This window comes from Streptomyces sp. NPDC050806, assembly GCF_055586425.1.
The window spans coordinates 223983-280643 of sequence record NZ_JBVJIF010000004.1 but is presented as its reverse complement, the minus strand read 5'-3'; the positions used below and the strand labels follow the sequence as shown (position 1 = coordinate 280643).

Annotated in this window: 49 protein-coding genes and 1 pseudogene (2 of these 50 running past the window's edge); 21 read left to right on the top strand and 29 right to left on the bottom strand. The window is 72.6% G+C overall.

Features of this window, described 5'->3' with window-relative positions; genetic code table 11:
- The 8 genes from ACZ6WH_RS14105 to ACZ6WH_RS14070 all read right to left on the bottom strand — a co-directional run.
- Positions 1-982, bottom strand: partial view of an FAD-dependent oxidoreductase gene (locus ACZ6WH_RS14105; protein WP_469728362.1) — the 5' portion only. 632 nt of this gene lie to the left of the window's left edge; the window shows 982 of its 1614 coding nt (coding positions 1-982); its start codon is at positions 980-982; the stop codon falls past the left edge of the window.
- On the bottom strand, positions 979-2457 hold the full coding sequence (locus ACZ6WH_RS14100) for a GMC family oxidoreductase N-terminal domain-containing protein (RefSeq protein WP_469728361.1): 1479 nt from the start codon (positions 2455-2457) through the stop codon (positions 979-981). The genes ACZ6WH_RS14105 and ACZ6WH_RS14100 overlap by 4 nt, the downstream gene beginning before the upstream one ends.
- Complete coding sequence (locus tag ACZ6WH_RS14095; protein ID WP_469728359.1) at positions 2454-2867, bottom strand: hypothetical protein; 414 nt, start codon at positions 2865-2867, stop codon at positions 2454-2456. Before ACZ6WH_RS14095 ends, ACZ6WH_RS14100 begins: the two co-directional genes overlap by 4 nt.
- Positions 2864-4285: an aspartate aminotransferase family protein gene (locus tag ACZ6WH_RS14090; RefSeq protein ID WP_469728358.1), complete on the bottom strand. Its 1422-nt coding sequence runs from the start codon at positions 4283-4285 to the stop codon at positions 2864-2866. The genes ACZ6WH_RS14095 and ACZ6WH_RS14090 overlap by 4 nt, the downstream gene beginning before the upstream one ends.
- Positions 4278-5675, bottom strand: a complete 1398-nt coding sequence (locus tag ACZ6WH_RS14085; protein ID WP_469728356.1) for an NAD(P)/FAD-dependent oxidoreductase — start codon at positions 5673-5675, stop codon at positions 4278-4280. The genes ACZ6WH_RS14090 and ACZ6WH_RS14085 overlap by 8 nt, the downstream gene beginning before the upstream one ends.
- Complete coding sequence (locus ACZ6WH_RS14080; protein ID WP_469728355.1) at positions 5672-6727, bottom strand: glycosyltransferase family 2 protein; 1056 nt, start codon at positions 6725-6727, stop codon at positions 5672-5674. Before ACZ6WH_RS14080 ends, ACZ6WH_RS14085 begins: the two co-directional genes overlap by 4 nt.
- 64 nt (positions 6728-6791) lie before the next feature.
- Complete coding sequence (locus ACZ6WH_RS14075; protein ID WP_469728353.1) at positions 6792-8027, bottom strand: DegT/DnrJ/EryC1/StrS family aminotransferase; 1236 nt, start codon at positions 8025-8027, stop codon at positions 6792-6794.
- Positions 8028-8080: 53 nt separating this feature from the next.
- Positions 8081-9337, bottom strand: a complete 1257-nt coding sequence (locus tag ACZ6WH_RS14070) for a GNAT family N-acetyltransferase (RefSeq protein WP_469728352.1) — start codon at positions 9335-9337, stop codon at positions 8081-8083.
- Between the two features lie 426 nt (positions 9338-9763).
- Here ACZ6WH_RS14070 and ACZ6WH_RS14065 point away from each other — a divergent pair, with 426 nt between their 5' ends.
- The 5 genes from ACZ6WH_RS14065 (at position 9764) to ACZ6WH_RS14045 (ending at position 13294) form a co-directional block, all read left to right on the top strand.
- Positions 9764-10075 carry a hypothetical protein gene (locus tag ACZ6WH_RS14065; protein WP_432861631.1) on the top strand — a complete coding sequence of 104 codons (312 nt, stop codon included), beginning with the start codon at positions 9764-9766 and terminating at the stop codon, positions 10073-10075.
- 209 nt (positions 10076-10284) lie between these two features.
- On the top strand, positions 10285-10743 hold the full coding sequence (locus ACZ6WH_RS14060; RefSeq protein WP_469728351.1) for an SRPBCC family protein: 459 nt from the start codon (positions 10285-10287) through the stop codon (positions 10741-10743).
- Between the two features lie 134 nt (positions 10744-10877).
- Positions 10878-11348 carry a cation:proton antiporter regulatory subunit gene (locus ACZ6WH_RS14055; protein WP_432861637.1) on the top strand — a complete coding sequence of 157 codons (471 nt, stop codon included), beginning with the start codon at positions 10878-10880 and terminating at the stop codon, positions 11346-11348.
- Between the two features lies 1 nt (position 11349).
- Positions 11350-12657, top strand: a complete 1308-nt coding sequence (locus tag ACZ6WH_RS14050; RefSeq protein ID WP_469728349.1) for a cation:proton antiporter — start codon at positions 11350-11352, stop codon at positions 12655-12657.
- Positions 12658-12712: 55 nt separating this feature from the next.
- The gene (locus tag ACZ6WH_RS14045; RefSeq protein ID WP_469728348.1) at positions 12713-13294 is read left to right on the top strand and encodes a VanZ family protein; all 582 of its coding nucleotides are present in this window, start codon (positions 12713-12715) and stop codon (positions 13292-13294) included.
- 65 nt (positions 13295-13359) lie between these two features.
- On the opposite strand, the gene ACZ6WH_RS14040 is transcribed toward ACZ6WH_RS14045, so the two are convergent.
- The 11 genes from ACZ6WH_RS14040 to ACZ6WH_RS13990 form a co-directional block, all read right to left on the bottom strand.
- The gene (locus ACZ6WH_RS14040) at positions 13360-14109 is read right to left on the bottom strand and encodes a maleate cis-trans isomerase family protein (RefSeq protein WP_469728347.1); all 750 of its coding nucleotides are present in this window, start codon (positions 14107-14109) and stop codon (positions 13360-13362) included.
- 55 nt (positions 14110-14164) lie between these two features.
- Positions 14165-14656, bottom strand: coding sequence for a MarR family winged helix-turn-helix transcriptional regulator (locus ACZ6WH_RS14035; protein WP_469728346.1), 492 nt, complete (start codon positions 14654-14656; stop codon positions 14165-14167).
- Positions 14657-14713: 57 nt separating this feature from the next.
- On the bottom strand, positions 14714-15562 hold the full coding sequence (locus ACZ6WH_RS14030; protein WP_469728344.1) for an alpha/beta fold hydrolase: 849 nt from the start codon (positions 15560-15562) through the stop codon (positions 14714-14716).
- 11 nt (positions 15563-15573) lie between these two features.
- Positions 15574-16230: an isochorismatase family protein gene (locus tag ACZ6WH_RS14025; RefSeq protein ID WP_469728343.1), complete on the bottom strand. Its 657-nt coding sequence runs from the start codon at positions 16228-16230 to the stop codon at positions 15574-15576.
- Complete coding sequence (locus ACZ6WH_RS14020; protein ID WP_469728342.1) at positions 16227-16904, bottom strand: SRPBCC family protein; 678 nt, start codon at positions 16902-16904, stop codon at positions 16227-16229. Before ACZ6WH_RS14020 ends, ACZ6WH_RS14025 begins: the two co-directional genes overlap by 4 nt.
- Positions 16904-17440 carry a (2Fe-2S)-binding protein gene (locus tag ACZ6WH_RS14015; protein WP_469728340.1) on the bottom strand — a complete coding sequence of 179 codons (537 nt, stop codon included), beginning with the start codon at positions 17438-17440 and terminating at the stop codon, positions 16904-16906. The genes ACZ6WH_RS14020 and ACZ6WH_RS14015 overlap by 1 nt, the downstream gene beginning before the upstream one ends.
- Complete coding sequence (locus ACZ6WH_RS14010) at positions 17437-19827, bottom strand: xanthine dehydrogenase family protein molybdopterin-binding subunit (protein ID WP_469728339.1); 2391 nt, start codon at positions 19825-19827, stop codon at positions 17437-17439. The genes ACZ6WH_RS14015 and ACZ6WH_RS14010 overlap by 4 nt, the downstream gene beginning before the upstream one ends.
- Positions 19824-20672: an FAD binding domain-containing protein gene (locus tag ACZ6WH_RS14005; protein ID WP_469728337.1), complete on the bottom strand. Its 849-nt coding sequence runs from the start codon at positions 20670-20672 to the stop codon at positions 19824-19826. The genes ACZ6WH_RS14010 and ACZ6WH_RS14005 overlap by 4 nt, the downstream gene beginning before the upstream one ends.
- A gap of 54 nt (positions 20673-20726) precedes the next feature.
- Positions 20727-22118, bottom strand: a complete 1392-nt coding sequence (locus ACZ6WH_RS14000; RefSeq protein WP_469728336.1) for an MFS transporter — start codon at positions 22116-22118, stop codon at positions 20727-20729.
- A gap of 54 nt (positions 22119-22172) precedes the next feature.
- Complete coding sequence (locus ACZ6WH_RS13995) at positions 22173-23441, bottom strand: FAD-dependent monooxygenase (RefSeq protein ID WP_469728335.1); 1269 nt, start codon at positions 23439-23441, stop codon at positions 22173-22175.
- Between the two features lie 69 nt (positions 23442-23510).
- A complete protein-coding gene (locus tag ACZ6WH_RS13990) occupies positions 23511-24545 on the bottom strand; it encodes a 2,5-dihydroxypyridine 5,6-dioxygenase NicX family protein (RefSeq protein ID WP_469728334.1) in 1035 nt (344 codons plus the stop codon).
- A gap of 364 nt (positions 24546-24909) precedes the next feature.
- Between ACZ6WH_RS13990 and ACZ6WH_RS13985 the strand changes: the two genes are divergently transcribed.
- Positions 24910-25311: an ArsR/SmtB family transcription factor gene (locus tag ACZ6WH_RS13985; RefSeq protein ID WP_469728333.1), complete on the top strand. Its 402-nt coding sequence runs from the start codon at positions 24910-24912 to the stop codon at positions 25309-25311.
- Here ACZ6WH_RS13985 and ACZ6WH_RS13980 read toward each other — a convergent pair.
- Positions 25268-26116, bottom strand: a complete 849-nt coding sequence (locus tag ACZ6WH_RS13980) for a DUF4344 domain-containing metallopeptidase (protein ID WP_469728332.1) — start codon at positions 26114-26116, stop codon at positions 25268-25270. The genes ACZ6WH_RS13985 and ACZ6WH_RS13980 overlap by 44 nt on opposite strands.
- Positions 26117-26310: 194 nt before the next feature.
- On the opposite strand from ACZ6WH_RS13980, the gene ACZ6WH_RS13975 reads away from it, so the two are divergent.
- Together ACZ6WH_RS13975 and ACZ6WH_RS13970 are read left to right on the top strand one after the other, a co-directional pair.
- Complete coding sequence (locus ACZ6WH_RS13975) at positions 26311-26991, top strand: response regulator (protein ID WP_469728331.1); 681 nt, start codon at positions 26311-26313, stop codon at positions 26989-26991.
- The gene (locus ACZ6WH_RS13970; RefSeq protein WP_469728329.1) at positions 26988-28187 is read left to right on the top strand and encodes a sensor histidine kinase; all 1200 of its coding nucleotides are present in this window, start codon (positions 26988-26990) and stop codon (positions 28185-28187) included. Before ACZ6WH_RS13975 ends, ACZ6WH_RS13970 begins: the two co-directional genes overlap by 4 nt.
- 66 nt (positions 28188-28253) lie before the next feature.
- Here ACZ6WH_RS13970 and ACZ6WH_RS13965 read toward each other — a convergent pair whose 3' ends face one another.
- Positions 28254-29618, bottom strand: a complete 1365-nt coding sequence (locus ACZ6WH_RS13965) for an FAD-dependent oxidoreductase (protein WP_469728328.1) — start codon at positions 29616-29618, stop codon at positions 28254-28256.
- A gap of 258 nt (positions 29619-29876) precedes the next feature.
- A complete protein-coding gene (locus tag ACZ6WH_RS13960; protein ID WP_469728327.1) occupies positions 29877-30566 on the bottom strand; it encodes a DUF305 domain-containing protein in 690 nt (229 codons plus the stop codon).
- A 209-nt stretch (positions 30567-30775) separates the two neighbouring features.
- On the opposite strand from ACZ6WH_RS13960, the gene ACZ6WH_RS13955 reads away from it, so the two are divergent.
- On the top strand, positions 30776-32251 hold the full coding sequence (locus ACZ6WH_RS13955) for an LVIVD repeat-containing protein (RefSeq protein ID WP_469728950.1): 1476 nt from the start codon (positions 30776-30778) through the stop codon (positions 32249-32251).
- On the opposite strand, the gene ACZ6WH_RS13950 is transcribed toward ACZ6WH_RS13955, so the two are convergent.
- Positions 32242-33036: a TetR/AcrR family transcriptional regulator gene (locus tag ACZ6WH_RS13950; RefSeq protein WP_469728325.1), complete on the bottom strand. Its 795-nt coding sequence runs from the start codon at positions 33034-33036 to the stop codon at positions 32242-32244. The genes ACZ6WH_RS13955 and ACZ6WH_RS13950 overlap by 10 nt on opposite strands.
- A gap of 429 nt (positions 33037-33465) precedes the next feature.
- Here ACZ6WH_RS13950 and ACZ6WH_RS13945 point away from each other — a divergent pair, with 429 nt between their 5' ends.
- Complete coding sequence (locus ACZ6WH_RS13945; RefSeq protein ID WP_469728324.1) at positions 33466-34350, top strand: SMI1/KNR4 family protein; 885 nt, start codon at positions 33466-33468, stop codon at positions 34348-34350.
- A 34-nt stretch (positions 34351-34384) separates the two neighbouring features.
- On the opposite strand, the gene ACZ6WH_RS13940 is transcribed toward ACZ6WH_RS13945, so the two are convergent.
- The 5 genes from ACZ6WH_RS13940 to ACZ6WH_RS13920 form a co-directional block, all read right to left on the bottom strand.
- A complete protein-coding gene (locus ACZ6WH_RS13940; RefSeq protein WP_469728323.1) occupies positions 34385-34615 on the bottom strand; it encodes a formate dehydrogenase subunit delta in 231 nt (76 codons plus the stop codon).
- On the bottom strand, positions 34616-37432 hold the full coding sequence (fdhF, locus tag ACZ6WH_RS13935) for a formate dehydrogenase subunit alpha (protein ID WP_469728321.1): 2817 nt from the start codon (positions 37430-37432) through the stop codon (positions 34616-34618).
- Positions 37429-39042 (bottom strand): formate dehydrogenase beta subunit, encoded by a 1614-nt coding sequence (locus ACZ6WH_RS13930; RefSeq protein WP_469728320.1) that lies wholly within the window; start codon positions 39040-39042, stop codon positions 37429-37431. Before ACZ6WH_RS13930 ends, fdhF begins: the two co-directional genes overlap by 4 nt.
- Positions 39039-39521 carry a formate dehydrogenase subunit gamma gene (locus ACZ6WH_RS13925; RefSeq protein WP_469728319.1) on the bottom strand — a complete coding sequence of 161 codons (483 nt, stop codon included), beginning with the start codon at positions 39519-39521 and terminating at the stop codon, positions 39039-39041. Before ACZ6WH_RS13925 ends, ACZ6WH_RS13930 begins: the two co-directional genes overlap by 4 nt.
- Before the next feature lie 108 nt (positions 39522-39629).
- Positions 39630-40367 (bottom strand): acyl-CoA dehydrogenase family protein, encoded by a 738-nt coding sequence (locus ACZ6WH_RS13920; protein ID WP_469728318.1) that lies wholly within the window; start codon positions 40365-40367, stop codon positions 39630-39632.
- A gap of 414 nt (positions 40368-40781) precedes the next feature.
- Here ACZ6WH_RS13920 and frc point away from each other — a divergent pair, with 414 nt between their 5' ends.
- The 7 genes and pseudogenes from frc (at position 40782) to ACZ6WH_RS13885 (ending at position 52347) form a co-directional block, all read left to right on the top strand.
- The gene (gene frc, locus ACZ6WH_RS13915; RefSeq protein WP_469728317.1) at positions 40782-42014 is read left to right on the top strand and encodes a formyl-CoA transferase; all 1233 of its coding nucleotides are present in this window, start codon (positions 40782-40784) and stop codon (positions 42012-42014) included.
- 3 nt (positions 42015-42017) lie between these two features.
- A pseudogene (locus tag ACZ6WH_RS13910) lies at positions 42018-44144 on the top strand (acetate--CoA ligase family protein); the annotation flags it as partial.
- Between the two features lie 113 nt (positions 44145-44257).
- On the top strand, positions 44258-45658 hold the full coding sequence (locus tag ACZ6WH_RS13905; RefSeq protein ID WP_469728316.1) for an OFA family MFS transporter: 1401 nt from the start codon (positions 44258-44260) through the stop codon (positions 45656-45658).
- A gap of 177 nt (positions 45659-45835) precedes the next feature.
- A complete protein-coding gene (gene oxc / locus ACZ6WH_RS13900; RefSeq protein ID WP_469728314.1) occupies positions 45836-47566 on the top strand; it encodes an oxalyl-CoA decarboxylase in 1731 nt (576 codons plus the stop codon).
- A 244-nt stretch (positions 47567-47810) separates the two neighbouring features.
- The gene (locus tag ACZ6WH_RS13895) at positions 47811-50822 is read left to right on the top strand and encodes a WD40 domain-containing protein (protein ID WP_469728313.1); all 3012 of its coding nucleotides are present in this window, start codon (positions 47811-47813) and stop codon (positions 50820-50822) included.
- On the top strand, positions 50819-51448 hold the full coding sequence (locus ACZ6WH_RS13890) for a hypothetical protein (protein ID WP_469728312.1): 630 nt from the start codon (positions 50819-50821) through the stop codon (positions 51446-51448). Before ACZ6WH_RS13895 ends, ACZ6WH_RS13890 begins: the two co-directional genes overlap by 4 nt.
- 23 nt (positions 51449-51471) lie before the next feature.
- Positions 51472-52347: a DUF4231 domain-containing protein gene (locus tag ACZ6WH_RS13885; RefSeq protein ID WP_432861722.1), complete on the top strand. Its 876-nt coding sequence runs from the start codon at positions 51472-51474 to the stop codon at positions 52345-52347.
- Between the two features lie 91 nt (positions 52348-52438).
- Here ACZ6WH_RS13885 and ACZ6WH_RS13880 read toward each other — a convergent pair whose 3' ends face one another.
- A complete protein-coding gene (locus tag ACZ6WH_RS13880; protein ID WP_469728311.1) occupies positions 52439-53428 on the bottom strand; it encodes a helix-turn-helix transcriptional regulator in 990 nt (329 codons plus the stop codon).
- 92 nt (positions 53429-53520) lie between these two features.
- Between ACZ6WH_RS13880 and ACZ6WH_RS13875 the strand changes: the two genes are divergently transcribed.
- The 4 genes from ACZ6WH_RS13875 to ACZ6WH_RS13860 all read left to right on the top strand — a co-directional run.
- Complete coding sequence (locus ACZ6WH_RS13875) at positions 53521-53919, top strand: VOC family protein (RefSeq protein WP_469728310.1); 399 nt, start codon at positions 53521-53523, stop codon at positions 53917-53919.
- A gap of 121 nt (positions 53920-54040) precedes the next feature.
- Complete coding sequence (locus ACZ6WH_RS13870; protein ID WP_432861732.1) at positions 54041-54283, top strand: DUF6411 family protein; 243 nt, start codon at positions 54041-54043, stop codon at positions 54281-54283.
- Between the two features lie 96 nt (positions 54284-54379).
- Entirely contained in the window at positions 54380-56485 is a 2106-nt protein-coding gene (locus ACZ6WH_RS13865) for a pectinesterase family protein (protein ID WP_469728308.1), read from the top strand.
- Between the two features lie 118 nt (positions 56486-56603).
- Positions 56604-56661: the start of a hypothetical protein gene (locus ACZ6WH_RS13860; RefSeq protein WP_469728306.1), read on the top strand. It continues 893 nt past the right edge of the window; the window shows 58 of its 951 coding nt (coding positions 1-58); its start codon is at positions 56604-56606; its stop codon lies off the right edge, out of view.

Sequence of the window (56661 nt, the reverse complement as noted above, 5' to 3'; positions counted from 1 at the left end):
GGCGGGGATCGGCGGCGACGAGGAAGGTGCTGTGGTGCGCCATGTAGCGGCGGCCGACCTGTCCCGAGGAGTTCGCCAGCCCCTCGGGCCGCCCGGTCCGCGAACGCAGCAGCAGCGCGGCGGTGTTCACCGCGCCGCAGGCCAGCACGTACCGGTCCGCGCGGATGCGCAGCTCCGTGCCGTCGCGGCGCGCCGCGACGACGGTCACCCGCCGCCCCGGCGGGTCGGTCAGCAGCCCGGTCACGGTCGTCCGGGTCAGCAGGGACACGTTGCCCGAGGCCAGCGCGGGCCGCAGCGCGCACACGTCCGCGTCGCTCTTGGCGTCCAGCAGGCACGGGAAGCCGTCGCAGGTGGCGCAGCGCACGCAGGCCCCGCCCGGCCGCAGATCGATGCCGGTGGGCAGGTCGAAGGGGGCCAGGCCCTGGGCGCGCAGCGCGTCGGCCAGCGCGGCGACGGCCGGTTCGTGCGGCACCGCCGGGTACGGGAAGCCGCCGGACCGCCAGGGCTCGGTGGGGTCCTGGCCGGACGTGCCGTGCACCCGGTAGAGCCGCTCGGCCGCCGCGTAGTACGGCTCCAGCTCGGCGTACGAGAAGGGCCAGCCGGGCGAGATGCCCTCGGCGTGTTCCACCGGCCCGAAGTCGGCCTCCCGGAAACGCGGCAGTGTGGCGCCGAAGACCTTGGTGTTGCCGCCGACGCAGTAGTGGACGTTCGGCTGGAAGCGCCGCCCGGTGTCGGCGTCGTACCAGCGCTCGGCGTTGCGGTAGCGCCGCTCGGTGAAGACCGCGTGCGGCGACCAGTTGGCCGCCTCCCGGGGCAGGAAGTCACCGCGCTCGACGACGAGGACGTGGGCGCCGGAGTCGCGCAGCGCGTACGCCAGGGTCGCCCCGCCCATGCCGGCCCCGATGACCGCGATGTCGCAGTCCACTTCGGGCCCGGTGGGACGCAGCAGTCCCGGCAGCTCCGGCGGGTGCGTGGGGTTCATCGCTGCCTCCTTGGCGGAGCCGTGAGGTACCGGGCGGCGATCTCGTGCGCGAAGGCCATGATCGTGCCCTGCGGGCTGACACCGGTCGGGCCCGGCAGCACCGCGGCGTCGCACACCCGCAGATTGCGGAAGCCGTACGGGCGGCCGTCCGGGCCGCACACCCCGCCGCGCTCGGCCGGCGCCATCGGACAGGACGCCATGGCGTGCACGCAGACCAGGTCCCAGGTGCGCGGGTCGGTGCCGCGTGCGAACTCCTCCGCCGACCGCGCCGAGACCAGCACCCCGGGCGCCGGCGGGTAAAGCTCCACCGCACCGGCCCGGAACAGCAGCCGCGCGGCCCGCACCAGCGCGAACCGCAGCAGGTCCACGTCGTGCGGCGCGAGCCGGTGGCGCAGCACGGTGCCCGCGCCGGGCAGTCGGCCGACGTGGATCCGGCCCGTCATCCGCACCTGCACGGTGAAGACCGCCGTCCGCGCGTGGTCGGCCAGCATCGTGTCGACCACCGCCGGGCCCTGGCGCGCGAGCGCCGCCGCCAGCGCGCCGGGCGTGAGGTTGGCGGCCATGACGTGGACGCCCAGCCCGCCGAACTCGCCCACCTGGGCGGTGAAGATGGTGCCCCGCTCGGCGTGCAGCGCGGAGCCGAAGCGGGCCGGCAGCCGCAGGTTCACGTGGAAGGCCGTGGAGCGGCCCGCCGTCCGGCGGTGGATGCCGCTGCGCTGGAGGAGCGCGGCGCTGCCGACGGCCCCGGCGGCGAGGAAGACCGTACGCGGCCGGTACCGTACCGGCGCGCCGTCGGGCCCCACCGCTCGTACGGCGCGCACCGTGCCGCCGTCGTGGTCCAGCCGTACGACGCGTACGCCCGGTTCGATGCGTGCGCCGTACCGCTCGGCCTCCGGCAGATAGGTCGTCGCCATGGTCCGCTTGGCGCCGGACGGGCAGCCGGTGGGGCAGCGGTTGCGGTGCGCGCAGCCCGGTGCCGCGCGCCGGGCCGACGTCCATCGCCAGCCCAGTCCCTCGGCGGCCGCGGCCAGCAGCCGGGAGTCCTCGTTGCCCGCGCCGTGCCGCTGCGGGGCCACCTCCAGCCGCCGGGAGATCTCGCTCAGGTGGCCGGCGAGGTGGCGGAGCCGGTATCCGTCGGTGCCGAGGCCGTCCGCCCACCGCTCCAGCAGCCCGGCCGGCGGCTCCCACAGCAGGCCGCCGTTGACCACGGTGGTGCCGCCCACGCAGCGGCCCTCGCCGTACGGGATCACGGGGCTGCCGAAGACGGGGGTGAGCCCGGCGTTGCGGTACAGCCGCCGCAGGTTCTCGGCCGGTGTCGCGGCGGCCAGTTCGGCGGTGGACACCCGCGGGCCCTCCTCCAGGACGACGGGTCGGCGGCCCGCCCGGGCCAGCTCCAGGGCGGCGACGGCCCCGCCGGCGCCGGAGCCGATGACCAGCGCGTCGCACTCGACGGTGCGGGGTGTGCGCCCGCTCATGTCGGGGCCTCCGTCGGGACGGAGGGCGGCGCTGACGGCCGCGGGGCCGCGCCGGCGGCCACCCGGTCCGGGCCGCCGTCCAGCCCGCCGTACAGCGCCAGCGTCTCGGCCGAGCGCAGCAGCAGCGCGAACCCCGGCAGCCGCGCGAGCCGTTGGCCGCCGTACGCCAGCGCCGCGGGCCGGCACCGCGCCATGCGCACCCCGGCGATCAGCAGGAACGCGAGCGGCAGGAGGCGCAGCGCGAGCCGGACCGCGATCCGGTACGGACGCGGCTGGGCCCGCAGGCTGCCCGCCACATGGGCGGTGGCGCGCGCGAGGACCTCGGGGTCCCGCAGTACCGGGTGGCGCGCGGCCCACAGGGCCGGCAGCCCGGCGGCCGTCAGCGCCCGCTCCGGCGAGTCGGGCCTCACCGCCGGACCGCCCGGTCCCTGGCGAACGCCGCCAGCAGGCGCGGCGCGCCCTGCTCCAGCACGGCGTCCAGCGCCGCCAGGAACACCTCGACCTCCTTGTCCCCGGCCACCAGTGGCGGCGAGACGATCAGCGGCAGACCGTGGTTGGAGCCGTAGAACGTCAGCACGTCGTGGTCCCGGTACAGCGCGGCGATCACGGCAGCGGTGACCAGCTTCAGCCGCAGCCGCGGGTCCCGCGCGAACGAGCCGGGCAGCAGCCGCAGCACCCGGTCCAGCGCCGGATGGCCGGCCCGCAGGAACACACCGTGCAGCGCGCCCCGCCCGGCCGTGCCCGCGACCAGGTCCGGGTGGCGGGCCGCGATCCCGGCCAGCCCTGCGGCCAGCCGCTCGCCGATCCGCACCGCGCGCCCCGGATAGTCGTCCTCGACCGCGATGGCCACCGCCTCCAGGGCCGTGACGGTCTCCTCCCCGAAGCCGTAGTAGGTGGTGCTGTGCAGGGTGGCGTCGGTGAGGTTGTCGTACGCGGCCCGGAACAGCGGCTCGCGCGCGACGTAGCCGGAGACCGACGCCTTGCCCCCGCCGAAGGACTTGGACGTGGTGAGCACGTCGGGGACGAGCCCCGGGTGGCGCATGAAGTGGAACAGCGTCCCCGTCCTGCCCCAGCCGGTGTACACCTCGTCGAGGACGAGCACGATGTCCCGCTCGGTGCACAGCCGCCGCACCTCGCGCAGGAACTCCCCGGAGCACTCGCGCAGCCCGGAGGCGCTGAACGGCTCCAGCACCACCGCGTACACGTCGCTGCCGCCGTCCCCGGTGGTGTGCCGCTCCAGCGCGAGGACGAAGGAGCCCAGGTCGTCGTAGGCGAAGGCGTCGGTGCCCGGCAGGCCGGGGTAGGGGAACGTCACCTCGGGCGAGGCGGTGAGGCTGCCCGCGCCGAGCAGCTTGCCGTGGAAGGCGATGTCGCTGTGCAGCACGGTGCCGCGGCGGCCGCGGTGGTACTTGTACGCCAGCTTCAGCGCGCCCTCGACGGCCTCGGCGCCGGAGTTCGGGAAGTAGCCGATGTTCAGGTCGCCGGGCAGCAGCTGCGCGAGGTTGTGGGCGAGCGCGGCGACGTAGGGCGAGAGGAAGTTCTTGTGCACCTCCATGGCCTGGCGTTCGGCGAAGCGGCGGCGGGCCGCGAGGATCCGCGGGTGGTTGTGGCCGTGGTTGAGGACGCCGATGCCGCCGGTGAAGTCCAGGATCCGCCGCCCGTCGCGCAGGGTGATCCAGCATCCCTCGGCGCGCTCGGCCAGATCGTGCCCGAAGCCGAAGGAGCCGAGCAGCGACACCTGGCTGCGGCTGACGTAACGGCGGTACAGACCGTGCACCTGACGTGGCGTCATGTACAGGCAGTCCTCGGCGGTGAAGAGGTCAGTCATCTGCCGCTCCCGTGGTGGCCAGGGCGGGGTGCGCGGGCCGGGCCGCCGCCCGGACGCGGTCGGCGATCAGCCGGCCGGCCCGCTGCCCGCCCCGGAGGGCGTAGTTGGTGCCCCGGTCCTCGGGGAACACCTGGGCCATGCCGGCCAGGTAGAGGCCCGGTACGGGGGATTCGGTGGCGGGGACGGTCCGCGAGTAGTGCCGGGTGATCACCGGCTGGGCGTGCTCGGCGCGCCACACGTGGTACCGGCGCACCCACTCCTCCCGGAACGCGGGGAACATCCGGCGCAGATGGAGCAGGCTGTAGCGGTAGACCTGGTCGTCCGGCATCCGGTACAGCCCGGCGGTGGCCGGCAGGTACTTCGACAGGTAGACCACGTGCCGTCCCCCGTAGTGCCGTGCCGGGTCGAGGTTGGTGTGCTCGATGACGCCGACATAGGGGAAGCCGGGGTCGGTGACGTTGAGCCAGTAGGTGTCCGACAGCGGCCGGTCGTTCTCCAGTACCAGGCAGATGTTGGCGAGGTACGGGACCGCCGCGAGCTGCCGCCGCAGGCCCGGCACGGCCGGATGGGCCGCCGCCTGCCCCGCGAGGAAGCCGGCGGCGGGGCCCGGCGCGGTGGTCACCAGCACCCGCCGGGCGGCGTGCAGGGTGCCGCCGGCCCGTACGCCGGTCACCCCCCGGGGCCCGACCAGTACGTCCGTGACCGGGCAGGACGTACGGATGCGCACCCCCAGCCGGGCCAGCTCCGGCAGCCACGCGGTCAGCAGTGCGCCGCAGCCGCCGCGCAGGTAGTAGAGCACCTCGCGTCCGGCGCGGCTGCGGCTGCCGCCGCGCAGACGCAGCTTGGTCCACATCCAGGTGGCGCCGACCTCCGGCGCGTACTCCCCGAACTTGCCCTCCAGCAGCGGCCGCCAGACCCGGTCGTAGACCCGGCGCCCGGCCAGCCCCACCAGCCACTCCTCGGCCGTCAGCGCCTCCAGCTCCCGCCAGTGCCGTACCCGCCCGGCCCGCAGCACCGACCGGCCGAGCCGGAACCGGTCGGCGACCGGCAGCGGCGCGAACCGCGCCACGTCCAGCGGCGTGGACAGCCGGTGCACGGCGCCGGCGTGGTAGAAGCCGGTACGGCCCGGGTGCCGCTCGACGAGGTCGCCGCGGCCCAGCTCGGCGCAGAGCCGGAAGATGTCCGTGTCGGAGGCGAACCAGTGGTGGTAGAAGCGCTCCAGCTGCCGCCCGCCGACCGGGAAGGTGCCCGCGAGGCCGCCCACCCGGTCGTCCGCCTCCAGGACCAGGCAGCGCAGTCCTGCCCGGCCCAGCTCGTGCGCCGCCGCCAGCCCGGTGAACCCGGCGCCCACCACGACGACGTCCCACTCGCGCCCGTCAGCGGCGCTCATCGTGCCGCCCGGGTACCGGCCACCGGCAGCGGCAGTACGGCCTCGGCGCCCGGCTCCACCGCCTCCGCCGGACCGTCGGACTGCGGCGGGTGCCGTTCCAGGAGGACGTACGGCGGGCGGCCGCGCAGCTCGCGGTGGACCAGCCGCAGGTACTCGCCGAGCAGCCCCAGCAGCACCGCCTCGCAGCCGAACGTCCAGGCCGCCAGCGGCAGCCGGTGGCGGCGCACAGCCGCGGTCATGGCCGCGCCGCCCAGCCAGGTCAGGCCCACCACGGCCGGCATCCGGGCGGGCGCGGGGGAGCAGGACACCAGCCCGCGGCGGGAGAGGTCGGCCATTTTCCGCAGTGAGTACTTCGAGCGGCCGGCCGGGCGCGGCAGCCGTTCGTACCCCACGCTGGTCTCCGGGAAGCCCGCCCAGCACACCGATCCGCGCAAGTACGGTTCGCCCTCGGGCAGTTCGGTGAGCAGCTGGACGACGGCCCGGTCCAGCAGCCGGAAGTCGCCGGTGTCCAGCGCCACCGGCTGGTCCGCCAGCGCGGCCAGCAGCCGGTAGTAGACATGCGCGGTGACCCGCTTGAAGGGGCTCTCCCCGGCGCGCGAGGTCCGCCGGGCCGACACCACCGACCAGCCGGCGCGCCACCGTGCGACCAGCTCGGGGATCAGTTCGGGCGGGTCCTGCAGGTCGGCGTCCATGGTGATCACCGCGTCCCCGGCGGCCGTCCGCAGCCCGGCGAGTATCGCCTGCTGGTGGCCGAAGTTCCGGGTCAGCCGGACGAGCCGGACCGCGGGGTCGCCGCCGGCGAGGGAGGCGAGCGTGCGCCAGGTGCCGTCCCGGCTGCCGTCGTCGACGTAGACCACCTCGTGCGCGCAGTCCGGGAGGCCGAGCAGCGCGGTGGTGAGCCGGCGGTGGGTGCGCTCCAGCACCGCCTCCTCGTCGAAGCACGGCACCACCACGCTGATCAGCGGCGGCCGTCCGGGGGCCGTGCCGGCGGCGCCGGTCGCGCCGGCGGGGCGCGGGTACCCGGGTGCCGCCGGGAACGGGATCGAGGGCATGTCGTCTCCTCCCCTTCGAGCGGGGCGCCGGCTGGTGCGGTGCCGGGCCGGCGCCCGTGTCGCGTCAGCCCAGTACCTCGTCCGCAGTGGCCCGGAAGCGCTCGGCGGCCGCGGCGATCTCGTCGGGCCCGCTGAACACGGTGACGCCCACGTCGGCGCCCAGGTACGTGTCGGACAGGCCCACGGTCAGGGCCACCGCGCGGCCCAGGACGTCGTCGGTGCGGGGCAGCGCGCCGGGCCGGAAGTCCTGCCGTTGCCACGCGGGTTCCCCGCGCCGGGACGGGCAGGACCGGGCGTCGCCGGCGGCCAGGGCGCGCAGCTCCGGCAGCCCGCCGTAGTAGTGCTTGGGCGAGTGCAGCAGTGTCCTGGTGCCCAGCCGCTTCGCCACGGCCTCGGCCGCCGCCCGCTCCTCGAAGAGGTGGACCAGTACGGTCGCGCAGTCGCCCGCCGGGTCGTGCGACGGACGCCGGGCCAGCCCGTCCCGCAGGGGGATGAGGGCGGCCAGCGCGTTCCGCTGCGCCCGGGTGCGGGCCAGTAAGGTGTCCAGCCGGGCCAGCTGGGCGCGGGCGACCGCCGCCGTCAGCTCGGTCATCCGCAGGTTCAGGCCGAGCATCCGGTCACCGGCCCCCTCCTCGCGGCGGTACGGGAACCAGCCGTGGTCGTGGAAGCCGTACGCCCGCTGGAAGGTGCGGTCGTCGGCGGCGAGCAGGAACCCGCCGTCGCACGCGGTGATCACCTTGAACATGTTGAGCGAGAACGCCGCCGCGCGGCCGAAGGAACCCAGCGGCCGGCCGTGGTACGTCCCGCCGCAGGCCTGTGCCGCGTCCTCCAGCACCACCAGCCCGTGCTCGTCCGCGATCCCCCGCAGCGCGGCCATGTCGCAGGGTGCGCCGAGCATGTGGATCGGCATCAGCGCCTTGGTGCGCGGCGTGATCCGGGCCCGGACGTCGGCGGGATCCAGGGTCAGCGTCTCGTCGATCTCGGCGACCACGGGCGTGGCGCCGCTGTGGACGAGGGCGGCGACCGAGGCGACGTAGAGGTAGCCGGGGACGATGACCTCGTCGCCGGGGCCGATGTCCAGCGCCGCCAGCGCGGTGAGCAGCGCGGACGTACCGCTGTTGACGGACAGGCAGTACGGGCTGCCCAGCCGGCGCGCGGCCTCCTGCTCGAAAAGGCGCGTCTGGGTGAGGTCGCCGAGCGGGTAGGAGTGCGCGGCGGTGGAGCGGGACCATGTGTTCAGTACCTGCTGGACGTTGGTGCGTTCCTCTTCCCCGAAGAAGGCATAGCCGGGACCGGGCATGGCGGGCTCCGTAAGGGGTCGGCGGGTGGTGACGGCGGGCGCTGGCCGCGAGGTCAGAAGACGATGGGGCAGAACGGCGCCGGGTCGTGGCGGAAGGCGGCCGTGGCGGCGCGGACCGCGCCGGGGCGCAGCTCCGTCACCCGGCCGGCCAGCGCCAGCTGCGCGAACGAGCCGTCGCCCAGCAGCACGGCGCCCAGCTCCCGTGCCGTGAGCGCCAGATCGGCGGCCGCGCGGGTGCGGACGCAGTCGGCCCCCGCCGGGCCCGTGATGAGCCGCCACCGCCCCTCGTTCCACGGGCAGAGCGGGTCGCTCACCTCCAGCACCAGCTCGGCCTCGGCGGCGTAACCGCGGCCGGCCAGCGCGCGGTCCACGTCGACCACCCGGGCGTACAGCTGGTCGCGCACGGTCGGCGCGGCGCTGCGCGGGTCGGCGAGCAGGGTCAGGACCGGGTCGTCGACCGGGCGCGCCTCGGCGACGACGGTGCCGCCGAGGTCGACGTCCAGCAGCGACCGCCACAGGAAGGCGTAGGCGGCCGGGTCGGCCGCGCACAGTTCCCGGACGGTGACGGTGAACCGCGGGAAGGAGCGGGTCCAGCCGGCGGTGAGCCGGTAGAGGGCGTAGCCGCGCACGGCCGTGCCGTCGGTGGCCAGCATGCACAGCAGGCGTCCGGCGCCGCCGCGGTCGGCGGGCGGATCGACGAGGGAGCGGCGCAGCCAGGCGCCCTCCCGGCGCGGTGTTCCGGGGCGCTCGGCGACGCAGGCACGGCACACCGCCGCGACGGCGGCCTCGCTCTCGGCGGGGGAGGCGACCTCCAGGGAGAGCGGGGGACCGTCGCCCGCCGGGACCTCGGTGAGGTCCCTGGCCTCGACCGGGATCGTGAGCGAGACGGCCCGGCTCGCCGCGCCGAAGCCGAAGCGGCCGTAGATGTCCGGCTCGGTGGAGTTGAGGACCGCGACCGGCTCGGCCCGCGTCGTGTGCAGGTCGGTGAGGGTCCGCCGGATCAGCTCGCGCAGCAGACCGCGCCGCCGGTGCGCGGGGGAGACGGCGATGTAGCCGAGGCCGAGCACGGGCCGCGGGCCGATGCCGGGCAGCGTCATGTCCAGGGAGTAGCCGGCCAGCGTGGCGCAGGTCCGGCCGGCGGCGCGGGCGAGCAGCGAGCGTTTGGGCTCCAGCAGCTCGGCGACGGCCGCGCGGTGTTCCGGTGAATGGTCGTACCCGCCGTAGGCCAGACTCACCACTCCGGTGAAATCGGACCAGTCGTCGGGCGGGCGGAAGTCGTAATCCGGAGAGGGCGGTGAGGAAGAATGCACGGACACCTCCGACCGTTTCCGGATGATGCCCGCACGGACATCAATTCGGGAAAGGGATTCAGTCGGCACATGCGCCGGGCAGGCCGTACTGCCCGAAGTCGAGGTCTTTCCGCCGAGGTGTGTGCCCTCTTGTGGAAAGGACCGCCGCGAGGCCCGGATCGCGGTCTCCTCATGCGCCGATGAACCGATTCGGGGCCGCCAGAGGCTGATAACCACAGTCTTGAGGCGGCCGCCCGCTGTCAACCCCTGCCACCGGGAACGTGTCGGTCAATGCCGATTCCGGCCATTCCCGGAAAGCCCGGTACCGCGGCTTTGGCATCCGGCCATTCTCTCTGGAAGAGCCTTGCGTGCCCCGGCAATGGACGCAGACTCGGAACAGCGGCCGACGGCGCCGCATGAGCTGTACATGACGTGACGGGAGCCGAGATGAAAAACGGCAAGCTCGTTTCCGGCAGGACCCGGCCCGGCGAGGGGTGGGTCGCCTATCCCGACCGCAACGGCGACGGCGTTTACATCGACGTCGACACCTCGGAAGGGGAATTCACCAGCACCCCCGCGTACCTCGCGGCCCTCACCGGTGACGACCGCATGTGGATGACCACCGGCGGCAATACCGTCTACGCCGCCACTCCGGCGGGCTTCCGCATCTACGTGCGCCGGGTGGACCGGCAGGCGATCGACCCGGAGTACGCCGCCAAGAACGGCTGGCACATCGCCTGGATCGCGGCCGAGGCCTGATCCGCGGGGCCTGACGGGCCCACTTCCGTGCAGGTGCGCCGGGTTCGCGGCACGTCCGCGGGGCCGGCGTACGCGCGGCCGGGGTCGCCCGTTCGGCGCTGTGCCGGCGCGCCCCGATTGACGGGCGGGCACGGGCCCGCACAACGTCGGGTGAGCGAGCGCCCGCGGCCGCGGGCGCCCGGTGCCGTGACCGACCAGCTGAGGACGCCGTGAACGAGAAACCCGTATGTGTCTACGTCACCTACATCGAGGGCGCGCCGGAGAAGATCTGGCACGCGCTGACCGACCCCGAGCTGACGGCCGCGTACTGGGGGCACAGCAACGTCTCCGACTGGCGGACCGGCTCCTCCTGGGAGCACCGGCGCACGGACGGCTCGGGCATCGCCGACGTCGTCGGGATGGTCGTCGAGAGCACCCCGCCGCGGCGGCTGGTCACCACCTGGGCCGCGCCGGGTGAGGAGCCGGCCGGCGGCCCATCCAAGGTCACCTTCGGCATCGAGCCGTACGGCGGGATCGTCCGGCTCACCGTGACCCACGAGAACCTGGCCGACGAGGCGGAGCGCGAGGCGGCGGCCGGCGGCTGGGCCGCGGTGCTGTCCAACCTCAAGTCCCTTGTGGAGACGGGCAGTCCGCTGCCGGAGGAGCCCTGGCACATGCCCGTCGGCTGAGCCGCGTCCCCGCCCGGCCGCGTGTACTCGCCAAGCATCTGTAATGATGGGGTAAAACGTAATGGCCAGGTAAAGGAGATCGTGTTCGGTCCGCGCCACCGGCGCACCCCGGCGCGATGTCCGGGGAGGACACGATGGGGACGCGACGCACTTCGCTGCCGGGCGTCGGTACGCGGTACGACTTCACCACGCACGCCGGACAGCGCCTCTCCGTGGTGGTACACCACGACGGACGCCGTTTCCTCGGCTTCTACGAAGCCGAGGACCCCGATACCTGCCGCTCGTCGGTACCACTGGAACGGGAGGAGGCGACGGCGCTCGCCCACCTGATAGACCCGGCCCCGCTGGACGCCGTCCGCACCGACGGCATCGACCTGGTCACCGAGCACATCCCGATCGGCAGCCGCTCCCCGTACGGCGGCCGGCTGCTCGGTGACACCCAGGCCCGCACCCGGACCGGCGCGTCCATCGTCGCGGTGCTGCGCCGCACCAGCGCCCACCCGTCCCCGGGCCCCGATTTCCGATTCGCCATCGGCGACACCCTCGTCGCGGTCGGCACCCGTGAGGGCGTCGACGCCCTCGCCGCGATCATCGCCGGAGGCTGACATGCACGAGACCACCGCACTGCTCGTGGAGTTCGGCGCCGTCATCCTCGCCCTCGGGCTCCTCGGCCGGTTCGCCGGCCGGGTCGGACTCTCGCCGATACCCCTCTATCTCCTCGCCGGGCTGGCCTTCGGGCACGGCGGGCTGCTGCCCCTCAACGCCAGCGAGGAGTTCGTGGCCGTCGGCGCCGAGATCGGCGTCATCCTGCTGCTCCTCCTGCTCGGCCTCGAATACAGCGCCTCCGAACTCGTCACGAGCCTGAAGACGCAATACCCCTCCGGCGCCGTCGACTTCCTGCTGAACGCCGTACCGGGCGCGATCGCCGCCCTGGTGCTCGGCTGGGGCCCGGTCGCCGCCGTCGCGCTGGCCGGCGTCACCTGGATCTCCTCCTCCGGTGTCATCGCCAAGGTCCTCACCGACCTCAACCGGCTCGGCAACCGCGAGACCCCCGTCATCCTCGGCGTCCTGGTCCTCGAAGACCTCTCCATGGCGGTCTACCTGCCGCTGCTCACCGCCCTGCTGGCCGGCGTCGGCCTCGCCGGCGGCAGCGTCACGCTCCTCATCGCCCTCGGTGCCGTCGGCCTCGTCCTCTACCTCGCGCTCCGGCACGGCCGACTGATCAGCCGCTGGGTCTCCTCCGACAACCCGGAGATGCTGCTCCTCGTCGTCCTCGGGCTGACCGTGCTCGTCGCGGGCATCGCCCAGGAACTCCAGGTCTCCGCGGCGGTCGGCGCGTTCCTCGTCGGCATCGCGCTGTCCGGTGAGGTCGCGGAGGGCGCGCGCAAGCTCCTCATGCCGCTGCGCGACCTCTTCGCCGCCATCTTCTTCGTCTTCTTCGGGTTGTCCACGGACCCCACGGCCATCCCGCCGGTCCTGCTCCCGGCACTGCTGCTCGCCGTCGTCACCACCGTGACCAAGATCCTGACCGGCTGGTACGCGGCCCGCCGGGCCGGCATCGGGCCGAACGGACGGCTGCGGGCCGGCGGCGCGCTGGTGGCACGCGGGGAGTTCTCCATCGTCATCGCCGGGCTCACCACGGCCGTCGAGCCGCGGATCGGCCCCATCGCCACCGCCTACGTCCTGATCATGGTCATCCTCGGGCCGCTCACCGCGCGCTGGGCAGCCCCCGTGGTCAACCGCGCCAGGACCGGGCTCCTGCCGCTCTTCGGCATCACCTCCCGCAAGCCGGCGGCCGGCCCCGCCGAAGCCCAGGCCGGGACCGCCGCCGACGCCCCCGCCGAGCCCTCCGGTGCCCCCGAGGAGGACCGCGCGCCCCGCGAGGACGCGCATGCCCTGCCGCCACAGGGGTAACCGGACCGTCGGAACAGGCCAACTCCGGCAGGTCCACCTGAGGCGAGGGGTCTTCATGGCGCGGTCATCCCGGCGCAAAGGCGCCACCAGGCTGACACTCCGACGCTCCGGCGCCGCCGGGAAGAAGAGCCGCGGGCCCACCGCGGGCGGCGGGGCATCGCTTCCGCCGCCCGCCCGGGTGCTGGTCATGGTGGTGGCGTTCGCCGTCATGGTGGCCTTCGGCGCCGTGCTCGCCCGGCTGACCCTCCAGCCGTCGGCGGCCTCCGAGGCCCTCACCCACACCAACCTGCGGCCCGGCGACTCGCTCCGCGACTACCTCACGCAGCCCGCCTTCGTCGACACCGTCAAGCAGCTCGGCGGGAACATCGTGCTCGGTGTGCCCTTCGGGCTGCTGCTGCCGGTGGTGGCGCCGAAGACCCGCGGGCCGCTGCGGGTGGTCCTGGTGACCGCGGCCGTGATGCTCCTGGTCGAGCTGGTGCAGGGCGCCCTGGTCACCGGGCGCGCCTTCGACATCGACGACGTCATCCTCAACACCACGGGCGCGCTGCTCGGTTACGTCCTGCTCGGCCGCCGGCTGGGCCGCGCCGTCCACCCCCGGCGCCGCCACTGGTGGCAGCGGCGCACCAGCACGGCGTAGAGCCTCTCGTTCGGATCCTGCTGGGCTCGCCGACCCAGCCCGATCCAATCGAGAGACCCCAGCGGTCAGCCGCCGGCGAGGAGCCGCCCCGCGCCCGGTACGACGGGGTCCAGACCCAGTTCGGTGAGGATGCGGTACGTGGTGGCGGTGGCCGCCGAGAGCACCGGCAGCCCCGCCGCGTCCTCCACCGGCTGGATCGCCGCCAGCGACGGCATCTGCACACAGGCCGAGAGGACCAGCGCGTCGGCGCGCCCGAGGTCCAGCTTCCGCCAGTGCTCGCGCAGGTCCTCCGGGTCCAGCCGGGCCACCGCGAGGTTGTCGGGCACCTCCAGGCTCAGCGCGTCCACCACCTCCACTCCCGCGTCCTCGATGTACTCGACGACCAGCCGGGTGAGGTCCTTCATGTACGGCGTGAGGACCGCGACCCTGCGGGCGTCCAGCGCCGCGATGCCGTCGAGCAGCGCACCGGCGCTGGAGACCACCGGAGCCTGCGCGCCCTCGCCGCGCAGCGCCCGGGTGATCTCGGCCTCGGCGGTGCAGTGATGGCCGGGCCCCTGCGCCATGATCGCCACCAGACAGGCGGTGGCGACCACGTCGGGGCGGGCATCGGCCAGCTCCAGCGCGGCCCGCTCGGTCTGCGCGTTCATGCCCCGCAGCTCCTCGGGCGTGACGTGCCGCATGCGCATCCGGCTGCTGTGGAAGACGAAGCGGTCGTCCGGCCGCTCCTGCTCCCGGGCCCGCAGCATGCGCGGCAGCTCGGTCTCCATCGTCAGGTTGGAGCTGGGCACGATCATGCCGATGTGGTGATCCGTCACGGGTACTCCTCGGAGAGGTACGGGGCACCCGTGCCGGCCGCGGTACGGGTGCGGGTCAGGACTCCTCGGCCAGGCCCTCCCAGTGGTCGGCCATGGAGGTCAGCAGGTCCATCAGGTCCGCGCGCTGCCCGGCGTCGTACGGTGCGAGCAGCCGTTCGTCCAGCGCACGGGCGCGGTCGTGCGCGGCGCGGAGGGTGCGCTCGCCCTCCTCGGTGAGGTACAGCAGCTTGCGGCGGCCGTCGTCGGCCGCGGTGCGGCGGACGAGCAGCCCGCGGTTCTCCAGGCGCCGGGCCACGTCCGCCATCGTGGAGGTGTCCAGCGCCACCGCCGAGGCCATCGACCGCTGGTCGTGCCCGGGCGTCGCGTCCACGGCGGTCAGCACCGCGAACTGCGGCCCGGTCAGCGTGGCATCGACGGTGCGCACCCACACCGCCAGGTACGCCTGGTAGAGCCGCCGCACCTGATAGCCCGGCGCGGCCGTCAGGGCCACGGGGATCGCCGGTACGGACTCTGCGGAAGGGGTGGTGTCAGCCCTCTGGTCAGCCATGGGGCCACTCAATCACGGCGCGACACGCCCGGATCGGCCGATGCCCCGGCGGTGCCGTCACCCCGGCATCGGGCGCAGTGCGTCGCGCAGCGCGGCGAGCCCGGCGGCGGGGTTGTCCCAGAAGATCATGTGGCCGGCGTCCGGGACCGCGGCGAAGGCCGCCGAGGGCAGCAGCCGCCGCGCCTCCGCCGCACCCGCAGCCGTGACCACCGGGCTGTCCGCGCCGTACAGCAGCGCCACCGGGCCCGGCACCGCGGGCCACCGGTCGAAGAAGTCCTCCGCCTCGAATCCGCTGTGGGTGGCGACGACCGCCTCCTCCGCGCAACTGGCCAGCCAGCGGGCCCGCAGTTCCTGTTCCCTGCGCGGCCAGCGCGGCCACGAGGCGGCCACCTCGTCGGCGTCCGTACCGCGCTGTGCTTGGTGGAGCTGGCCGAGGAAGGTGTCGAGCGTGGTCGGGTACGGGCCGCGCCCCGGGCCGCTCATCGGCGGGTCGGCGAGCACCGTACCGCCGAGGGGCACCTTGCCGCGCACCGCGGTGACCGCCGCGATCCGCGCGCCCATCGAGTGCCCGAACAGCAGCGGCCGCTCCAGGCCCAGCCCCTCGATCACGGCCTCGGTGTCCTCGGCGTACTCCTCCAGCGTGTACGTGCCGCCGCCGTCCGAGAGCCCGCGGCCCCGTACATCCATCACCAACGGCCGTACCAGATCGGTGAGTTCGCGGGCGACGAAGTCCATCGTGACGGCCGGGCTGGTGATGCCGGGCAGCATCACCAGCGGGACGCCCGGCCCGCCGTAGTCCAGGACGTGCAGCCGGGCGGACCCGGAGCGCACCCACCGGCCGGTGGCGGGGATGTCGGCGAGGTCGGCGAGGGCCGACTGGGGGAGCGACCTGGGATCGGTCGGCATGGCAGGTCTCCTCAGGTACGGGGGAGTCGGTCGAGGTAGGCGAGGGCGTCCGCGAGGCCGATCACATCGCCGTACTTCGCCTGGATGTCGAAGAGGTTCGCCTCGTGCGGGCCGGGCGCGCGGTCGCCCACGCACTCCCGCGGCACGAGCACCGGGAAGCCGGACTGCACCGCGTCCACCGCCGTGGCCCGCACGCAGCCGCTCGTCGTCGCGCCGCACACCACGACGGTGTCGCAGCCCAGGGCGGTCAGCGTCGCCGCGAGCGAGGTGCCGAAGAACGCCGAGGCGCCCTTCTTGACGATCAGGTGGTCCTCGGGCCGGCGCGGCAGCCGGGGATCGACGGCCACCGCCTCGCTGCCCGCGCGCAGCGTCCGCATGCCCTGCGCCTTCTGGAGCCAGGTGACGGAGTCACCGGCGGCCTCGGCGGGCGTGTAGGCGATGGCCGTGAACACCACCGGTACCCCTGCCGGGCGCGCCGCCTCGATCAGTTGCCCCGTTGCCCCGACCACGTCCGTCAGATCGGCCCCGGACGAGAAGGCGTCCTCGGTGAAGCCACGGGTGAGGTCGACGACCACGAGCGCGGGGCGGCCGCCGCGGCGCACGGGGGCGCCGAACCCGGCGCGCTCGTAGGTGCGGTCGGTGGTCTCCCCGTACCGGCCCGCGCTCATGCCCGCCTCACGGCCTTCAGCTCGCGGCGCAGCCCGGCCATGCGCCCGAGCAGCCAGCCCTCGAACAGGCCGAAGGCGAAGGCGGCGGCCACCGGGCCGTACTTGGTCAGTGCCGGACCCGCGAGCACCGCCAGGCCGTCCAATTCGGGGGCGGCCGGGGCCGCCGCCGTCGCAGCGGCCGGTGCGGATGCCGCCGTCGGGCCCGCCGCCGGGCTCGCCGCAGGCACCCGCTGCTGGTCCAGCAGGCTGCCCAGGTTCCGCGCGAACTGCTGCAGGATCCGGTCCGAGACCGCGCCGATCGCGCCCTTCCCGAACTGCGCGATCTTCCCCCGGATCACCAGGTCGGTCTCCAGCCGCAGCAGCGCGCCCTCCGGCGCGTCCGCCACCACCAGCGTCACCTCGGCCTCGGCGTCACCGCTGCCGTGCGCGTCGGCACCGCGCGCCCGCACCCGCAGCCGCCGCTCCCCGGCATCGGCCTCCAGGAACCGTACGGTCCCGGCGTACGCCGCCGTCACCGGACCGACCCGGACCGTCACCCTGCCCTGCCAGGCGTCGCCGTCCTGCCCGTCGAGCGCCGCGCCCGGCATGCACGACGCCACCCGCTCGACGTCATTGAGCAGCGCGAACAGCCGGTCCGGCGGGGCCTTCACGGGGACCGTGTGGGTCAGCAGCATCAGTTCTCCTTCCCGGCGAGCCGGCGGGCCGCCGCGCAGCCGTCGATGGCCTCGACGATGGTCTGGTAGCCGGTGCACCGGCACAGATTGGCCGCGACCACCTCGCGGATCTCCTCCTTCGTCGCCTCCGGCCGCTCGGCGAGGAACCCCTCGGCGAGCATCAGGAAGCCGGGTGTGCAGAACCCGCACTGCAGTCCGTGGTGCGCGCTGAACGCCTGCTGCAGGTCGCTGAGTTCACACCCGCCCGCACCGCCGGACAGCGACTCGACCGTACGGATCCGAGCCCCCTCCGCCTGCGCCGCGAACATCAGGCAGGCGCGTACCGGCCGGTCGTCGACCAGCACCGTGCAGGCACCGCAGATGCCGTGCTCGCACCCCACGTGGGTGCCGGTCAGCCGCAGGTCGTGCCGGAGCACGTCGACGAGGGTGCGGCGGGACTCGGCGAGCACTTCGTACTCCTCGCCGTTGACGTGCAGCGTCATCAGCTGCAGATCGGCTGTCCGGTCGGCCGTCGGGCCGGTCGTCGCTTCGGTCATCGGGCACGCTCCAGGGTCGGCTGCCGCCGCAGTGCGTCGTGCACCGCCGCCGGCGTGATCGGCGTGTGGTCCAGTTCGACGCCGGTGGGGCGCAGGGCGTCGTTGACGGCGTTCAGCACGGCGGCGGGCGCGCCGATCGTGCCGCCCTCGCCGGCGCCCTTCGCGCCGGTCTCGGTGAACGCGCACGGCGTCTCCAGGTGGTGGATCGCCACGTCCGGGATCTCGTGCGCGGTGGGCACCTTGTAGTCCATGAAGCCGGTCGTCGACGGCTCACCCTGCGCGTCGTACGTCACCTGCTCGAAGAGCGCGCCCGCGATGCCCTGCGCGATACCGCCCCGGCACTGGCCCTCCACCACCTGCGGGTTGACCGCCACGCCGCAGTCCTCGACGCACACGTACCGCAGGATCTCCACCTGCCCCGTGCCCTCGTGCAGCTCCACCACGCAGGCGTGGGTGGCGTTGGAGAACGTGCCGTCGTTGAAGACGTCGAACGCGGCGGTGGCCGACAGCCCCGGCGCGACGTCCTTCGGCAGCAGGTGCGCCTTGAGGTACGCGATCTCCGCCAACTGCTCGTACGTGAGCGACACGGCGGGCTCGTCGCGGCGCCACACCCCTCCGGTCCCGCACTCCGTGTCCTCCGGGGCGACGCCCCAGCGGGCCGCGGCGATCCGCCGGAGCTTGGTGCCCAGCCCGGCCGCCGCCAGCCGGACGGCGCTGCCACCGACCGCGATGGACCGGCTGGCGAAGGTGCCCCAGCCGTAGACCACACGGTCGGTGTCGCCCTGGTGCAGCTTCACCTTCGCCAGTGGCAGCCCCAGCTCGTCGGCGACGATCTGCGCCATGGTCGTCTCATGGCTCTGGCCGTGGCTCATCGTGCCGGTGGTGACCGTGACCGCGCCGCTGGTGTCCATCCGCACCTCGGCGAGGTCGAAGCCGGGCACCACCTCCATCTTGCGCTGCGCGAAGGCGGCCGAGCCGTAGCCGGTGCGCTCGCTGAAGCAGGAGTAGCCGATGCCGAGCCGGCGTCCCTCGGCCGCGGCCGCCGCCTGCTTCTCGTACCAGCCCTCGGCCCGTACGGTCCGCTCGCACAGGTCCAGCGCCTCCCGGTAGGACCCCGGGTCGTAGGTGATGCCGTTGACGCCCGTGTACGGGAAGTCGGTGATGACGTTGCGGCGGCGGATCTCGACCGGGTCCAGGCCGAGTTCGCGCGCCGCGCGCTCGAAGAGCCGCTCGACGACCATCACGTACTGCGGCCGGCTCACGCCCCGGTACGGCGCGGTCGGCGCCTTGTTGGTGGTCACGGCACGGCCGCGCACCCGGTACGCGGGCACCCGGTACACGCCGGGCATCTCCGCCGACGCCATCAGCGGCTCGATGCCCGCGGTGAACGGATAGCAGGAGTAGGCGCCCATGTCGCACACCACATCGGCGTCCAGCCCCAGGACGTGCCCCTCGGCGTCGAACGCGGCCCGCACGTCGTAGTGCTGCTCGCGGGCGAGGAACGACGCGGTCAGCGCGTCCTTGCGGTCCTCGATCCACTTGACCGGCCGGCGCAGCCGGAGGGCCGCGGCAGCGGCGGCGATCTCCTCCCGGCCCACGACGCACTTCAGCCCGAAGCCGCCGCCCATGTCCGGCACCCGCACCCGCACGGCCCGCTCGTCCAGGCCCAGGCAGCGCGCGGCCACCGTCCGCACCTGGTGCGGCACCTGCGTACAGGTCTCCAGTACGAGCTGCTCCTCGCGGTCGTCCCAGTGTGCGACCGTGCCGCGGGTCTCCAGCGGCAGCGCGTTCTGCCGCCCGGTCCTGGAGTCCACCCGGACCACGCACGCCGCCTGCGCGAAGACCTCGTCGATGCCCTCCGTGGCGAAGAGTGAGACGTCGACGAGGGTGTTGCGCGGCGCCTCGTCGTGGAGCAGCGGCGCGCCGTCGGCGAGCGCCTGCTCCTCGCAGGTCACCGGCGGCAGCGGCGCGTAACTCACCCGGGCCGCCTCCAGACCGTCCTCGGCGGCGTACGCGTCCCGGGCCACCACGACCGCCAACGGCTCGCCGACGTACCGGACGCGGTCGCGGGCCAGGACGGGCATGGCCGTGGGCACGTACTCGGTGAGCGGGCGGTCCAGCCGCGCGGTGATGTCCCCGAGGCCGAGGTCCTCGGCGGTGAACGCGGCGACGACACCCGGCACGTGACGCACCGCGCTCAGGTCGACGCCGGTCACCTCGGCGTGCGCGACGGTGCTGCGGACGAACTGCGCGTGCAGCATGCCCGGCAGCGCGATGTCGTCCACGAACCGGCCGCGCCCGGTCAGCAGCCGCGGGTCCTCGCGGCGGGCGACCGACCGGCCCACCAGCCGGCCTTCCGATGCGGATGTCCCCGATGCGGATGTCACAGGGCCATCGCCTCCTCACAGGCGCGCCGGACCAACGTACGGATGAGATGACGGCGGTACTCCGGGCCGCCGGCGGCGTCGCCCGGCGGATCGCTCGCCTCGGCCGCCGCTGCCGCGCACTCGGCGAACGTGCCCCCGCAGGCCAGCACGGCCTCCGCCTCGGGGACCCGTACCGGCGCCGGGGCCACCCCGCCCAGCGCCACCCGTCCGCCGTGCACCGCGCCGCCCGCCACGTCGAGGTCGACGGCGGCCGCCACGATCGCGAAGTCGCCGCGGCGCTCGGCGAATTCGGTGAGCGCGGCATGCGGTGCCGGGCGCGGGAAGACGATCTCGACGAGGAGTTCGTCGGGGTCCAGCGCGGAGGTGTAGTACCCGAAGAAGAAGTCCTCGGCGCGGATGCGGCGGCTGCCGCGCGGCCCCTCCGCCACGATCTCGGCGCCGAGCGCGACGGCCAGCAGGCACCACTCCGCTGTGGCGTCGGCGTGCGCGAGGCTGCCGCCGACCGTGCCACGGGTCCGGATCGGCAGATGCCCGATCCAGCCCATGGCCCGGCGCAGCACCCCGAAGCCCGGCTCCAGTACGTCCGGTGGCGTGGTCTCCACGGTGTGATGCGTGGTCAGCGCCCCGATGTGCAGCGCGCCGTCGGCGTCGGTGTGCAGGTGGTCGAGGGTCCGCAGGCCGCCGATGTCGACCAGGTGGGCCGGCCGGGCCAGCCGGTAGTTCATCATCGCCACCAGACTCTGGCCGCCGGCGATGACCTTCGCCTCGTCGCCGAGCTCGCTCAGCAGCCGGGTGGCGTCCTCGGCGCTGCGGGCCCGGTGGTAGCGGAAGGGGGCGGGCTTCATGGTCCTCCTTGTCGGGTACGGGCGGGCGGCGTTCGCGCGGACGGCGGAGACTCCCTAGAGCGCGGTCCGCGGGGCGGCCTCCGGTACGTCCTGGGATTCCGGGTCGGTGCCGTCCAGCTCGGCGCCCTTGGTCTCGGGGGCCGCGACCGCCATCCAGAGGACGGCGAGCAGCACCGCCACGGCGAGCACGGCGAAGGTCAGCGGCAGTCCGATCAGCGGCCACATCACCGAGCCGAACAGCAGTGGCGCGAACCCGGTGAGCACCCTGCTGACCGAGGAGGCCCAGCCGAAACCGCTCGCCCGCAGCCGCGTCGGGTACAGCTCCGCGACGTACGCGTACATCGCGGGGATGGCCAGCTGCATCAGGAAGCCGAAGACGCCGATGGCCACGAGCGAACCGGCCGGCAGGTGCAGCACCAGCGCGAAGACCACCAGCGCGAGCGCGGCGACCGGCGCGGAGACGCCGATCAGCCACTTGCGGCCGACCAGGTCCACCAGCGCGGTGGAGACCAGTACGCCCACGATGCCGACGCCGCTCATCAGCGTGGTGTTCATGAACGCGGCGGTGTCGCCGAGCCCCTGCTCCTTCAGGATGGACGGCAGCCAGCTCAGCGCCGCGTAGTAGACGAGCATGACGGTGGCGAAGAGCAGCCAGGCGGCCGAGGTGATCCGCGGGCTGAACGACCAGATCCTGGCCAGCTGTTCGGCCGCGGCGCGCGGCCCCCGGGTCCGCTCCACCGCCACCGGCGCCGGGATCACGTACGGCTCGACGGGCGCCCCGGTGCGGGCCACCAGGTCGTCGATGACCGCACGGGCCTCCGCCTCGCGGCCCTGCCGGGTGAGGTACACCGGCGACTCGGGCACCCCGCGGCGCACCCAGAAGAGCAGCAGCGCCGGCACGCTCATCGTGGCGAGCATCCACCGCCAGTTGCCGTCCAGCGGGAGCAGGGCCGTGGACACCAGGCCGCACAGCGTCACGCCCACCGGCCACCACGCGTCCAGCGCGGTGAGCACCCGGCCCCGGTACTTCCGCGGCGCGAACTCGCCGACCAGCGCGTAGTCCACGGGGATGCAGCCGCCGAGCCCGATCCCGGCGAGGAAGCGCAGCGCGAGGAAGACGGGGTAGGCCGGGGCGAGCGCGCCGAGCACCGAGAACACCGCGAAGATCAGCAGGGTGACGCTGAAGGCCTTCTTGCGGCCGATGCGGTCCGCGATGGCGCCCCAGACCACCGCGCCCAGGGCCATGCCGACCAGATTGGCGGTGGCGACCAGGCCGCGGGCGCCGAGCGAGAGGTCGAAGTGGGCGCCCACCAGCGGCATCAGGAAGCCGTTGAGCGCGATGTCGTACGCGTCGAAGAGATAGCCGAGGCCGCCGATGAGGAAGATCCGGCCCTGGACCCCCCATTTCCACGGCAGGTCCTGGACGATCCGGTCGCCTGTCTTCATGTCGCTCCTGTGTCCGGGGCGGAGTGCCGGTGCGGTGGGTGAGCGGAAGAACTGTCAGCGGGCGAACGGGTAGGAGAAGGCGACGGAGTCGGGGTCGTGCAGCGGGGTGCCGCGCCACAGCCACTCGTAGGACAGATCGGACTCGCCGTCGAAACGCTTGAGCGTCTCGTCCCGTGCGGACTGATCGGGGCCGTCGGGGAAGTGGTAGAAGGTCTTGTTCTGGAGCGAGGCGTCCTGGACCATCCCGGCGTGCTTGGCCCGCCGGTCGACGTAGCGGCGCAGCGCCGCCTCCACCTCACCGCTGTTGACCGCGCCCAGCTCCTCGGCCAGTACCGCCGCGTCCTCCATCGCCTGTGAGGCGCCCTGTGCCTGGTAGGGGAGCATGGCGTGGCAGGCGTCGCCCAGCAGCGCGACGCGGCCGTCCATCCAGACCGGGTCCCGGCGCCGGTGGTACAGCGCGAAGCAGCTGACGTCGTCCTTGGCCTTGGAGAGCATCGCGGGCACCCGGTCGTCCCAGCCGGGGAAGGCGTTCACCAGATCCTGCGGTGTGGAGGCGACGGTCCACTTCTCCGCGACCTCGTCCGTGCAGGGCACGCACGCGACGACGTTCAGGAACTCCCCCCGGCGGATCATGTAGTGGACCAGGTGCCGGCCGGGGCCGTACCAGATGGTGCTCTGGTACCGGTCGACCAGCCAGCGGGTCGCGGGGTCGGCTGCGACGAGGTCGCCGGGGATCAGCGCCCGGAAGGCCATCTCGCCGGAGAACTCCAGCGTGTCCGGGGCGCCGATCAGGTCGCGCACCCGGCTGCGGATGCCGTCGGCGCCGATCAGCACGTCGCCGGGGTAGCGCCGCCCGTCGTCGGTGACGGCCACCGGCCGTGCCGGGTCGGACCGGTCCACCTCCGCGACCCGGCTGGAGGTGTGGACCTGGACCACGGGCCCCGGCCCGGCCGGGTCGAGGCAGGCGTCCATGAGCACGCGGTGCAGGTCGGCGCGGTGGTAGTGCCAGTACGGGGCGTTGTACCGGTCCTTGCAGTGCTGGCCCAGCGAGGTGAGGCCCACGATGCGGCCGTCCTGCCAGCGCCGCCTGACCTGGTCCAGCGGCTCGGTGTGGATGGCCTCCAGCCGCCGGCGCAGCCCGAGCCCGAGCAGTACCCGGCTGGCGTTCGGCGCGGTCTGGATGCCCGCGCCGACCTCGCCGAGCTGCGGTGCCTGTTCCAGGACGGTGACCCGCAGGCCCCGTTGGCGCAGCGCCAGCGCGGCGGTCATGCCGCCGAGGCCGCCGCCGGCGAGGGTGACTTCGTAGGACTGACTGGGCGCCATTGTTCCTCCAGGGAGTGGTGAGGCAAGGCGTTGCCGGATATGGGGTCCGCGGGTCCGCGGCCGGGCCCGTCAGCCGTCGTCGGTGAGCCTGCCGTCCACGACGACGTCGGTGCCGTCGACCGAGACGGTGCAGCCGCGCATCGCGATGTCGACGTGCGCGTAGGACTCCCGGCCGAGGACCGGGTGCGGCCCCGTGGACCACAGGAAGTTCCCCGCGAAGGCCCGCGCGTCCATGCCCATCAGCTCGTCCTTGCCGTACATCGCGGTGGCGAACCAGTCGGCGGTGCGCATCAGGCCCCACCCCATGTGGGACAGGCTGCGCCCCCACTTGTCGTCGAAGTCGTCGAAGAAGGTGTTCAGCAGGTCGGCCTCGGCCCCGCCGCTGATCCTGTCGATGTGCCCGCCGGCGACGTCGAGGGTGACCGGCTCGCGCACGTACTCCTTGAACGGCAGCAGGATGTCGCCCTTGTCGAGCACGATCCGTCCGTCGGAGATCTCCGGCCAGCACAGCACCATCGTGCTCGGCCAGTGGTCCCAGCGCCCGGGATCGTCCGCGAAACCGCACTGGAACTCCGGCTTGGAGCCGGTGAGCCGTACGGTCAGGTCCGTACCCGCGGCCGAGGTGACCCGCATGACGGACGACCGCTTCAGCAGGTCGACACCGGCCAGGACCGCTTCCTTGTCCGCCTCCGTGGGCAGGTTGCGCACGAGCACGTCGGGGGCGTCGCACACGAAGAGGATGCGGGTGCCGGCCTTGAGGATGTCCTGCTGCACGGGCGCGTGGATGAACCCCTCACGGGTCAGGTCGACGACCAGGTCGGCGGATTTCAGCAGCTCCTGCGCGGTGGTGTCGTTCAGCACCGACGTCAGGCCGGGGCCGGCGCCGGTGTGGGTGCTGGGCAGCGGCGCCGGGGTGCCGCCGGGCACGGTGGCCGCGATGACGTGGGCGCCGCAGGCCTTTGCCGCGCCGAAGGCGGCGGCCACGTAGTCGCCGCGGCTGCCCGGCTCGGCGAGTACGACGACGTGCTCGTCGCTGCGGAGCTTGCAGAGGCGCAGTTCGCGGGTGAAGGCGTCGAGGAGGTCGACGGAAGAGAGGTCGAACACGGAATCCTCCAAGGGCGTACGGGTGTGGCTCGTGGAGTTCGTCGTGACGTGCGGCGGCAGCGCCGCCCGGGGCCGCGGCGGGCAGCCGTCATGAGCCCGCCGTACATGCTCTGATCTGCGGAGACGCGCATTTCCTGCGCGCCCCGACAGAGATAATCCGAACACGTACTATCTTGGCTTGGCAAGGGGTCCGGCGCGAGTTCACCCGGTTGTTGCGCGGCGGAACGGCACGACGAAGCGCCGCCCCCGGAAGGGGGGCGGCGCCTGAAGGGGAGTCCCTGGCGGTCCGGACGGTGGCGAACTACGATGGTTCTCGTACATCGGGAACGCACCGTACGGGAGCGCCGACCGACAGGAGCCGTCCATGCCGTCCGCCACCTCCACACCCGCCGAGGGCGGCCCGCGCGTGCTGGCGCACCCGAGCCGCGACGCCATCCGGCTGGAGGACGTGCTGCACGCGCTCGCCGACCCCGTACGGCTCGGCATCGTGCGGGTCCTGGCCGACGCCGAAGGGGAGTGCTCCTGCTCGGTCTTCGACGCGCCCGTCAGCAAGTCCACGCTGACCCACCACTTCCGAGTGCTGCGCGAGCACGGTGTGATCACCCAGACCTACCGCGGCACGGCCAAGATGAACGCGCTGCGCCGGGACGACCTGGCGGAGCTGTTCCCCGGCCTCCTGGACACCGTGCTGGCCGCGGCCCGGCGGCAGGCCGGGGCCGGCCTCAGCGCAGGTGCGGCCGCAGCAGGTGCGACCAGCCCGTCCTGAGGTCCTGGTACTCCTCCCGGGAGTACTCCGAGCGGCTCCGCGTGAGGTGCTTGCCGTCGACCAGCGCGGCCCACCGCTTCGGGGCGGCGCCGTAGAGGTAGGAGCGGTAGTTCGCGGCGCGCGCGGCGCTGGGGGAGTGCTCGTCGGAGAAGTCGACGTGGCCCGCCTCCTGACGCGCGTACAGGTCGTAGTTCTCCGCCGCGGCGAGCAGCGACCGCTGCCCCTTGCCGCCCTGCGGGATGAGGTTGTAGGCCGCGAACTGGTCGGCCGCGTCCTCCTCGTGCCCCGTGAACGGCAGCCGCAGCTTGTCGATCAGCGCGTGCGCCGACTCGTGGTACAGCGTCTCGGACACCACGCCCGCCGTCCGCTCGCCGACCCTGCCGTACCGGGCGTCCTTGAACATGTCCCGGACCTCAGCGACGAACTCGTAGCAGACGTCGATCCGGCCCTTCTCCGGGTCGTACGCGATGTCGCTGTTGCCGCACGAGCGGCCCGTCATCCGGATCTTCGCGGGGATGTCCAGCTTGCCGTTGAGCTTGCCCGAGACCCGCTCCAGCAGGCGGTTCCGCTGGAGGAAGGCCCGCTCGTCCGCGCCGCCGCGGCCGGGCTTCAGATACTGCGGCACCAGACCGCGGGCCGGCGCCGCGGCGTGCCCGGCGGCGGCCCGGCCGGAGTCGGCCCAGCCGGGCGAGGCGGCGACCAGCGTGGCCGAGAGGCCCGTCAGTGCCGTCGTGGTCAGTACGGTCCGGCGGAGCGCCGCGCTCCGCCGGGACCGCGCCTTGGGAGCGGCGTGCTTTCCTGTCATGCCCGCCACCCTCGCCGTCCCCGGCCCGCCGGCGGATCCTCCGCCGGACTCCGGCACGCCCCGCCGACCGGCGGGGGCGGACACCGCCGATCTCCTCTTCAGGTGCCGCTCCGACGCCCCTTACCTGCCGTAACCTCGATCGCGGAGAGCGCCGCCGGATCCGGCGGCGGACAGCGCCGGAACGAGGAGCACGGGTGATTCGGGTCGTGGTCGTGGACGACGAGGAGCTGGTCCGCTCCGGGCTGCGGCTGATCCTCGGCTCGGCGCCGGACATCGACGTGGTCGCCGACTGCGGCGGCGGCGAGGCGCGCGCCACCCTGCTGGCCCACCGCCCGGACGTGCTGCTGCTGGACATCCGCATGCCGGACGTGGACGGGCTGACCATCCTGCGCGGGCTGCGCGACCTGCCGGACCCGCCGAAGACCGCCATGCTCACCACCTTCGACGGCGAGGAGTACCTCGGCGCCGCACTGCACGAGGGCGCCGCCGGCTTCCTCCTGAAGGACACCGCACCGGAACAACTGGTGCACGCGGTACGGGTCCTGGCCGACGGCGGCCGGGTGCTCGCGCCCGGCGTCACCCCGGCCGTCATCGGCGGCTACCTCGGCGGCAAGCCGGACGCGGCCGCGGCCCGCAGCGTCGGCGGCCTCACCGACCGCGAGCGGCAGGTGCTCGCGCTGGTCGGCGAGGGCCTGTCCAACGGCGACATCGCGCTCCGCCTCCACCTGGCGCACGGCACGGTCAAGGACCACGTCAGCGCGCTGCTGGCGAAGCTCGGCGGCCTCAACCGCGTCCAGGCAGCGGTGATCGCGGACCGCGCGGGCCTGGTGGGGCCGGTGGAGCGGGACAGGGCGTACGGGGACGCGCGGCCGTGACCGACGGCGCGACCGTCGTCGACCGGGCCCGCCGGCACGCCGTCCCCGCCCGCGTCCTCCTGACGCAGGTGCTCCCCGTGGCCCTCGGCCTGCTGGACGCCTTCCTCGTCAACGGTACGGAGCCGGGCCTGCCGCTGTGGCTCTCGCTCGCGTCGGCCCTCGTCCTGCTCGTCCGGCGCCGCTGCCCCGAGGCCGCCCTCGTGGTGTCGCTGCTGGGCATGTACATCGGCTACATCTGGTTCGCCCCGATGATCGCGCTCTGCACGCTCGCCGCGCGCCGTGCCGGTACCGCCGTCGTGGTGGCGGGCGCGCTGGCCCTGGCCCTCGCGCACTACCTCCCGTACCCGCTCGGCGACTGGGCCCCCACCGCCGGCCGCCAGAGCGTCCTGGACGTGCTGGACTCCTGCGTCCTCGGCGCCGGCGCCGTCGTGTTCGGCCGCTGGGCCCGGATGCGCAGCCAGCTGCGCGACCGCGTCCGGGACCTCACCGAGAGCCGCCACCGCGAGGCGGAGCTGCGGGCCGAGCGGGCGGTGTCCACCGAGCGGGCCCGGCTGGCCCGCGAGATGCACGACGTCGTCGCCCACCAGGTGAGCCTGATCAGCCTGCAGGCCGGCGCGCTCCAGGTGACCTGCCGGGACGACGCCTCGCGGGAGCGCGCGGGCACGGTGCGCGACCTCGCCGTGAAGACCCTCGAAGAGCTGCGCCACATGGTCGGGGCGCTGCGCTCCGGCGGCGGCACGGGCGCCGGGCTCGCCCCGCAGCCCCGGCTCGCCGACCTGCCCCGGCTGGCCGCGCAGAGCGGCCTGCGGGTCGCCCTCGACCTCGGCGGCGTGCTCGGCGACGGCCCGGGGGCGCACGCGCGCAGCTGGCCGGAAGCCGTCGAACGCGCCGCCTACCGCACCGTCCAGGAGGCGCTCACCAACGTCCGCAAGCACGCGCCCGGTGCCGAGGTCCGGGTCACGGCGGAGGTACGGGACGCCGGCACGGCCGGGGAGGCGCTGACCGTGGACGTACGCAACGGACCCGCCGCACCGGCCGCCGCCCCCGAGGAGCCCGGCCACCCGCTCCCCGAGGGCGGCCACGGCCTGCTGGGCCTGCGGGAACGTGCACTACTCCTGGGCGGCACGTTCGCCGCCCACCCGACGGGCGACGGCGGCTTCCTGATCAGCGCGGGCTTCCCCACGGGGCGGGGGTAGCGGCGGCCCGTGCGGCCCGGCGAGCGGCCGCACGGGCCACCCGTACGGGAAAGGTGCGGGCCGTCCTCACCGTCCCGCCCGCGCCGCCTCCAACAGCCCCTCCCAGTCCGGGATCTTCACCGTCGTACGGCCCAGCTCCTGGCCCAGGGCCGCCTCCGCCGCCTCGATGCCCAGCCAGCCCGGCCACGGCACCGGCCGCTGCCCCGCCCGCCGCAGCGCCGCCACCGGATCGTCCGGCAGCTCACGCCCGGCCAGCCCCGGCGCGTCTTCGAGCAGCGCGCCGACGGTCTGCTTCGCGCACGGCCGGTTCGTGCCGATCACGCCCGTCGGCCCGCGCTTGATCCACCCGGCGACGTACTCACCCGGGCACGGTGTGCCGTCCCGCAGCACCCGCCCTGCCACGTTCGGCACCGTCCCCGTCGCCGTGTCGAACGGCAGCCCCGGCTGCGCCACGCCCCGGTACCCCACCGAGCGCAGCACCAGCCGCGCATCGATGTCCTCGTACCGCCCCGTGCCGCGCACCCCGCCCTGCCCGTCCGGCGCCGTCCGCTCGAACCGCACGGCGCGCACCCCGTCCGCCGCGTCACCGATCAGCTCGGCGGGGCGCAGGTAGAACCGCAGGTGGATGCGGCGCCGCGGGCCGTCCGGCGGGGGAACGGGCCGCCGGGACCACTCGCGCAGCACATCGACGTTGCGGCGCACGACGGCCGGCAGCGCGCCCGGGTCGGCGCTGCACGCCGGGTCCATCGCCAGCTCGTCCGGGCGTACCACCACATCGGCGCCGGGCAGGACGCCCAGCTCCCGCAGCTCCTTCGTGGTGAACTTCGCCTGGGTGGGGCCGCGCCGCCCCACCATCCAGACGTCGCGCACTCCGCTCCCGGCGAGCGTTTCGAGGGCGGGCTGCGGCACGTCCGTGGGCACCAGGTCACCGGCCGCGCGGGCCAGGATCCGCGCGACGTCGACGGCGACGTTGCCCATGCCGATCACCACGGCGGACTCCCCGCCGAGCGCGAACGCGCCGGCCGCCGCCGCGTCCGGGTGCGCGCTGTACCAGGACACGAACTCCGTGGCGGAGCGGCTGCCGGGCAGCTCCTCGCCCGGGACGCCGAGCCGCCGGTCGGTGGCGGCGCCCACGCAGTAGACCACCGCGTGGAAGATGCGGCGCAGCTCGGCGTGGTCGAGCCCGCCCGTGCCGACGTCCACGTGGCCGAGGAAATGGACACGCGGGTGCTCCAGCACCGTCCTGAGCGTGCCCTGCAAGGTCTTGATCTTCTCGTGGTCGGGTGCCACGCCGTACCGGACGAGGCCGTACGGGCATGGCAACCGGTCCAGGACGTATACCTCGACGTCCGGTACGGCCTGCTGCTGGACGAGAGCCTGAGCGGTGTAGACCCCGCTCGGTCCCGATCCGATCACTGCGACACGAAGCACTGGGAGGCCCCTTCCGCGGGATACCTCCAGGATCGCACCGCCGCACGGGGTAGGGGAGGCCGCCGCGCGGTTGCGCCCCCTGGTGTGGCGCAAAACCCCACGGGAACGCACCGAAACACGTGCCTTGCCCCGGCCCACCCGCCGCAGGGGCGGCCGAACGCCGGTCCGGCCCCAGACGTCCGGCGCCAGGACACCGGCCTCCGGCCTCCGGCTGCCGGCTTCCGGCTTCCGGGGTAGATCCATTGGGGTGTCGGCTCGCTAGGGCGTCAGCTTCCGCATGCGGCCGATCTCTGCCGTCTGCTGGGCGATGACGTCGGTGGCCATCTCCTCCACCCGGACGTTGTTGCCGTCGGAGAGGGCGTCGGTCGCCATGGTCACCGCGCCCTGGTGGTGGGTGATCATCAGCGTGAGGAACAGCTCGTCGAAGCCCTTGCCGCGGGCCTCGCGCAGGTTGTCGAGCTGGGCCTCCGTCGCCATGCCCGGCATCGCGGCGGAGTGCTCCCCGTGTTCCCCGCCCTGGTCCCCGTGCCCGTCGTGGCCCTGCTCGCGCGGGCCGCCGTGACCGGTCAGCCAGCCCTTCATCGCGTCGATCTCGGGCCGCTGCGCGGCGTCGATCCGGTCGGCGAGCCGCTTCACGGACGCCGCGACGGCGTGCTTCTTCGCCAGCGCGGTCATCACCAGGGCCTGCCGGTGATGCTCGATCATCATCTGTACGTATGCGAAGTCGGCGGAGTTCGGGGAGTCGTCGCCCACCTCCTTGCGTGCCTCGTCGGCGGAGAGGGTGCGCGCCGGTTCGCCGGGCTTCCCGGGAGCGATGACCCGCTGCCCGGCGTCACCGGCAGCCGCGTCCGTCGCACCGCCACCGCCCGCCGAACAACCGCCGGCACCGAGCACCGCGGCGGTTGCGGCCGCGACGATTGCGAGGGCGACTCTCCTGGAACGCTTCACGGTGGAACTCCTGTTCTCGGCCGGACCGTTCACTGATCCCGCAGGCTATGTGTGACATCTTCTTTACGGCCTATTGAGATGTACATGAGCAGCGCGATACTACCCAGGGTCAACTCCGGGGCCAGAACAACCGTTCCCACCCCGAACGGACTCCAAGGGAGGACGCTGTGACGTCGTCGACGCACAGACCCACCGTACGAAGACCACTTCTGCCACGCCGTCCCGGCCGCCGCGGTCACCTCCGCGCGGCCGTCGCCGCGTGCGGCCTGCTCGCCTCGCTGTTCGCGGCCGGACCGGCCGCCGCCACCCCGGACCCGGGCGACACCCCGTCCGTGCACCGGGAGGTGAGCAGCGGCCAGCGGGCCGACACCAAGGAGGCCATGGAGAACGGCGAGATACCCGGCGTGGACGAGGTCGTCCACAGCGACAACGTCCGGCACCTCGCCAACCTCCCCAAGGCCGCGCTGAAGAGCACCAATTCGGACCTCGCCTTCCAGGGGAAGTACGCGTTCGCCGGCAACTACGACGGCTTCGCGATCTACGACGTCTCCCGGCCCAGCAAGCCCCGTACCGTGAGCCAGGTCCTCTGCCCCGGCTCGCAGAACGACGTTTCCGTCTCCGGTGACCTGCTCTTCCTCTCCACCGACTCCTCGCGCAGCGACGACTCCTGCAGCAGCACCACGCAGCCCGCGACCGAGAAGTCCTCCTGGGAGGGTATGAAGGTTTTCGACATCAGCGACAAGAAGAACCCGAAGTACGTCGCCGCCGTCGAGACCGCCTGCGGCTCGCACACCCACACCCTGGCGCCGGACCGCAAGAACGTGTACGTCTACGTTTCCTCGTACTCACCCAGCGAGGCCTTCCCCGACTGCCGGCCGCCGCACGACGGCATCTCCGTCATCAAGGTGCCGCGTTCCGCGCCCGAGAAGGCCGCGGTCATCGACTTCCCCGTGCTCTTCCCCGACGGCGGCAACCCCGGCGGCTCGGCCAACCCCGGGGTCTCGCAGACCACCGGCTGCCACGACCTCACCACCTTCCCGAAGCTGAAGCTGGCGGCAGGCGCGTGCATGGGTGACGGCATCCTCCTCGACATCGAGAACCCGGCCGCGCCCAAGGTCATCGACCGCGTCCAGGACAACGTGAACTTCGCCTTCTGGCACTCCGCCACGTTCAACGAGAGCGGCAAGAAGGTGGTCTTCACCGACGAGCTGGGCGGCGGCGGTGCCGCCACCTGCAACGAGAAGACCGGCCCGAACCGCGGTGCGGACGGCATCTACGACATCACCGGCAAGGGCGACCACCGCAAGCTGGTCTTCCGCAGCTACTACAAGATCCCGCGCCACCAGGCCGACACCGAGAACTGCGTCGCGCACAACGGCTCGCTCATCCCCGCCAAGGGCCGCGACATCATGGTCCAGGCGTGGTACCAGGGCGGCGTGTCCATCTGGGACTTCACCGACTCCGCCAAGCCCGAGGAGATCGGCTACTTCGAGCGCGGTCCGCTCTCCGCCGACACCCTCGTCGGCGGCGGCTCCTGGTCCGCGTACTACTACAACGGCCACATCTACTCCAACGACATGGCCAAGGGCTTCGACGTCCTGAAGATCGACGACCGCCGCACGGACAGCGCGCGCTCGGTCCACCTGTCCGAACTGAACGTCCAGACCCAGCCCGACTACCGCTGACCGGCGGGAAGTTCCGGCTCCGGCGGCCGCTCGGGCTCCGAAGTCCGCCCGGACTCCGGCGGCCGCCCCGGCTCAGGCGTCGTCCCCGACGCCTGAGCCACGATCGACGGCGGGCCCGCATGCAACAGCGGGCCCGCCCCGGGACCCTCCTCGGCCGGCACCACACCTTCGGGCGGCACCACACCCTCGGGCGGCGCCCCGAGCCACCAGTCCAGCCCGTACCGCTGGAACAGTTCGCCGCGCAGCCGGCTGACCGGCATCGGCGCGCCCGGCAGCAGTACGGCGACCACCGCGCCCATGAGCAGTGCGCGCAGCAGCGGATAGTCGGTGTCCGGATCGGCCGACCCATAACGGATGACCGTGTCGCGCAGCAACTGCGCGAGCCGCTGCTGCTCGGGACACTGGATGAATCCCTCGGCGGTCAGGATGCCCGCCATGTGCGTCCGCATCAGCGTGGGCCGATCCTGGGCCAGCCCCAGGATCGCGTCGATCGCCCGCGCGAGCAGCTCCCGCCCCGCGTCCGGCCCGTCCGGACACGGTTCCCGGGTCAGCCCGGCCTCCAGCGACAGATGCATCAGCCGGTGCACGGCGGACTGCAGCAACTGCCGCTTGCCCGGGAAGTAGTACGAGATCAGACCACGTGCCGACCCGGCCCGGTCCGCGATGGCCCCCAGCGTCGTCGCCTCGTACCCCCGCTCGCCCACCAGCTCGACAGTCGCCTGCAGCAGCCGCTCCCGGGAACGCCGCCGCAATTCTTCGTTGACCGATGCGCTGCGGGGGGACATTCTGTAACTCCTGCGTTGACTGGCTCCGGGCCAATATACTCAGTCCGTCTCCGGACACCGACTCCCCCCGGAGCGGTATCCGGTCAAGCTGCCTGCTTCGGGCGACGCGGGGGATCGCCCGAAGCAGGCCATCGCGCTGCCCGTGCCGTCCCCGCCCCGCTCGATGCCCCGCCCCAGCTTCGACAACGGGCGATGCCCGGATCTACGGCCGAGTTGCCCGCTGAGGTGCGCCTGGACGTACCTCACGGCCGGCTGCGCGCCGCCGGCCTCATGAGGGCAGGACGCCACCACGGGGGATCCACCGCCCTGCCTATGGCAATCTGACCTTGCCGCCGATGGGGTGCGGAATGGCTGAAGGGGGCCGTGGCGATGGCTGTTGAGGTACCTGAAGACGTGCGGGAGCAGTGCGCGCGGTTGGGGGCGGGCGTTGTGTACGCGCTCAAGGTGCTGTGCGGCCGGCTGGCGGAGGACCCGTTGTGGGGCACTCCGGGGTGGGAGCCGTCGATGTATGTGGTCCACGTCGACGGCGAGACCTTTGACGACTGTCCGGGGCTGGACGTGCATTACGCCTACGGGCTGCCGGAGCTGGCCGAGGGCACGGTGCAGGTACGCAGGGTGGACGTGCTGACCAGTGCGCCCGCGCGGACGGCGGAGCCCGAGCACGCCGGCCGGAACGAGGGGCCGCTCGAGGACGCGGTGCAGGCGCGGCAGGTGACCGAAGCCTGGCAGCGGATCGAGACCTGGCTTCGCCGCTACGCCCCCACCACGCACGCCGCGCTCAAGCCCGGTGCGACGGAGAGCGAGGTGGCCGCGCTGGAGGAGGCACTCGGTGTGCGGGTTCCGGCGTCGCTGCGTGCGCTGTGGCGGCTGTGCGCGGGGAGTCTCGATGTGCGCGGGGCGGGGCTGTTTCCGGACCATGGCTGGGCCTTGATGGGCCTCGACGCGGTGGAGAGGTCGTACCAGGGGCACATGGACATCCAACGTCGCCAGGTGCAGCGGTTCGGTGAGAGTGAGGAAGAGGGGATGCCGCTGTGGAGGCCGTCCTGGTTTCCCTTCTGCTCGTGGAGCGTCACGGATCTGAGCCATGGCAGGTTCGTGGACGGCGAGACGGGCGAAACCGGGGGGTGGGACGAGACGGCTGAGCGCACGGTCGAGGACAAGTCGTTGACCATGTTCCTGGAGGAGACGGCCGACAGGCTGGAGTACCCGAAGCTGTTCCCCGGCCACCGGCCGGGGCTGATCGACGGCATGCTGGTGTGGGGCCCGCCGGAGGACCCGGACGAGAGGGCCTTGTGGGAGCCCTGGAACGGCTGAAGTGCGCGTCGTCAGGTTGGTCGGTGCGTCGTGCTCAACCCTCCGGCCGCGCCAACAGGCCCACCGCTGCGATGACTTCGGGCGCGAGTCCCTCCGCGCCCTCGTCGACGAATCGGGACAGCCGGGTGCGCATGCGTGGGTCCCAGAATCTGTGGATGTGGCCCGCGACGGCTTCTGCGGCCCGGTCCTCGGGGAGGTGCCGGAAGGCTCTGGCGATGTCGTTCGCCATCCGGCCTTCCGGCGGAAGGGGCACGGTGGTACTCATTCAGTCCCTCACCGTCAGTAGGCCGTCCTCGACCGCCTCAGCGGTGGTTCCCCGATGGGTTCCTACCAGCCCTACCTGTACCGCCGTCACCTTGTACTCCGGGCAGTTGGTCGCCCAGTCCGAGATTTCGGTGGTCACCACGTTGGCGCCGGTCACGGGGTGGTGGAAGGTGGTGTGGACGACGCCGGGCGGCATGCGGTCGGAGACGGACGCGCGGAGTGTGGTCTCACCGACGCGGCTGGTCAGCCGGACCGTGTCGCCGTCGTTGATGCCGCGTACCTCGGCGTCGTGCGGGTGTACCTCCAGGAGGTCCTCGGCGTGCCATGCCACGTTGCCGGTGCGTCGCGTCTGCGCCCCGACGTTGTACTGGCTGAGGATGCGGCCCGTCGTCAGGATCAGGGGGAAGCGCGAGGTGGTGCGCTCGTCCGTCGGTATGTAGGAGGTGACGACGAACCGGCCCTTGCCGCGGGTGAAATCACCGACGTGCATGGTCGGTGTGCCTTCCGGCGCCTCGGCGTTGCACGGCCACTGGACGCTGCCGAGCTTGTCCAGCAGCTCGTAGGACACACCCGCGAAGGTGGGGGTGACCTGCGCGATCTCTTCCATGATCTGCCGCGGGTGGTCGTACGCCATCGGGTAGCCCATGGCGGTGGCGATATCGCAGATGATCTGCCACTCGTGCTTGCCGGTCTTCGGCGGCATCACCGCACGTACCCGGTTGACCCGGCGTTCGGCGTTGGTGAAGGTGCCGTCCTTCTCCAGGAAGGAGGCGCCGGGCAGCAGGACGTGTGCGAACTTCGCCGTCTCGTTGAGGAACAGGTCCTGCACCACCACCAGCTCCATCGACGCGAGCGCGGCGGTGACGTGGTGGAGGTTCGGGTCGGACTGGGCGATGTCCTCGCCCTGGACGAACAGGCCCCGGAAGTCGCCGTCGATGGCGGCGTCGAACATGTTGGGGATGCGCAGCCCGGGTTCGGGGAGCAGCTCGCGGCCCCACAGGTTCTCGAAGACGGTACGGACCGCGTCGTCGGCGACATGGCGGTAGCCGGTGAACTCGTGCGGGAAGGAGCCCATGTCGCACGAGCCCTGCACGTTGTTCTGGCCGCGCATGGGGTTGACGCCCACGCCCTCGCGGCCGACGTTGCCGCAGGCCATGGCCAGGTTCGCCATCCCCATGACCATGGTGGAGCCCTGGCTGTGCTCGGTGACACCGAGGCCGTAGTAGATGGCGCCGTTGGGTGCCTGCGCGTACAGCCGGGCGGCGGCCCGCAGTTCCGCTGCCGGGACGCCGGTGAGGGGTTCGGTGGCCTCCGGGCTGTTGTCCGCGCGGGCGACGAACTCCGCCCACTCCTCGAAGCCCTCGCATCGTGCCGCGACGAAGGACTTGTCCGTCAGGCCCTCGGTGACCACCACGTGCGCGAGGGCGTTGATGACGGCGACGTTGGTGCTGGGCCTGAGCTGGAGGTGGTGTGCGGCCTCGACGTGCGGTGAGCGCACCAGGTCGATGCGGCGCGGGTCGATGACGATGAGGCCCGCGCCCTCGCGCAGCCGGCGCTTCATCCGGGAGGCGAACACGGGGTGGGCGTCGGTCGGGTTGGCCCCGATGACCATGATGACGTCGGCCCGGGCGACCGAGCGGAAGTCCTGCGTGCCGGCGGATTCGCCGAAGGTCTGCTTCAGCCCGTATCCGGTGGGGGAGTGGCAGACCCGTGCGCAGGTGTCGACGTTGTTGTTGCCGAAGGCGGCGCGCACCATCTTCTGGAGGACGTAGACCTCCTCGTTGGTGCAGCGCGAGGAGCTGATGGCGCCGATCGAGCCGGGGCCGTGGCGCTGCTGGATGTCCCGCATCCCGGTGGCGACCGTGGCGATGGCCTCGTCCCACTCCACCTCGCGCCACGGGTCGGTGGTCTTCTCGCGCACCATGGGCTTCAGTACGCGGTCGGGATGGGTCGCGTAGCCGAAGGCGAACCGGCCCTTCACACAGGAGTGGCCCTCGTTCGCGCCGCCGTCCTTGTAGGGCACCATCCGGACCAGCTCGTCGCCGCGCAGCTCCGCCTTGAAGGAGCAGCCGACGCCGCAGTACGCGCAGGTGGTGACCACCGAACGGGTCGGCATCCCGAGGTCGACGACGGACCGCTCCTGGAGTGTGGAGGTCGGGCAGGCCTGGACGCACGCGCCGCACGAGACGCAGTCGGAGTCCTGGAACAGCTCGCCGGCACCGGGGGAGACCTTGGAGTCGAAGCCGCGGCCCTCGATGGTCAGGGCGAAGGTGCCCTGCACCTCGCCACAGGCCCGTACGCAGCGCGAGCAGACGATGCACTTGGACGGGTCGAAGTCGAAGTAGGGGTTGCTGCGGTCCTTCTCGGCGTCGAGATGGTTCTCGCCCTCGTACCCGTATCTGACCTGGCGCAGCCCGACGACTCCTGCCATGTCCTGCAGCTCGCAGTCGCCGTTGGCCGGACAGGTGAGGCAGTCCAGTGGATGGTCGGAGAGGTACAGCTCCATGACGCCCCGGCGCAGCTTCGCCACCTTCGGCGTGTGGGTCCGCACCCGCATGCCCTCCGTGACCGGCGTGGTGCAGGAGGCCGGGGTGCCCTTGCGTCCGTCGATCTCTACGACGCACAGCCGGCAGGAGCCGAACGCTTCGAGGCTGTCCGTGGCGCACAGCTTGGGTACGTCGACGCCGGCCAGCGCCGCCGCGCGCATGACGGAGGTGCCCTGCGGCACCGTCACGGCCAGGCCGTCCACCTCCAGCGACACCGTTGCCTCCCCGGGACGCTCCGGGGTGCCGAAGTCGGGTTCCTTGAGCAGACTCATGCCGTGCCCTCCATCCTGGCAACGCTCGCCTGCGCGGGCTGTACCGCTCCGCGGAGGCCGCGGGCGAGGAAGTCGTCGGAGAAATGTGTCATCGCGCTGCGCACCGGCATCGGCGTCAGCCCGCCCATGGCGCACAGCGAACCGTCGGTCATCGTCCCGCAGAGGTCCTCCAGCAGGACGAGGTTGTCCTCGCGCTGCTCACCGGCCACGATCCGGTCGATCACCTCGATGCCGCGTACTGAACCGATGCGGCACGGGGTGCATTTGCCGCAGGATTCCGCGGCGCAGAACTCCATCGCGAAGCGGGCCTGGGCCGCCATGTCCACGGTGTCGTCGAAGACCACGATGCCGCCGTGGCCGACCATCGCGCCGGCCGCCGCGAACGCCTCGTAGTCCATGGGCAGATCGAACATCGAGGTGGGCAGGTAGGCGCCCAGCGGGCCGCCGACCTGTGCCGTACGGACCGGACGCCCGGAGAGCGTGCCGCCGCCGTAGTCCTCGATCAGCTCGCGCAGGGTGACGCCGAACGCGGTCTCCACGATGCCGCCGCGGGCGACGTTGCCGCCGAGCTGGAAGACCTGGGTGCCGCGCGAGCGCTCCACGCCGAGCTGCTGGTACGCCTCGGCGCCGCGGTCCAGGATCACCGGCACGGTGGCGAGGGTGAGGACGTTGTTGACCACGGTCGGCTTGCCGAAGAGCCCTTGCAGGGCCGGGATGGGCGGCTTTGAGCGGACCACGCCGCGCTTGCCCTCCAGGCTCTCCAGCATCGAGGTCTCCTCGCCGCAGATGTACGCGCCGGCGCCGACCCGTACGTGCAGGTCGAAGTCGAGATCCGAGCCGAGGACGCGGTCACCGAGCCAGTTGTTCTCGCGGGCGATGCCGATCGCGGCGCGCATCGTGGCCACCGCGTCGGGATACTCCGAGCGGATGTAGAGGTAGCCCTCCCGCGCGCCGACCGCGTGCGCGGCGATCGTCATGCCCTCGATGAGCAGGAAGGGGTCGCCCTCCATGACCATGCGGTCGGCGTAGGTCCCGCTGTCGCCCTCGTCGGCGTTGCAACAGACGAACTTCGGCCCGTCCGCGCAGTCCAGTACGGTCCGCCACTTGACGCCGGCCGGGAAGCCCGCGCCGCCCCGGCCGCGCAGACCGGACCCGGTGACCGCGGCGACCACGTCGGCGGGCGGGAGTTCCAGTGCCTTGCGCAGCCCTTCGAGGCCGCCGTGCTGTACGTAGTCCTCGGGCGAGAGGGGGTCGGTGAGCCCGGCCCTGGCGAAGGTGACCCGTGTCTGGCGGGTCAGCCAGGGCAGTTCGTCCACGATGCCGAGCCGGCGGGCATGGTCGGCGCCGTCGAGCATGCCGGCGGCGACGAGGTCCGCGACGTCCGCGGGGCCGATGGGCCCGTAGCCGACGCGGCCGTGCGGCGTCGCCACTTCGACCAGTGGCTCCAGCCAGAGCATGCCGCGGGATCCGTTGCGTACCACCTCGACCGGCCGCTCCTGTTCGGCGGCGGCCCGGCGTACGGCGTCCGCGACCGCGTCGGCGCCGACGGACCTCGCGGCCGAGTCGCGGGGGACGTACACCGTCACGGGGGAGTCCGGTACGACTGTCATGAGGAGACCGCCTCGTCGAGGAGGGCGTGCAGACGGTCCGGGCTCATCCGGCCGTGCACCTTGCCGTCGATCTGGACGGAGGGCCCGAGGGCGCAGTTGCCGAGGCAGAAGACCTGCTCGACGGTGACGGCACCGTCCGCGGTCGTGTCGCCCGGTGGGATGCCGAGCCGTTCGCGGGCGCGGGTCACGAGCGCGTCGGCGCCGAGGGCCTGGCAGGCTTCGGCACGGCAGATGCGCACCGTCGTACGGCCGGCCGGCTCGCGGCGGAAGTCGTGGTAGAAGGAGACCACTCCGTGCACGTCGGCGCGGGAGAGGTTGAGTTCCCGGGCGAGTTGCGCGATCGCCTCTTCCGGTACGTGCCCGAGTTCGGCCTGGACGGCGTGCAGTATCTCCAGCAGTGGGCCGCGTCGGCCGCGATGGGCGGCCACGATCGCGCTGATCGCGGCTTCCGTCGGCACATCACGCACGCTTGTCGTCATGATCGCTCCACCTCACCGTCGAGCGCGAGAGTCCTGCCGCGGCGCAGCGTATACACGTAGACTGTATACGGTCTACCGTCTGTAGCCTCCTGGTCGTTCCTCCGGTGGTCACGAGGCCGGCAGCCTTTCCCCGGCGGCCGGCACGGGCGTCGCGGCCAACCACGGCAGGACGGAGCCCAGTACGAGGTCGAGACCGCCGCCGTTCGGCCCGAGCATCGCGCCCGCCGGGACCAGGACGGGATCGGCGCAGACCGTGGCGGTGGCGCTGCCGCGCGGACCCTCGCCGTCCGGCCGGGCCGGCACGAACAGGCCCGCGGCGTCCGCCGGTACGAGCCAGAGCGTCATCCCGTCGCGCCCGTCGACGGCCCGGGAGGACCAGAGGTAGCTGTCCGCCTCCGCCGCCCCGACCACGTCGCGCTTGCGCGCGCTGAGCGCCACGACCTCTCCGGTGCGGGTCGCCGTCGAGCGCGTCCCGGGAGCCGGCGCCCCTGTCGCGCTCTCGCCGGCCTCCGTCAGCGCCAGTGTGCTCAGGTGCTCTCCGGCGGCGATCCGCCGGCGCAACCAGGGGCTGCCGTAGGCGTCGAGGACGGCGACGGCCGCGTAGTGGGACCGCAGTACGGCCCCGGTCGCCGGGCAGACGCGGGAGATGTCCCGCACCACCTCGGCGGCCTCGGTCGGCCCCCGGCCCCCGCCGCCGGCTTCGGCGGAGACGGTGAGTCCCAGGAGGCCGGCCCGGCCCAGCGCGTTCACGGCGGCGCGGGGGAAGTTTCCACGCCTGTCGGTCTGTTTGGCGCAGGGTCCGATGACGGTGCTCATGACGTGGGAGAGGCCGGTGCGGTACGACATGGGGCGCCCCCTGGAGTCCTGGCGGAGTGGTCCGCGACGGCTGTAGGGCACGGCTCGGGAAGGTGGCCGCGGGGTCGCGTCCGCCGTGCTGATTGCATACAGTATTCCTTCGACGTTCGGCTGCGAACCCCCTCGCGGTGGCGCGATCTGATGTGGGGTCACCGGACCTGGCGCGCCCCCTCGCGCCTCACCTGGAACTTCCTGCGCGGCCCTGGACACCCACGCATTGCATACAGTATTCGTTGCTCTAGGCCCCGCAGTCGTACGGCCATTCGGCCCGCACGCCGGGCAGCCACGGCGAGGAGGTTCGTTGCGCTCTTTCCTCCGGTCACGCAGGCCGCTCTTCCGAACATCCGGTGCGAACGCCTGTGTCCCGGAACCACGGACCCACCACGGACAAGTGAGGTGACCACAGTGACGACCAAGGCACTCGACGGCGTACGTGTCCTCGACATGACGCACGTACAGTCAGGCCCCTCCGCCACGCAGTTGCTGGCCTGGTTCGGCGCCGACGTGATCAAGGTGGAGGCGACGAGCGGCGACATCACCCGCAAGCAACTGCGGGACGTCCCGGACGTCGACTCCCTCTACTTCACGATGCTGAACTGCAACAAGCGCAGCATCACCCTCAACACCAAGACCGACCGCGGCAAGGAGCTGCTCACCGAGCTGATCCGGCGCAGCGACGTGATGGTGGAGAACTTCGGCCCGGGCGCGGTCGACCGGATGGGGTTCACCTGGGACCGCATCAAGCAGATCAATCCACGACTGGTCTTCGCCTCCATCAAGGGCTTCGGCGAGGGTCCGTACACCTCCTACAAGGCGTACGAGGTCGTCGCCCAGGCAATGGGCGGCTCCATGTCCACGACCGGATTCGAGGACGGCCCGCCCACGGCCACCGGCGCGCAGATCGGCGACTCGGGCACCGGCGTGCACCTGGTGACCGGCATCCTCGCGGCGCTCCTCCAGCGCGAGCGGACCGGACGCGGGCAGCGCGTGACGGTGGCCATGCAGCACTCGGTGCTGAACCTGTGCCGCGTGAAGCTGCGCGACCACCAGCGGCTGGCCCACGGCCCGTTGAACGAGTACCCGAACGAGGACTTCGGCGACGAGGTGCCGCGCTCCGGCAACGCCTCCGGCGGCGGACAGCCCGGCTGGGCCGTCAAGTGCGCGCCCGGCGGCCCCAACGACTACGTCTACGTGATCGTGCAGCCGGTCGGCTGGGAGCCGCTCGCGAAGCTCATCGGCCGGCCCGAGCTGGCCGAGGACCCGGACTGGAACACCCCGGAGGCGCGGCTGCCGAAGCTGGACAAGATGTTCCAGCTGATCGAGGAGTGGTCGGCCACGCTGCCCAAGTGGGAGGTGCTGGGGGCGCTCAACGCGCACAACATCCCGTGCGGTCCGATCCTCTCCACCAAGGAGATCGTCGAGGACGAGTCACTGGTCGCCAACGGCATGATCGTCCAGGTCGAGCATCCCGAGCGCGGCACCTTCACCACCGTCGGCTCTCCCATGAAGCTCTCCGACTCCCCGGTGGAGATCACCTCCTCGCCGCTGCTCGGCGAGCACAACGCAGAGGTGTACGGGAGCGAACTCGGGCTTTCCGAAGAGGAACTGGCGCTGCTCAAGGCGAACGGAGTGATCTGACCCATGTCGTTCGACACGAAGGCCGTGCGCGAGGTGCTGGACGCGGCCCGGGCGGAGGGGCGTACGGCCCTGACGGCCCCCGAAGGCAAGCGGATCACCGACGCGTACGCCATCCCGACACCCGCCGAAGAACTGGCGACGACCGCCGACGAAGCGGTGGCCCTGGCGGACCGCATCGGCTTCCCGGTCGCCATGAAGATCGTCTCCCCGCAGATCCTGCACAAGACGGACGCGGGCGGAGTACGGATCGGCGTGGCCTCGACGGAAGAGGTACGCGCCGCGTTCACCGAGATCGTCGCCAACGCGAAGGCGTACGACCCGGCGGCCGGCATCACCGGCGTGCAGGTGCAGCAGATGGTGCCGGCCGGGCAGGAGGTGCTGGTCGGTGCCGTCACCGACCCCACCTTCGGCAAGGTCGTCGCCTTCGGGCTCGGCGGTGTGCTGGTGGAGGTGGTCAAGGACATCACCTTCCGGCTCGCCCCGGCCGGCCACGACGACGCCCTGTCGATGCTCGACTCGATCAAGGCAGCGGACGTACTGCACGGCGTGCGGGGCGGAAAGGCCGTCGACCGGGAGGCGCTCGCCGGACTCATCGTCAAGGTCTCTCAACTGGCCGCCGACTTCCCCGAGATCGCCGAGGTGGACCTCAACCCGGTCTTCGCGACGGAGGACGGGGTGATCGCCGCCGACGTGCGCATCCTGCTCACCGACGCGCTCCGCGCCGAGCGGCGCCGCTACTCGCGCGAGGAGATCCTCGGGGCGATGCGGCGGCTGATGGAGCCGCGGTCCGTCACCGTCATCGGTGCCTCGAACGAGCCGGGAAAGATCGGCAACTCGGTGATGCGCAACCTCATCGACGGCGGCTTCCCGGGCGAGATCCACCCGGTGAACCCCAAGGCCGACGACATCCTCGGCCGCAAGGCGTACAAGTCCGTGACCGACGTGCCGGGCGACGTCGACGTGGCGGTGTTCGCCATCCCGGCGAAGTTCGTGCCCGCGGCTCTTGAGGAGGTGGGCCGCAAGGGCATCCCCAACGCGGTGCTCATCCCCTCCGGCTTCGCGGAGACCGGCGAGCACGCGCTCCAGCAGCGGATCGTGGAGATCGCCGAGGAGCACGGGGTACGGCTGCTGGGCCCGAACATCTACGGCTACTACTCGCCGTGGCAGGACCTGTGCGCCACCTTCTGCACGCCGTACGACGTGAAGGGCGGTGTGGCCCTCACCTCGCAGTCCGGCGGCATCGGCATGGCGATCCTGGGCTTCGCCCGCACCACGAAGACCGGTGTCTCGGCCATCGTCGGCCTCGGCAACAAGTCCGACGTGGACGAGGACGACCTGCTGACCTACTTCGGCGAGGACCCCCACACGAAGTGCATCGCCATGCACCTGGAGGACCTCAAGGACGGCCGGGCATTCGTCGAGGCGGCCCGCGCCACCGTGCCGAAGAAGCCGGTCGTGGTGCTCAAGGCCGGGCGGACCAGCGCGGGAGCGAAGGCGGCCGGCTCGCACACGGGCGCACTCGCCGGCGACGACGCCGTCTACGACGACGTGCTGCGCCAGGCAGGAGTGATCCGCGCGCCCGGACTGAACGAAATGCTGGAGTACGCCAGGGCGCTGCCCGTCATGCCCGCGCCGAAGGGCGACAACGTCGTCATCATCACGGGGGCCGGCGGCTCCGGCGTGCTGCTCTCGGACGCCATCGTCGACAACGGGCTGTCGCTGATGGAGATCCCGCCGGACCTCGACGAGGCGTTCCGCGGCTTCATCCCGCCCTTCGGCGCCGCCGGCAACCCGATCGACATCACCGGAGGCGAGCCGTCCTCCACCTACGAAGCGACCATCCGGCTCGGCCTGGAAGACCCCCGCATCCACGCGCTCGTACTGGGCTACTGGCACACGATCGTGACCCCGCCGATGGTCTTCGCCGAGCTGACGGCGAAGGCGGTGGCCGAGGCGCGGCAGAAGGGGATCGAGAAGCCGGTGGTGGCGTCGCTCGCGGGCGACGTCGAGGTCGAGGAGGCCTGCCAGTACCTCTTCGAGCACGGTGTCGTCGCCTATCCCTACACCACGGAGAAGCCGGTGGCGGCACTGGGCGCGAAGTACCGCTGGGCACGCGCGGCGGGACTGCTCCAGGACACCGGATCCGTACACGGACGCAGCGGCTGCCACCACAGCCGCCCGACGGAAGGAAGGGGTGAGACAGGAGGCGCAGTTCGGGTTCTTCTCAATGCCAAGGGGACAACATGACCTCAGAACGGCAGCAAGTCCCCGGTGGGCCGGCGACGGCGTACCGGGAGATCACGGACAGCAGAGGACGCGTATACCGGATGGGCGAGACGGACCGGGACATCCTCGGTCACTCGCGCAAGCTGATGGTCTACCTTCCGTGGATCGCGATGATGGCCATCAGCGTGTCGGAGTACGCCTACGGATCGGCGGAGGACACACTCGGGCACGCCCACGGCTGGAGCCAGACGGACACCTTCTGGATCCTCAGCATCTGGGTCTTCTCCCAGGCGGGCATCGCCTTCCCGGCCGGCTGGCTGCGGGAGCGGGGCATCCTCACCGCCAGGAGTGCCATGTACATCGGCGCGGTGCTGAACCTCATCAGCTTCGCGAGCCTGTCGCACATGGACAACGTGTGGCTCGCCATCCTCGGCTTCGGCGTGGTGGGCGGCATCGGCTCCGGCCTGGTGTACGCCACGTGCATCAACATGGTGGGCAAGTGGTTCCCGGAACGGCGCGGAGCGAAGACGGGGTTCGTGAACGGTGGTTTCGCCTATGGCGCGCTGCCCTTCATCTTCATCTTCAACTACGCCTTCGACACCAGCAATTACCACGAGGTGCTGGACCTCATCGGCGTGTACGTGCTGGTGATCGTGGCCGTGTGCGCCTACTTCTTCAAGGATCCGCCGAAGAACTGGTGGCCGAACCATGTCGACCCGCTGACGTACGCCAGCGCGCCGAAGAACACCCGCAGCCTCCAGAAGAACCCGCCGGCGGTGCGGCAGTACACGCCCAAGGAAGCCATGAAGACCGGCCGGCTCCCGCTGATGTGGTTCAGCCTGGTGATGTGCGGCGGGGTATCGATCTTCGGCATCTCCTTCCAGGTCGCCTTCGCCAAGGACGTCGGCTTCGGGCCGCTGGTGGCCGCGTCCTCCATGGGCGTCATGTCCGTCGTCAACGGCGTCGGCCGGGCCATCACGGGCTGGCTCTCGGACATGCTGGGACGCAAGGCGACCCTGGTGTACATCATCGTGATCCTGGGCCTGGCCCAGTTCGGGGTGATCTGGGCAGGCAAGACGCACAACGAGTGGCTGTTCCTGGCCTTCGCCTTCCTCTCCGGATTCGGCGGCGGCGCGTTCTTCCCGATGTTCGCGGCGCTCACGCCGGACTACTTCGGTGAGAACTACAACGCCACCAACTACGGCATCGTCTACAGCGGCAAGCTGGTCAGCGGCCTCTTCGGCGGCGGCATGGGCGCGATAGTGGTCGAGGACTGGGGCTACTACGGCGCCTACGCCCTCGCCGGCGTGATCTCCATGGCCTCGGCGCTGGTCGCGCTCACGCTGAGCCAGCCGGGCCGCCCCAAAGCACGGGGCATCACACCCAACCCGCAGCCCATCAGCCGCGAAGCGGTCTGACGGCCGCGAGGCCGCCCGACGGGCACGGCCGGCGGAACGATCGACGGATGTGCGTGCAGTGCGCCCCGTGCCGCACGCACACCCGCCGGGGGTGGCCGGGACCAGCCGCATACCCGAGTGTCCGCACGTTCCACGACGTACGACTCAGAGCGCAACCGTCCAGGGAGGATCCTGACCATGACCGACGCAGCCATCCCGGAAACGGCGAACGGGGGTGCCGACGACGCCCCGGCCGCCCTCACCGACGGAATCCATCTGGTCGTCGACGCGCTCAAACTCAACGGGGTGCAGAACCTCTACGGCGTGGTCGGCATCCCGATCACCGACCTGGCGCGCCTCGCCCAGCGCGAAGGGCTCCGCTACATCGGCTTCCGGCACGAGAGCGACGCCGGGCACGCCGCGGCCGCTGCCGGGTTCCTGACGAAGAAGCCGGGCATCTGCCTGACGGTGTCCGCTCCGGGGTTCCTCAACGGCCTCGTGGCGCTCGCCAACGCCACCACGAACTGCTTCCCGATGGTCCAGATATCCGGATCCAGCGAACGGCACCTGGTCGACCTCCAGCGGGGCGACTACGAAGAGATGGACCAGCTGGCGGCGGCCAGGCCCTTCGCCAAGGCGGCGTACCGCGTCCACCGTGCCGAGGACATCGGCCGCGGCATCGCCCGCGCCATCCGCACCGCGGTCTCCGGACGTCCCGGCGGCGTCTACCTCGACATCCCCGCCGCGGTCCTGGGCGAGGTCATCGACGCCGGGAAGGGCGCGGCCTCGCTGTGGGCCCCCGTCGATCCGGCGCCGCGCCAGCTGCCCGAGCCCGAAGCCGTCGACCGCGCGATCGACCTGCTCGCGAACGCCGAACGGCCGCTGGTCGTCCTGGGCAAGGGGGCCGCGTACGCCCGCGCCGACGCGCAGATCCGCGAGTTCATCGAGGCCACCGGAGTGCCCTACCTGCCGATGTCGATGGCCAAGGGCCTGCTGCCCGACGACCATCCGCAGTCGGCGGCCACCGCCCGGTCCCTCGCCCTGCGCCGCGCCGACGTGGTCATGCTCGTCGGCGCGCGGCTCAACTGGCTCCTGGGACACGGCGAGGCGCCGCAGTGGAGCCCGGACGCCAAGTTCGTCCAGGTCGACATCGCCGCCGCCGAGATGGACAGCAACCAGCCCATCGCGGCGCCCCTCGTCGGTGACGTGGGCTCGGTCATGGAGGCGCTCGCCGAGCGGAGCAAGCCCGGCCGGATCGCGGTACCGGGCCCATGGCGGGAGGAACTCCGCGCCCGCACCGAACAGAACGTCTCCAAGATGGCCAAGCGGCTCGAAACCGCGAAGAGCGCGAGCCCCATGAAATTCCTGGGCGCGCTGCAGGCGATCCGCGACGTACTGGCGGAGAACCCGCGGACCTACCTCGTCAACGAAGGGGCCAACACACTCGACCTCGCCCGCAGCGCCATCGGCATGCCGTCCCCGCGCCGCCGGCTGGACAGCGGTACCTGGGGCGTCATGGGCATCGGCATGGGCTACGCGATCGCGGCCGCCGTCGAGACCGGCGAACCGGTCGTCGCGCTGGAGGGCGACAGCGCCTTCGGATTCAGCGGCATGGAAGTGGAGACCATCTGCCGCTACAACCTGCCCGTCGTCACCCTCGTCTTCAACAACAGCGGCGTCTACCGGGGCGACGGAGCCTCACCGACCGACGACCCGGCGCCGACCGCCCTCAAGGCCCGCCACGACGTGATGATCGAGGCCTTCGGCGGCAAGGGGTACCGGGCGACGACGCCCGCCGAGGTCGCCGCCGCGCTCCGCGAGGCACTGGCGGCGCGCACGCCGGCCCTCATCGACTGCGTCATCGACCCCTCGGACGGCACCGAAAGCGGCCGGATCGCCCACCTCAATCCGAAGGGCATCGGCGGCTGAACCACCCCGGGCCTCCCCACGGCCCGGCCCGCGCGCGAGGCGCACCGCCCGGCCCGCACGAAGCGCACCGCCCGGCTCCGCTCCTGCATGAGCAGGGGGGAGCCGGGCGGTGCGCTGACGAGTCCCAGCCCCCGGAAATCCCGCACCGCACGGCCCTCTTCCCCCTCCAGCCCCCCTCTGCCAATCTGTGTCGTCAGCATCGAAGTGATGGCGCGCGTACAGCGGCTTCCGGGAGTCTGGCACCGTGGTGAGGATCCTTCGTTTCCCGGCCGCACGCCGATTATCCGGCGGCGGGCTCCCTGCCGTGCCGCCGGAGCCGGAGGAGCGCTTCGCGTACGACGCCTTCCTCTCGTACAGCAGGGCCGCCGACGGTGCAGTGGCCCGCGGCCTCCAGCACGGTCTGCACGCGTTCGCCAAACCGTGGTACCGACTCCGTGCCCTGCGGGTCTTCCGCGACGAGGGCAGCCTGGCCGCGAGCTCCCAGCTGTGGAGTTCCCTCCGGGAAGCGATGGACGCGTCCCGCTTCTTCGTCCTCCTGGCCTGCGAGCAGTCGGCCCGGGCGCCCTGGGTGGAGCAGGAGGTCGAGTACTGGTGCACCCACCGGGGCGTCGACCACCTCGTGATCGTCCTCACCGACCCGCCCCCCGACGGCAGCCGTCAACCACCCGGTATGGCCTGGGACGCGGCCCTGGGCGACTTCGACTGGCGGCGCACGACCGCACTGCCGAGATGCCTGTCGGGCCGCTTCCGGGAGGAGCCCAACGCGGTGCTCCTGGGGTGGGCCCGCACCAGGCCGGAACTGTCGCTGCGCGACCCGGAGTTCCGCACCGCGGTGGCAACCCTGGCGGCCCCCCTGCGCGGCATCGCCAAGGACCAGCTGATCGGCGAGGACATCCGCCAGCACCGCAGGTCGCGGCGGCACGTGCTGCTGACGACCGCCGTCCTGGCCGCCCTCGCCGTCATCGCCGCATTCGCCGCCGTGACCGCTGTGCAGCAGCGGAACACGGCCCGGGAGCAGACGGCGCTGGCCGAGGTTCGCCAGTACGCGGCGCAGTCCCGCAACGCCTCCGACCCCTACACGGCACTGGCCTACGCCATCGCCGCGGAACAGCGCGTCACCCCGCCCCTCCCCGAGGCCCGTGCCGCGTTCGCGGCGGCGGTGCGCGGCCTCGACTCGTGGCAGGCGCGGCTGGTCGGCGAGGTTCCGGCGCAGGACTTCTTCGACGCCTCGGTGCGGTGGTCCCCGGACGGTTCGCGGATCTGGGTGGCCGACACGATCGGGGGAGTGGCCCGCTGGAACGTGCGGGAGGGCAGGGCCGCCGTTTCGTACCGGAAGCCGGCCGAGCTCAAATTCGAACGGCTGCGGCTCAATTCGGTTCAGTGGAGCGGGAACGGCCGGTCGTTGCTGCTCTCCCGCAAGGAATCCACGTACGGACCGCCCTCCTACGCCGTGCGCGACAGCGCCTCCGGCAGCATCACCGCGGGGCCGTACGCGCTGCCGGACGAGTACACCGACGTCAGCGCCATGGAGTTCGCCCCGAAGGGGGACACGCTCGCCGTGGCGTCGGTCCGGGGCGGCGTCAGCCTGTGGAGTGCCGAGACCGGTCGACCCCTCGTGAAGGATCCGCTGCCCGGGTCGCGGTCGTCGGAGCGGATCCACGGCCTGTCCTGGTCGCCCGACGGCAGGTTCCTGTGCTCCCTCGCCTTCGAGTCGCTCAAGGTCTGGGACGTACGACGGGGCAGGCTGCTGTGGGCCGAGCGGGCGGGGCGCGAGTTCATGAGGCCGTCCTGGTCACCGGACGGCCGCCGTATCGCCGTCGGCAGCAGGGACGGGCGCATCACGTGGCGGGACGGGCGTACGGGGAAGGTCACGGCCGCCTCGTCCGACCGGCTCGGCGACGGGGTCAAGGAGATCAGCTGGTCGCCCGACGGCCGCCGGGTGGCCGCTGCCGACTTCGACGGCACCGTCCGGCTGTGGGATCCGGGCACCGGTGAACCGGTCGGCCCGGTACTCGGGCGGGACAGCAGCCGCTCGCTCACCGGCGGACTCGCCTGGTCTCCCGACGGCCGTTTCCTGGCGGGCACGTTCGTCAGCGACGCATCGGACGGCCAGAACGGCCCGGCGAGGTCCGTCATGCGTGTGTGGGAGGTCGCGCCCCCGCCGCCCCCCGAGGCCCGCTTGTCCGGACCCACCGAGGCCATCAGCTCCGTGGCCTGGTCGCCGGACGGCCGTCACCTCGCCGGCGGCAGTGGCGACGGCGCCGTGTGGGTCTGGGATCCCCGTACGGGAAAGCCCGTCCTCGACAGCCCGCAGCGGCGGCGCCGGGCCGGTGACGATGTCACGGCCGTCGCGTGGGATCCGAAGGGGCGTCGCCTGCTGAGGGCGGGGCAGGACGGTCTGCTGCCCCGTACGCTGCCCGGCGGTGCGGCCACCGGCGCGCACTGGTGGGGCAGCGGCGGTGCCACCACCGCTGCCTGGTCCCCGGACGGGACGCGAGTCGCCTCCGGGACGCGCGGCGGTACGGTCCGGATCTGGCACGCCACCACCGGAAAGCCCACGCGCAGTCAGCCGCGTGACGCCACCGGCGGGGGTGAGGATCACGGGCGGGGAGTGCGCTCCGTGGCATGGTCCCCGGACAGCCGCCACGTGGCCGCAGTGCTGCCCGACGGCTCGCTGCACCTCTGGGGCGCCGCGAGCGGACAGCCCTGGGGCGCAGCGCCGAAGAAGTCCTCGCATCTGGGGCGCAGCATGGCCTGGTCGCCGGACGGCAAGCTGATCGCCGTCGGTGGTGTGGACGGCACGATCCGGCTGTGGGACGGCGAGACCGGCACACCGCTGCCGGGCGTGCTCAGGTCCGGTGACAGCTCCGTCGAGGCGCTGGCCTGGTCCGCCGACTCCACGCGGCTGGCTGCGGGCGACGGCGCGGGGACGATCCGCTGGTGGGAACCGCGCCGGGACGCCCCGCCACAGCTCCGGGAGAAGGCGCACGACGGGCGCGTCACGGCGCTGAGCTGGTCGCCGGACGGTACCCGGCTGGTCAGCGGCGGTGCGGACGGGGCGGTACGACTGTGGCAGGGCAGCACGGAACGGCACCTGTGCCGCCTGGTCGGCAAGGCATTGCACCGCACACGGAACACCCCCGAACTGACCGGCGCCACCGGCGTCGCCGCACGGATCTGCGCCGACCCCTCGCGCATCCGCGACCAACCGGTCCTACCGCTCCAGCCGCACTCGACCGAGGAGAGCAGACGATGACGCGCTCCGTCCCCAGTGCCCGGCGGCCCCTGGGCCGTTCACTCCTGTTGTGCCTGTCCGTTCTCCTGGCGCTCCTCGCGACCCTGCTCGTCGCCGGCTGCGGCGGTCGGGAGGAGGGCGGCGACGCGCAGGGCAAGGACCACTCCCGCACCACGGAGGCCACCGGCGGGAAGGGCTCACCGGGCGAGCCCGGCTCGCCCGGAGCGACGCCACTGGCGGACACGGACTGGGCCACCGTGATCGACGACATCGACTGCACCGGCGCGGGCAACGAAGGGGTCGAGATCCTGGACACCCGGTTCGCCGACGTACGCGGTACCGGAGTGCCCGATGCGTTCGTCTGGTTCACCTGCCGCCACCAGGCCTCCACCTACCCCCAGCAACTGGAGGTGTACGACGGCTCGTCGTCCCCGGACGCCCCCCGGCGTATCGGGGTGCTGCTCAGCGCCGAGGAGAAGGCGAACGGCCCTGGACCGAGGGTGGGCGCCGTCTCCTTCTCCGGGAAGTCCGTGACGATCGACCTCGCCGCCTACACTCCTGACGACCCTTTCTGCTGCCCTTCGTTGCGGGTCGAGCGCACCTTCACCTGGAACGGCAAGAGCTTCGAGCGGAAGCCGGGTAAGTAGGACGGGACATCGAACGGGGGACCATGCCTGCATACGAGGACTTTCCGGCGCTCTTCAGGGCCGCCGACGTCAACTCCCTCCGGGGGCAACGGCGTTATCTGCTGGCGACCAAGTGCCAGCTGGGGGCGCTGATCGCCGCGGCCGCGCTGGGCGTGTTCAGCTGGCGGGTCAACGGCGCGGACGTCGCCGCGGCCGGATCGGTGGTGGCGTTCTGCGCGGCCGTGGTCACCGAGGTGTATCTGCTCAAGGAACGCCCGGACCGCATCTGGTACGAGGGGCGCGCGGTGGCCGAGTCGGCGAAGACGCTCACCTGGCGCTACATGGTCGGCGGCAGCCCGATGGGCACCGAGGAGACCGAGGCCGAGACCGCCGCCGAGCTGCTGCTGACCCGGTTCGCCGAGATCGAGGCCGATGTCGAGGCCGCCTGGCTCGTCCCCGACGGGGGCACCCCCGAGCAGGTCACCACCGGGATGACGCGGGTGCGCCGGCTGTCCCTGGAGGAACGCCGGGCGATCTATCTGCACGAACGCATCGAAGGCCAGCGTGAGTGGTACGGCACCAAGTCGCGGTGGAACGAGCGCCGAAGCACCGTCTGGGCGCTCGCCCTCACGGTCCTCGAACTGCTCGGGGTCTGTGCGGGCGTCGCCAAGGTGACGGGCGTCATCGACGTCGACCTGCTCGGTGTGTGCGCGGCGCTCGCCGCGGGAGGCACCGCGTGGGTGCAGACCAAGCAGCACAAGACCCTCGCCGTCGCGTACGCCGTCGCCCGGCACGAGCTGGCGACGATCGCCTTCCGCGCCCAACGCCCGGACACCGAGGCGGAATGGGCGACCTTCGTGGCGAACGCCGAGGACGCCATCTCGCGCGAACACACCCTGTGGCGTGCTTCGCACATGTGAGGCACCCACGCGTCCGCCGGCAGGACACCACCACGTTCGCCGCTCAAGGCGGCAGCAGGCGCTCCGCTCAAGGCGGCAACACGCTCTCCGCTCAGCCCTGGCGGGCGCGGTGTGCGAGGCGGTCGGCGAGTGCGAGGACGCGATCGCGGAGTTCGGCGGGGCGCTCGATGACGAAGGGCAGGTCGAGTGCGGCGAGCACCGGAGGCAACCAGTCGAGCCGCTCCGCCCGTACGTCGACGCGCAGCCAGTGCTCGGGCGCCCCGTCCTCGCCCGTCGCGGGCGCCGGCTCCGCCAGGCTCGCGACGCCGGCGGGAAGGCGGGTGCGGATCTGCTCGGCCGTTCCCTGGATCCGCAGGGTCACCTCGTGCCGGTACTCGGCCGTGGCGAACCCTGACAGCACGCGCTGGGCCGGGCCGGGCCCGTCGGGCACCTCGAACGATCCGGGCAGGGGCCGCGCGTCCGCGATGCGGTCGAGGCGGAAGGTCCGGTCCTCGCCGATCCCGGCGTCCCTGCCCGTGACGTACCACCGGCCCGCGTGGGCGACGATCCCGTACGCGTGCAGCGTCCGCTCGCTGCGGCGGTCAGCACGGTCGGTGTACCGGATCGCGACCGGCCGGCAGTGGCGCACCGCGTCGGCGACGGCCAGCAGGACCTCGGCGTCCGGGGGGTCGAACTCCCCTGGCCGGTCCGTGAAGGCGATGGACTCCAGCAGTGCGTCGAGCCGGCGGGCGACGTGCCGGGGCAGCACGCGCCGGATCTTGGCCGCGGCCGTCTCGCCCGCCGTGTGCTCCGTGGTCGTCAGCCCCGTTCGCCGGCCGGCTTCCAGGCCGAGCAGCACGGCCAGCGCCTCGTCGTCGCCGAGCATGAGCGGAGGCAGACGGTGGCCGGGGGCGAGCCGGTACCCGCCGTAGCGGCCGCGCACCGATTCCACGGGCACGTCGAGGTCGAGCAGGTGGTCCACGTACCGCCGCACGGTGCGTCCGTCGACGCCGAGCCGGTCGGCGAGTTCGGCCATGGTCCGGGTGCCGCCCGACTGCAGCAGCTCCAGAAGCGTCAGTACGCGGCCGGTGGGTCGAGGCATGTGCCCAGCGTACGGCGAATACTGGACCGATTCTGTCCACTATTTCTCCTAGCCTGCGGAGCGCACGACTTCAGCACTGCCGAGGAGAACCCATGAACTTCGTCTCGATCCGCATCATCACCGGCGACGTCGCGCGCCTCGTCGAGTTCTACGAGCGCGCCACGGGGGTGGCGGCGGTCTGGGCCACCGAGGAGTTCGCCGAAATCGGGACGCCACACGCCACCCTCGCGATCGCCGGCGCCCGCACCGTCGACCTGTTCGCGCCGGGCTCCGCCCGTCCGGCCGCCAACCACAGCGTGATCACCGAGTTCCTCGTCGACGACGTGGACCGCGTGCACCGGAACCTGACCGGCTTCGTCACCGGCTTCGTCAACGAGCCCACCACCATGCCCTGGGGCAACCGTTCACTGCTGTTCCGCGACCCCGACGGCAATCTCGTCAACTTCTTCACCCCCGTCACGCCGACGGCCATCGAGAAGTTCGCGCGCTGACACACCGCATCGCCGGTGGGCCGTCTGCGGAGGGCTTGCCGGTGCCGTACGGCAGTGACCGCGCCGCATGGTCCGGGCCTCGCGGGGCACACGGGACATACGCCTCGACCAAGGAGCCTCCATGATGATTCTCGGCATAGTCGCCGTATGCGTCGTTCTGGCAGTCCTGGCCTTCCTGGTGCCCCGGCTGTCCCGGCACCCGCAGCGCGGCACCCAGCGCACGCTGCACGCCGGGTCGCGGGCCGGCGGCAAGGCCCCCGGCCTCCTGGGCCGGGTCCTGAGCAAGCCCTTCAGCAGCAGCTCCAAGGCAGTGGGCCGCAGCGGTTCGGCCGGCCGGCGCGCCCGCGGCCGGATGCCGTTCTAGTACCGGAACCGGTCGCCCACCCGGCAACCTTTCCCGCCTCACCGGCGACCACCGCCCGAAGACAGCCGACCAAGCGACTTCGGGAGAGGCCGGGGAATGACCACACAACGCGACAGAACACCTCGCGCGCGGAAGGGACGGCACGGGCGGCGCGGAACGGGTGCCGGGTGGGGCCTGCGAGCGGGCGTGCCGCTGGGCGCGCTCGTCGCCACGGGCCTCGCCTGCGGCGGTGCCTTCGGCGCTTTCGGCGCGGCGGGCGCGGCAGCGGCGGAAGGCACCGGCGGCGCCGGGCGGACCGCCGAGGCGGCCCCCGCCCGGGCCGGGGAGGCGGCGGACGGCTTCGCCTCCGTGCACGCGCTCGGCCAGAACGGCACCTACGGCGGGCGGGACGGGAAGACCGTCACCGTCACGTCGCTCGCCGAGCTGGAGAAGTACGCCACCGCCGCCGAGCCGTACGTCATCGTCGTGGACGGCGCGATCACGATGGACCCCAAGGGCAAGGAGATCAAGGTCGCCTCCGACAAGACGATCGTGGGGGCCGGGACCTCCGGCGAGATCGTCGGTGGTGGCTTCTTCCTCGGCCAGGGCGTCCACAACGTGATCATCCGCAACCTCACGATCCGCGACTCCTACGCCGGGACCTGGAACGACAAGGACCACGACTGGGACGCCGTGCAGATGGACGGCGCGCACCACGTGTGGATCGACCACAACGACCTGCGGCACATGGCCGACGGCCTGATCGACAGCCGCAAGGACACCACGTATCTGACGGTGTCCTGGAACCGGCTGGAGAACCACAACAAGGCGTTCGGCATCGGCTGGACCGACAACGTCACGGCCGACATCACCGTCCACCACAACTGGTTCCGCGAGACCGAGCAGCGCAACCCGTCCACGGACAACGTCGCGCACGCGCACCTCTACAACAACTACCTCCAGGACGAGCCGGGCACCGGCATCACGTCCTCGTACGGGAACTACTCCCGCGGCCGGACCAGCATGCTCCTGGAGAACAGCTACTTCGACGGCGTCAACAACCCCGTCATCAAGGACGACACCGCCTCGCTCGTGCAGCGCGGCAACGTCTTCAAGGGCACCGAGGGGCGCAACGAGAGCGGCGGCACGGCCTTCGACCCGAAGACGTACTACCCGTACTCGCTCGACCCCGCCGCCGACGTGCCCGGCCTCGTCAAGGCCGGCTCCGGGCCGCGCGCCGCACTGGGCACCGAAGCGGCAGCCGCGGCCACCACCCTCACCGTCGCCGCGGACGGCAGCGGGCAGTACCGGACCGTGCAGGCCGCCGTGGACGCCGTGCCGGCCGGCAACACCTCGCGGATCGTCATCGCCGTCAAGCCGGGCACCTACCGCGAGGCGGTGAAGGTGCCGGCGAACAAGCCGCATGTCACGATCCAGGGCACCGGACCGACCGCGGCGGACGCGCAGATCGTAGAGAGCCGGTCGGCGGGCACCGCCAAGCCCGGTGGCGGCACGTACGGCACCTCCGGCAGCGCCACCCTCGCGGTGGAGGCCGACGACTTCCGGCTGCGCAACCTCACCGTCAGCAACGACTTCGACGAGGCAGCCCATCAGGGCCAGGAGGGCCACCAGGCGGTCGCGTTGCGTACCGCGGCCGACAAGGTGGTGCTCCAGCAGATCGTCGTCAAGGGCGACCAGGACACCCTGCTCCTCGACACCGCCTCGAAGGACAGGCGCGGCCGGGTGTACGTCGACAGGTCCACCGTCGTCGGCAACGTCGACTTCGTCTTCGGCCGGGCCACCGCCGTGCTCGACCGGTCCGTCCTCACCCTGAAGAAGCGCTGGGACGGGACGTCGGCCGGGTACGTCACCGCGCCGTCCACGGCCGCCGGTAACAAGGGCTTCCTCATCACCGGCTCGGTGGTGGAGGGCGGCGTCGGCGACCGCAGCCACTACCTCGGACGGCCCTGGCACGCGGGCGGCGACGCCACCCTCGACCCCCAGACCGTCGTCCGCGACACCCGGCTGAGCGCCGCGGTGCGGACCGCCCCCTGGACCGACATGGGCGGCTTCTCCTGGAAGGACGACCGCTTCGCCGAATACGCCAACACCGGCCCGGGCGCGGGCCCGGCCGGTGCGGACCGCCCCCAACTGACGGACCAGCAGGCGACCGCGTACGAGATCGCCGACTGGCTGGGAGACTGGACACCGTCCGCGTCCTAGCCGGCCCGGCGGCTCCCCGGCACGTCACGCCGCGCGGCCCGCTCCTCGCCGGACGGGCCGTAACCTCCTCCATCAGCCTTTCGTTTCAGATGATGTGACAAGTGCGACCGTCGGAGCGGTGGCTCCGCCGGAGGCGGGCGTGCCGGACGGCGCCTGTTTGGGAACGGGCTGGAGCG

Bases quoted from the DNA above. Each gene is read 5' to 3' on its own strand.
- ACZ6WH_RS13905 (WP_469728316.1), top strand. From the start codon at position 44,258: ATGACCTCAGAACGGCAGCAAGTCCCCGGTGGGCCGGCGACGGCGTAC.
- ACZ6WH_RS14080 (WP_469728355.1), bottom strand. From the start codon at position 6,727: ATGCCCTCGATCCCGTTCCCGGCGGCACCCGGGTACCCGCGCCCCGCC.
- fdhF (WP_469728321.1), bottom strand. From the start codon at position 37,432: ATGAGTCTGCTCAAGGAACCCGACTTCGGCACCCCGGAGCGTCCCGGG.
- ACZ6WH_RS13950 (WP_469728325.1), bottom strand. From the start codon at position 33,036: ATGTCCCCCCGCAGCGCATCGGTCAACGAAGAATTGCGGCGGCGTTCC.
- ACZ6WH_RS13870 (WP_432861732.1), top strand. From the start codon at position 54,041: ATGATGATTCTCGGCATAGTCGCCGTATGCGTCGTTCTGGCAGTCCTG.
- ACZ6WH_RS14005 (WP_469728337.1), bottom strand. From the start codon at position 20,672: ATGAAGCCCGCCCCCTTCCGCTACCACCGGGCCCGCAGCGCCGAGGAC.
- ACZ6WH_RS13980 (WP_469728332.1), bottom strand. From the start codon at position 26,116: ATGACAGGAAAGCACGCCGCTCCCAAGGCGCGGTCCCGGCGGAGCGCG.
- ACZ6WH_RS13875 (WP_469728310.1), top strand. From the start codon at position 53,521: ATGAACTTCGTCTCGATCCGCATCATCACCGGCGACGTCGCGCGCCTC.
- oxc (WP_469728314.1), top strand. From the start codon at position 45,836: ATGACCGACGCAGCCATCCCGGAAACGGCGAACGGGGGTGCCGACGAC.
- ACZ6WH_RS14020 (WP_469728342.1), bottom strand. From the start codon at position 16,904: ATGCTGCTGACCCACACGGTCCCCGTGAAGGCCCCGCCGGACCGGCTG.
- ACZ6WH_RS13920 (WP_469728318.1), bottom strand. From the start codon at position 40,367: ATGTCGTACCGCACCGGCCTCTCCCACGTCATGAGCACCGTCATCGGA.
- ACZ6WH_RS13925 (WP_469728319.1), bottom strand. From the start codon at position 39,521: ATGACGACAAGCGTGCGTGATGTGCCGACGGAAGCCGCGATCAGCGCG.
- ACZ6WH_RS14045 (WP_469728348.1), top strand. From the start codon at position 12,713: ATGGCGCGGTCATCCCGGCGCAAAGGCGCCACCAGGCTGACACTCCGA.
- ACZ6WH_RS14015 (WP_469728340.1), bottom strand. From the start codon at position 17,440: ATGACCGAAGCGACGACCGGCCCGACGGCCGACCGGACAGCCGATCTG.
- ACZ6WH_RS14030 (WP_469728344.1), bottom strand. From the start codon at position 15,562: ATGCCGACCGATCCCAGGTCGCTCCCCCAGTCGGCCCTCGCCGACCTC.
- ACZ6WH_RS14100 (WP_469728361.1), bottom strand. From the start codon at position 2,457: ATGAGCGGGCGCACACCCCGCACCGTCGAGTGCGACGCGCTGGTCATC.
- ACZ6WH_RS14055 (WP_432861637.1), top strand. From the start codon at position 10,878: ATGGGGACGCGACGCACTTCGCTGCCGGGCGTCGGTACGCGGTACGAC.
- ACZ6WH_RS14065 (WP_432861631.1), top strand. From the start codon at position 9,764: ATGAAAAACGGCAAGCTCGTTTCCGGCAGGACCCGGCCCGGCGAGGGG.
- ACZ6WH_RS14050 (WP_469728349.1), top strand. From the start codon at position 11,350: ATGCACGAGACCACCGCACTGCTCGTGGAGTTCGGCGCCGTCATCCTC.
- ACZ6WH_RS14035 (WP_469728346.1), bottom strand. From the start codon at position 14,656: ATGGCTGACCAGAGGGCTGACACCACCCCTTCCGCAGAGTCCGTACCG.
- ACZ6WH_RS13885 (WP_432861722.1), top strand. From the start codon at position 51,472: ATGCCTGCATACGAGGACTTTCCGGCGCTCTTCAGGGCCGCCGACGTC.
- ACZ6WH_RS14075 (WP_469728353.1), bottom strand. From the start codon at position 8,027: ATGCCCGGTCCCGGCTATGCCTTCTTCGGGGAAGAGGAACGCACCAAC.
- ACZ6WH_RS13865 (WP_469728308.1), top strand. From the start codon at position 54,380: ATGACCACACAACGCGACAGAACACCTCGCGCGCGGAAGGGACGGCAC.
- ACZ6WH_RS14085 (WP_469728356.1), bottom strand. From the start codon at position 5,675: ATGAGCGCCGCTGACGGGCGCGAGTGGGACGTCGTCGTGGTGGGCGCC.
- ACZ6WH_RS13995 (WP_469728335.1), bottom strand. From the start codon at position 23,441: ATGGCGCCCAGTCAGTCCTACGAAGTCACCCTCGCCGGCGGCGGCCTC.
- ACZ6WH_RS13985 (WP_469728333.1), top strand. From the start codon at position 24,910: ATGCCGTCCGCCACCTCCACACCCGCCGAGGGCGGCCCGCGCGTGCTG.
- ACZ6WH_RS14000 (WP_469728336.1), bottom strand. From the start codon at position 22,118: ATGAAGACAGGCGACCGGATCGTCCAGGACCTGCCGTGGAAATGGGGG.
- ACZ6WH_RS13880 (WP_469728311.1), bottom strand. From the start codon at position 53,428: ATGCCTCGACCCACCGGCCGCGTACTGACGCTTCTGGAGCTGCTGCAG.
- ACZ6WH_RS13930 (WP_469728320.1), bottom strand. From the start codon at position 39,042: ATGACAGTCGTACCGGACTCCCCCGTGACGGTGTACGTCCCCCGCGAC.
- ACZ6WH_RS13940 (WP_469728323.1), bottom strand. From the start codon at position 34,615: ATGAGTACCACCGTGCCCCTTCCGCCGGAAGGCCGGATGGCGAACGAC.
- ACZ6WH_RS13890 (WP_469728312.1), top strand. From the start codon at position 50,819: ATGACGCGCTCCGTCCCCAGTGCCCGGCGGCCCCTGGGCCGTTCACTC.
- ACZ6WH_RS14090 (WP_469728358.1), bottom strand. From the start codon at position 4,285: ATGACTGACCTCTTCACCGCCGAGGACTGCCTGTACATGACGCCACGT.
- ACZ6WH_RS14025 (WP_469728343.1), bottom strand. From the start codon at position 16,230: ATGAGCGCGGGCCGGTACGGGGAGACCACCGACCGCACCTACGAGCGC.